This window comes from Paenibacillus sp. SAFN-054 (assembly GCF_051966755.1).
GTDB lineage: Bacteria > Bacillota > Bacilli > Paenibacillales > Paenibacillaceae > Paenibacillus_AQ.
The window spans coordinates 115344-166191 of the sequence record NZ_JBQCKS010000005.1; the positions used below are offsets into that span (position 1 = coordinate 115344).

Annotated in this window: 80 protein-coding genes and 1 pseudogene (2 of these 81 only partly in view); 13 read left to right on the forward strand and 68 right to left on the reverse strand. The window is 48.8% G+C overall.

Annotated features, from left to right (window positions below; translation table 11 throughout):
• Positions 1-51: the final stretch of a hypothetical protein gene (locus ACTHPM_RS21520; protein ID WP_440398092.1), read on the forward strand. Its footprint begins 477 nt before the window's first position; the window shows 51 of its 528 coding nt (coding positions 478-528); the start codon falls outside the window, past its left edge; it ends in the stop codon at positions 49-51.
• A 192-nt stretch (positions 52-243) separates the two neighbouring features.
• Positions 244-408, forward strand: a complete 165-nt coding sequence (locus ACTHPM_RS21525) for a hypothetical protein (RefSeq protein WP_440398091.1) — start codon at positions 244-246, stop codon at positions 406-408.
• A gap of 155 nt (positions 409-563) precedes the next feature.
• Here ACTHPM_RS21525 and ACTHPM_RS21530 read toward each other — a convergent pair whose 3' ends face one another.
• The 4 genes from ACTHPM_RS21530 to ACTHPM_RS21545 form a co-directional block, all read right to left on the reverse strand.
• Positions 564-1493, reverse strand: coding sequence for a manganese-dependent inorganic pyrophosphatase (locus ACTHPM_RS21530; RefSeq protein ID WP_440398090.1), 930 nt, complete (start codon positions 1491-1493; stop codon positions 564-566).
• A gap of 130 nt (positions 1494-1623) precedes the next feature.
• Positions 1624-1968 carry a DUF1904 family protein gene (locus tag ACTHPM_RS21535; RefSeq protein ID WP_440398089.1) on the reverse strand — a complete coding sequence of 115 codons (345 nt, stop codon included), beginning with the start codon at positions 1966-1968 and terminating at the stop codon, positions 1624-1626.
• Positions 1969-2080: 112 nt separating this feature from the next.
• Positions 2081-2830 carry a 2,3-diphosphoglycerate-dependent phosphoglycerate mutase gene (gene gpmA / locus ACTHPM_RS21540; RefSeq protein WP_440398088.1) on the reverse strand — a complete coding sequence of 250 codons (750 nt, stop codon included), beginning with the start codon at positions 2828-2830 and terminating at the stop codon, positions 2081-2083.
• A gap of 78 nt (positions 2831-2908) precedes the next feature.
• A complete protein-coding gene (locus tag ACTHPM_RS21545; protein WP_440398087.1) occupies positions 2909-3256 on the reverse strand; it encodes a hypothetical protein in 348 nt (115 codons plus the stop codon).
• A gap of 159 nt (positions 3257-3415) precedes the next feature.
• On the opposite strand from ACTHPM_RS21545, the gene ACTHPM_RS21550 reads away from it, so the two are divergent.
• Positions 3416-3877 carry a DinB family protein gene (locus tag ACTHPM_RS21550; RefSeq protein ID WP_440398086.1) on the forward strand — a complete coding sequence of 154 codons (462 nt, stop codon included), beginning with the start codon at positions 3416-3418 and terminating at the stop codon, positions 3875-3877.
• Between the two features lie 92 nt (positions 3878-3969).
• On the opposite strand, the gene ACTHPM_RS21555 is transcribed toward ACTHPM_RS21550, so the two are convergent.
• From ACTHPM_RS21555 to sigY, 6 genes are read right to left on the reverse strand one after another with little or no spacing between them, the layout of a single operon-like run.
• On the reverse strand, positions 3970-4749 hold the full coding sequence (locus ACTHPM_RS21555) for a hypothetical protein (RefSeq protein WP_440398085.1): 780 nt from the start codon (positions 4747-4749) through the stop codon (positions 3970-3972).
• The gene (locus ACTHPM_RS21560) at positions 4746-5669 is read right to left on the reverse strand and encodes an ABC transporter ATP-binding protein (RefSeq protein ID WP_440398084.1); all 924 of its coding nucleotides are present in this window, start codon (positions 5667-5669) and stop codon (positions 4746-4748) included. Before ACTHPM_RS21560 ends, ACTHPM_RS21555 begins: the two co-directional genes overlap by 4 nt.
• Positions 5666-5863, reverse strand: a complete 198-nt coding sequence (locus tag ACTHPM_RS21565) for a PLDc N-terminal domain-containing protein (protein WP_440398083.1) — start codon at positions 5861-5863, stop codon at positions 5666-5668. The genes ACTHPM_RS21560 and ACTHPM_RS21565 overlap by 4 nt, the downstream gene beginning before the upstream one ends.
• Positions 5864-5895: 32 nt before the next feature.
• Positions 5896-6114, reverse strand: coding sequence for a transcriptional regulator (locus ACTHPM_RS21570; RefSeq protein WP_440398082.1), 219 nt, complete (start codon positions 6112-6114; stop codon positions 5896-5898).
• Positions 6107-6520, reverse strand: coding sequence for a YxlC family protein (locus tag ACTHPM_RS21575; protein ID WP_440398081.1), 414 nt, complete (start codon positions 6518-6520; stop codon positions 6107-6109). Before ACTHPM_RS21575 ends, ACTHPM_RS21570 begins: the two co-directional genes overlap by 8 nt.
• Entirely contained in the window at positions 6507-7037 is a 531-nt protein-coding gene (sigY, locus tag ACTHPM_RS21580; protein ID WP_440398080.1) for an RNA polymerase sigma factor SigY, read from the reverse strand. Before sigY ends, ACTHPM_RS21575 begins: the two co-directional genes overlap by 14 nt.
• 322 nt (positions 7038-7359) lie before the next feature.
• Between sigY and ACTHPM_RS21585 the strand changes: the two genes are divergently transcribed.
• Positions 7360-7578, forward strand: coding sequence for a DUF6199 family natural product biosynthesis protein (locus ACTHPM_RS21585; RefSeq protein ID WP_440398079.1), 219 nt, complete (start codon positions 7360-7362; stop codon positions 7576-7578).
• A gap of 205 nt (positions 7579-7783) precedes the next feature.
• On the forward strand, positions 7784-8014 hold the full coding sequence (locus tag ACTHPM_RS21590) for a DUF2188 domain-containing protein (RefSeq protein ID WP_440398078.1): 231 nt from the start codon (positions 7784-7786) through the stop codon (positions 8012-8014).
• A 215-nt stretch (positions 8015-8229) separates the two neighbouring features.
• On the opposite strand, the gene ACTHPM_RS21595 is transcribed toward ACTHPM_RS21590, so the two are convergent.
• The 30 genes and pseudogenes from ACTHPM_RS21595 to ACTHPM_RS21740 form a co-directional block, all read right to left on the reverse strand.
• Positions 8230-8655, reverse strand: a complete 426-nt coding sequence (locus tag ACTHPM_RS21595) for a hypothetical protein (protein ID WP_440398077.1) — start codon at positions 8653-8655, stop codon at positions 8230-8232.
• Between the two features lie 209 nt (positions 8656-8864).
• Positions 8865-8954 (reverse strand): annotated as a pseudogene (locus ACTHPM_RS21600) (helix-turn-helix domain-containing protein); the annotation flags it as partial.
• Between the two features lie 38 nt (positions 8955-8992).
• On the reverse strand, positions 8993-10552 hold the full coding sequence (locus tag ACTHPM_RS21605) for a recombinase family protein (protein ID WP_440398372.1): 1560 nt from the start codon (positions 10550-10552) through the stop codon (positions 8993-8995).
• Between the two features lie 221 nt (positions 10553-10773).
• Entirely contained in the window at positions 10774-11244 is a 471-nt protein-coding gene (locus ACTHPM_RS21610; RefSeq protein ID WP_440398456.1) for an ArpU family phage packaging/lysis transcriptional regulator, read from the reverse strand.
• Positions 11245-11312: 68 nt separating this feature from the next.
• Positions 11313-11804, reverse strand: coding sequence for a hypothetical protein (locus tag ACTHPM_RS21615; protein ID WP_440398373.1), 492 nt, complete (start codon positions 11802-11804; stop codon positions 11313-11315).
• 26 nt (positions 11805-11830) lie between these two features.
• A complete protein-coding gene (locus tag ACTHPM_RS21620; RefSeq protein ID WP_440398374.1) occupies positions 11831-12076 on the reverse strand; it encodes a helix-turn-helix domain-containing protein in 246 nt (81 codons plus the stop codon).
• A gap of 36 nt (positions 12077-12112) precedes the next feature.
• Positions 12113-12493: a hypothetical protein gene (locus tag ACTHPM_RS21625; protein WP_440398375.1), complete on the reverse strand. Its 381-nt coding sequence runs from the start codon at positions 12491-12493 to the stop codon at positions 12113-12115.
• Between the two features lie 25 nt (positions 12494-12518).
• Positions 12519-12836, reverse strand: coding sequence for a hypothetical protein (locus ACTHPM_RS21630; RefSeq protein ID WP_440398376.1), 318 nt, complete (start codon positions 12834-12836; stop codon positions 12519-12521).
• A gap of 460 nt (positions 12837-13296) precedes the next feature.
• Positions 13297-14817, reverse strand: a complete 1521-nt coding sequence (locus ACTHPM_RS21635) for a DNA cytosine methyltransferase (RefSeq protein WP_440398377.1) — start codon at positions 14815-14817, stop codon at positions 13297-13299.
• A 415-nt stretch (positions 14818-15232) separates the two neighbouring features.
• Entirely contained in the window at positions 15233-15676 is a 444-nt protein-coding gene (locus ACTHPM_RS21640) for a hypothetical protein (protein ID WP_440398378.1), read from the reverse strand.
• A 19-nt stretch (positions 15677-15695) separates the two neighbouring features.
• Positions 15696-16343: a hypothetical protein gene (locus ACTHPM_RS21645; protein WP_440398379.1), complete on the reverse strand. Its 648-nt coding sequence runs from the start codon at positions 16341-16343 to the stop codon at positions 15696-15698.
• A 3-nt stretch (positions 16344-16346) separates the two neighbouring features.
• Positions 16347-16604 carry a hypothetical protein gene (locus ACTHPM_RS21650; RefSeq protein WP_440398380.1) on the reverse strand — a complete coding sequence of 86 codons (258 nt, stop codon included), beginning with the start codon at positions 16602-16604 and terminating at the stop codon, positions 16347-16349.
• A gap of 12 nt (positions 16605-16616) precedes the next feature.
• Entirely contained in the window at positions 16617-16979 is a 363-nt protein-coding gene (locus tag ACTHPM_RS21655; protein ID WP_440398381.1) for a hypothetical protein, read from the reverse strand.
• Complete coding sequence (locus tag ACTHPM_RS21660) at positions 16951-18294, reverse strand: replicative DNA helicase (protein ID WP_440398382.1); 1344 nt, start codon at positions 18292-18294, stop codon at positions 16951-16953. The genes ACTHPM_RS21655 and ACTHPM_RS21660 overlap by 29 nt, the downstream gene beginning before the upstream one ends.
• Complete coding sequence (locus ACTHPM_RS21665; protein WP_440398383.1) at positions 18284-18646, reverse strand: replicative helicase loader/inhibitor; 363 nt, start codon at positions 18644-18646, stop codon at positions 18284-18286. The genes ACTHPM_RS21660 and ACTHPM_RS21665 overlap by 11 nt, the downstream gene beginning before the upstream one ends.
• Positions 18585-19385: a replication protein gene (locus ACTHPM_RS21670; RefSeq protein ID WP_440398384.1), complete on the reverse strand. Its 801-nt coding sequence runs from the start codon at positions 19383-19385 to the stop codon at positions 18585-18587. Before ACTHPM_RS21670 ends, ACTHPM_RS21665 begins: the two co-directional genes overlap by 62 nt.
• A 16-nt stretch (positions 19386-19401) precedes the next feature.
• Complete coding sequence (locus ACTHPM_RS21675; protein WP_440398385.1) at positions 19402-20037, reverse strand: hypothetical protein; 636 nt, start codon at positions 20035-20037, stop codon at positions 19402-19404.
• Positions 20038-20658, reverse strand: a complete 621-nt coding sequence (locus tag ACTHPM_RS21680) for a 3'-5' exonuclease (protein ID WP_440398386.1) — start codon at positions 20656-20658, stop codon at positions 20038-20040. It lies immediately after the preceding gene.
• Complete coding sequence (locus tag ACTHPM_RS21685) at positions 20659-21411, reverse strand: MBL fold metallo-hydrolase (protein ID WP_440398387.1); 753 nt, start codon at positions 21409-21411, stop codon at positions 20659-20661.
• Positions 21408-21863, reverse strand: a complete 456-nt coding sequence (locus tag ACTHPM_RS21690) for a hypothetical protein (RefSeq protein ID WP_440398388.1) — start codon at positions 21861-21863, stop codon at positions 21408-21410. The genes ACTHPM_RS21685 and ACTHPM_RS21690 overlap by 4 nt, the downstream gene beginning before the upstream one ends.
• Positions 21860-22084 (reverse strand): hypothetical protein, encoded by a 225-nt coding sequence (locus ACTHPM_RS21695; protein WP_440398389.1) that lies wholly within the window; start codon positions 22082-22084, stop codon positions 21860-21862. The genes ACTHPM_RS21690 and ACTHPM_RS21695 overlap by 4 nt, the downstream gene beginning before the upstream one ends.
• 142 nt (positions 22085-22226) lie before the next feature.
• Positions 22227-23162 carry a RecT family recombinase gene (locus ACTHPM_RS21700; protein ID WP_440398390.1) on the reverse strand — a complete coding sequence of 312 codons (936 nt, stop codon included), beginning with the start codon at positions 23160-23162 and terminating at the stop codon, positions 22227-22229.
• A 14-nt stretch (positions 23163-23176) separates the two neighbouring features.
• Positions 23177-23329: a DUF6906 family protein gene (locus tag ACTHPM_RS21705; protein WP_440398391.1), complete on the reverse strand. Its 153-nt coding sequence runs from the start codon at positions 23327-23329 to the stop codon at positions 23177-23179.
• Positions 23316-23507 (reverse strand): hypothetical protein, encoded by a 192-nt coding sequence (locus tag ACTHPM_RS21710; protein ID WP_440398392.1) that lies wholly within the window; start codon positions 23505-23507, stop codon positions 23316-23318. Before ACTHPM_RS21710 ends, ACTHPM_RS21705 begins: the two co-directional genes overlap by 14 nt.
• Positions 23504-25087, reverse strand: a complete 1584-nt coding sequence (locus ACTHPM_RS21715; protein WP_440398393.1) for an ATPase — start codon at positions 25085-25087, stop codon at positions 23504-23506. The genes ACTHPM_RS21710 and ACTHPM_RS21715 overlap by 4 nt, the downstream gene beginning before the upstream one ends.
• A gap of 339 nt (positions 25088-25426) precedes the next feature.
• The gene (locus ACTHPM_RS21720; protein WP_440398394.1) at positions 25427-25597 is read right to left on the reverse strand and encodes a hypothetical protein; all 171 of its coding nucleotides are present in this window, start codon (positions 25595-25597) and stop codon (positions 25427-25429) included.
• A gap of 44 nt (positions 25598-25641) precedes the next feature.
• Positions 25642-25827 (reverse strand): hypothetical protein, encoded by a 186-nt coding sequence (locus tag ACTHPM_RS21725; protein WP_440398395.1) that lies wholly within the window; start codon positions 25825-25827, stop codon positions 25642-25644.
• Between the two features lie 87 nt (positions 25828-25914).
• The gene (locus tag ACTHPM_RS21730) at positions 25915-26085 is read right to left on the reverse strand and encodes a hypothetical protein (protein ID WP_440398396.1); all 171 of its coding nucleotides are present in this window, start codon (positions 26083-26085) and stop codon (positions 25915-25917) included.
• An 8-nt stretch (positions 26086-26093) separates the two neighbouring features.
• Positions 26094-26357 carry a helix-turn-helix domain-containing protein gene (locus tag ACTHPM_RS21735; RefSeq protein ID WP_440421678.1) on the reverse strand — a complete coding sequence of 88 codons (264 nt, stop codon included), beginning with the start codon at positions 26355-26357 and terminating at the stop codon, positions 26094-26096.
• Positions 26358-26400: 43 nt separating this feature from the next.
• The gene (locus tag ACTHPM_RS21740; RefSeq protein WP_440398398.1) at positions 26401-26640 is read right to left on the reverse strand and encodes a helix-turn-helix domain-containing protein; all 240 of its coding nucleotides are present in this window, start codon (positions 26638-26640) and stop codon (positions 26401-26403) included.
• 228 nt (positions 26641-26868) lie between these two features.
• Here ACTHPM_RS21740 and ACTHPM_RS21745 point away from each other — a divergent pair, with 228 nt between their 5' ends.
• The gene (locus tag ACTHPM_RS21745; RefSeq protein WP_440398399.1) at positions 26869-27222 is read left to right on the forward strand and encodes a helix-turn-helix domain-containing protein; all 354 of its coding nucleotides are present in this window, start codon (positions 26869-26871) and stop codon (positions 27220-27222) included.
• 227 nt (positions 27223-27449) lie between these two features.
• Positions 27450-27677, forward strand: coding sequence for a helix-turn-helix domain-containing protein (locus ACTHPM_RS21750; protein ID WP_440398457.1), 228 nt, complete (start codon positions 27450-27452; stop codon positions 27675-27677).
• A 377-nt stretch (positions 27678-28054) separates the two neighbouring features.
• Here the strand turns inward: ACTHPM_RS21750 and ACTHPM_RS21755 are convergent, their stop codons facing one another.
• From ACTHPM_RS21755 to ACTHPM_RS21785, 7 genes are all read right to left on the reverse strand, one after another.
• The gene (locus ACTHPM_RS21755) at positions 28055-28654 is read right to left on the reverse strand and encodes a replication-relaxation family protein (protein ID WP_440398400.1); all 600 of its coding nucleotides are present in this window, start codon (positions 28652-28654) and stop codon (positions 28055-28057) included.
• Positions 28651-29874 carry an FtsK/SpoIIIE domain-containing protein gene (locus tag ACTHPM_RS21760; protein WP_440398401.1) on the reverse strand — a complete coding sequence of 408 codons (1224 nt, stop codon included), beginning with the start codon at positions 29872-29874 and terminating at the stop codon, positions 28651-28653. The genes ACTHPM_RS21755 and ACTHPM_RS21760 overlap by 4 nt, the downstream gene beginning before the upstream one ends.
• A gap of 116 nt (positions 29875-29990) precedes the next feature.
• Positions 29991-30200: a hypothetical protein gene (locus tag ACTHPM_RS21765; protein ID WP_440398402.1), complete on the reverse strand. Its 210-nt coding sequence runs from the start codon at positions 30198-30200 to the stop codon at positions 29991-29993.
• A 17-nt stretch (positions 30201-30217) separates the two neighbouring features.
• Entirely contained in the window at positions 30218-30439 is a 222-nt protein-coding gene (locus ACTHPM_RS21770; protein ID WP_440398403.1) for a hypothetical protein, read from the reverse strand.
• Positions 30420-30623 carry a hypothetical protein gene (locus ACTHPM_RS21775; RefSeq protein WP_440398404.1) on the reverse strand — a complete coding sequence of 68 codons (204 nt, stop codon included), beginning with the start codon at positions 30621-30623 and terminating at the stop codon, positions 30420-30422. Before ACTHPM_RS21775 ends, ACTHPM_RS21770 begins: the two co-directional genes overlap by 20 nt.
• 138 nt (positions 30624-30761) lie before the next feature.
• Entirely contained in the window at positions 30762-30989 is a 228-nt protein-coding gene (locus tag ACTHPM_RS21780) for a hypothetical protein (protein ID WP_440398405.1), read from the reverse strand.
• Positions 30982-31788, reverse strand: a complete 807-nt coding sequence (locus ACTHPM_RS21785) for a ParM/StbA family protein (protein ID WP_440398406.1) — start codon at positions 31786-31788, stop codon at positions 30982-30984. Before ACTHPM_RS21785 ends, ACTHPM_RS21780 begins: the two co-directional genes overlap by 8 nt.
• Positions 31789-32029: 241 nt before the next feature.
• Between ACTHPM_RS21785 and ACTHPM_RS21790 the strand changes: the two genes are divergently transcribed.
• On the forward strand, positions 32030-32212 hold the full coding sequence (locus ACTHPM_RS21790) for a helix-turn-helix domain-containing protein (protein WP_440398407.1): 183 nt from the start codon (positions 32030-32032) through the stop codon (positions 32210-32212).
• A gap of 195 nt (positions 32213-32407) precedes the next feature.
• The gene (locus ACTHPM_RS21795; RefSeq protein ID WP_440398408.1) at positions 32408-32638 is read left to right on the forward strand and encodes a hypothetical protein; all 231 of its coding nucleotides are present in this window, start codon (positions 32408-32410) and stop codon (positions 32636-32638) included.
• Positions 32639-32687: 49 nt separating this feature from the next.
• Here the strand turns inward: ACTHPM_RS21795 and ACTHPM_RS21800 are convergent, their stop codons facing one another.
• Together ACTHPM_RS21800 and ACTHPM_RS21805 are read right to left on the reverse strand one after the other, a co-directional pair.
• Complete coding sequence (locus ACTHPM_RS21800; RefSeq protein WP_440398409.1) at positions 32688-33020, reverse strand: YolD-like family protein; 333 nt, start codon at positions 33018-33020, stop codon at positions 32688-32690.
• Positions 33021-33033: 13 nt separating this feature from the next.
• Entirely contained in the window at positions 33034-33321 is a 288-nt protein-coding gene (locus ACTHPM_RS21805) for a hypothetical protein (RefSeq protein WP_440398410.1), read from the reverse strand.
• A gap of 150 nt (positions 33322-33471) precedes the next feature.
• Here ACTHPM_RS21805 and ACTHPM_RS21810 point away from each other — a divergent pair, with 150 nt between their 5' ends.
• The 4 genes from ACTHPM_RS21810 (at position 33472) to ACTHPM_RS21825 (ending at position 35936) form a co-directional block, all read left to right on the forward strand.
• Positions 33472-33927 carry a hypothetical protein gene (locus ACTHPM_RS21810; protein ID WP_440421680.1) on the forward strand — a complete coding sequence of 152 codons (456 nt, stop codon included), beginning with the start codon at positions 33472-33474 and terminating at the stop codon, positions 33925-33927.
• Between the two features lie 63 nt (positions 33928-33990).
• Positions 33991-34848, forward strand: coding sequence for an ATP-dependent DNA ligase (locus ACTHPM_RS21815; protein ID WP_440398412.1), 858 nt, complete (start codon positions 33991-33993; stop codon positions 34846-34848).
• Between the two features lie 176 nt (positions 34849-35024).
• Complete coding sequence (locus ACTHPM_RS21820) at positions 35025-35264, forward strand: hypothetical protein (RefSeq protein WP_440398413.1); 240 nt, start codon at positions 35025-35027, stop codon at positions 35262-35264.
• A 192-nt stretch (positions 35265-35456) separates the two neighbouring features.
• Positions 35457-35936 carry an HNH endonuclease gene (locus tag ACTHPM_RS21825; protein WP_440398414.1) on the forward strand — a complete coding sequence of 160 codons (480 nt, stop codon included), beginning with the start codon at positions 35457-35459 and terminating at the stop codon, positions 35934-35936.
• Between the two features lie 77 nt (positions 35937-36013).
• Here the strand turns inward: ACTHPM_RS21825 and ACTHPM_RS21830 are convergent, their stop codons facing one another.
• From ACTHPM_RS21830 to ACTHPM_RS21920, 19 genes are all read right to left on the reverse strand, one after another.
• Positions 36014-36679 carry a hypothetical protein gene (locus tag ACTHPM_RS21830; RefSeq protein WP_440398415.1) on the reverse strand — a complete coding sequence of 222 codons (666 nt, stop codon included), beginning with the start codon at positions 36677-36679 and terminating at the stop codon, positions 36014-36016.
• A gap of 110 nt (positions 36680-36789) precedes the next feature.
• Complete coding sequence (locus tag ACTHPM_RS21835; protein WP_440398417.1) at positions 36790-37011, reverse strand: phage holin; 222 nt, start codon at positions 37009-37011, stop codon at positions 36790-36792.
• On the reverse strand, positions 37008-37826 hold the full coding sequence (locus ACTHPM_RS21840) for a M15 family metallopeptidase (RefSeq protein ID WP_440398418.1): 819 nt from the start codon (positions 37824-37826) through the stop codon (positions 37008-37010). The genes ACTHPM_RS21835 and ACTHPM_RS21840 overlap by 4 nt, the downstream gene beginning before the upstream one ends.
• A complete protein-coding gene (locus ACTHPM_RS21845; protein WP_440398419.1) occupies positions 37813-38232 on the reverse strand; it encodes a phage holin family protein in 420 nt (139 codons plus the stop codon). Before ACTHPM_RS21845 ends, ACTHPM_RS21840 begins: the two co-directional genes overlap by 14 nt.
• Positions 38233-38323: 91 nt before the next feature.
• Complete coding sequence (locus ACTHPM_RS21850; RefSeq protein ID WP_440398420.1) at positions 38324-38467, reverse strand: hypothetical protein; 144 nt, start codon at positions 38465-38467, stop codon at positions 38324-38326.
• 19 nt (positions 38468-38486) lie between these two features.
• Positions 38487-38828, reverse strand: a complete 342-nt coding sequence (locus ACTHPM_RS21855) for a hypothetical protein (protein ID WP_440398421.1) — start codon at positions 38826-38828, stop codon at positions 38487-38489.
• 46 nt (positions 38829-38874) lie between these two features.
• Complete coding sequence (locus ACTHPM_RS21860; protein ID WP_440398422.1) at positions 38875-41304, reverse strand: tail fiber protein; 2430 nt, start codon at positions 41302-41304, stop codon at positions 38875-38877.
• A gap of 12 nt (positions 41305-41316) precedes the next feature.
• Positions 41317-41868, reverse strand: a complete 552-nt coding sequence (locus ACTHPM_RS21865; protein WP_440398423.1) for a phage tail protein I — start codon at positions 41866-41868, stop codon at positions 41317-41319.
• On the reverse strand, positions 41861-42988 hold the full coding sequence (locus ACTHPM_RS21870) for a baseplate assembly protein (protein ID WP_440398424.1): 1128 nt from the start codon (positions 42986-42988) through the stop codon (positions 41861-41863). Before ACTHPM_RS21870 ends, ACTHPM_RS21865 begins: the two co-directional genes overlap by 8 nt.
• A complete protein-coding gene (locus ACTHPM_RS21875; RefSeq protein WP_440398426.1) occupies positions 42988-43308 on the reverse strand; it encodes a GPW/gp25 family protein in 321 nt (106 codons plus the stop codon). The genes ACTHPM_RS21870 and ACTHPM_RS21875 overlap by 1 nt, the downstream gene beginning before the upstream one ends.
• On the reverse strand, positions 43305-43709 hold the full coding sequence (locus ACTHPM_RS21880; protein WP_440398427.1) for a phage tail protein: 405 nt from the start codon (positions 43707-43709) through the stop codon (positions 43305-43307). The genes ACTHPM_RS21875 and ACTHPM_RS21880 overlap by 4 nt, the downstream gene beginning before the upstream one ends.
• A gap of 13 nt (positions 43710-43722) precedes the next feature.
• A complete protein-coding gene (locus tag ACTHPM_RS21885; protein WP_440398428.1) occupies positions 43723-44127 on the reverse strand; it encodes a hypothetical protein in 405 nt (134 codons plus the stop codon).
• Positions 44127-45176, reverse strand: coding sequence for a phage late control D family protein (locus tag ACTHPM_RS21890; RefSeq protein WP_440398429.1), 1050 nt, complete (start codon positions 45174-45176; stop codon positions 44127-44129). The genes ACTHPM_RS21885 and ACTHPM_RS21890 overlap by 1 nt, the downstream gene beginning before the upstream one ends.
• The gene (locus ACTHPM_RS21895) at positions 45173-45385 is read right to left on the reverse strand and encodes a tail protein X (protein WP_440398430.1); all 213 of its coding nucleotides are present in this window, start codon (positions 45383-45385) and stop codon (positions 45173-45175) included. The genes ACTHPM_RS21890 and ACTHPM_RS21895 overlap by 4 nt, the downstream gene beginning before the upstream one ends.
• Positions 45382-48291, reverse strand: a complete 2910-nt coding sequence (locus tag ACTHPM_RS21900; RefSeq protein ID WP_440398432.1) for a phage tail tape measure protein — start codon at positions 48289-48291, stop codon at positions 45382-45384. The genes ACTHPM_RS21895 and ACTHPM_RS21900 overlap by 4 nt, the downstream gene beginning before the upstream one ends.
• A 181-nt stretch (positions 48292-48472) precedes the next feature.
• On the reverse strand, positions 48473-48817 hold the full coding sequence (locus ACTHPM_RS21905; RefSeq protein ID WP_440398433.1) for a phage tail assembly protein: 345 nt from the start codon (positions 48815-48817) through the stop codon (positions 48473-48475).
• A gap of 21 nt (positions 48818-48838) precedes the next feature.
• Entirely contained in the window at positions 48839-49366 is a 528-nt protein-coding gene (locus ACTHPM_RS21910; RefSeq protein WP_440398434.1) for a phage major tail tube protein, read from the reverse strand.
• A 12-nt stretch (positions 49367-49378) separates the two neighbouring features.
• The gene (locus tag ACTHPM_RS21915; protein WP_440398435.1) at positions 49379-50818 is read right to left on the reverse strand and encodes a phage tail sheath family protein; all 1440 of its coding nucleotides are present in this window, start codon (positions 50816-50818) and stop codon (positions 49379-49381) included.
• Between the two features lie 3 nt (positions 50819-50821).
• On the reverse strand, positions 50822-50848 hold the 3' end of the coding sequence (locus tag ACTHPM_RS21920; protein WP_440398436.1) for a hypothetical protein. 327 nt of this gene lie beyond the right edge of the window; the window shows 27 of its 354 coding nt (coding positions 328-354); its start codon lies beyond the right edge, outside the window; the stop codon is at positions 50822-50824.

Sequence of the window (50848 nt, forward strand, 5' to 3'; positions counted from 1 at the left end):
GCCTACTCCGGCATTTTCAGTTTCATTGAGAAAAGACGCTTGCAAAATTAGTCTTATGTCTGGCTACCAGCTTGAAGAAAAAAGGACCGTACTTCGACACAACAGCGACGCAAGCCGTTATTTGCCGAAATATACAAGAAAATAAAGTGATGGAAGGCTCCTATTACGACAAACGTTTTCATAGACAAGTGATATATTGATATTGCACTTATGAATAGGTGTATAAATTGGAGGGATTAAACAATGGAAAATTTCGAAAACGAACTGCAGCTGTCCGAAGAAGAGGTACAGGAATCCCAAATCGACGACATTGAAGAAAGCGACGACGAGGAAGAAGACGACGAAGAGGCTGAATTCGAATCAGACGACGAGGAAGATTCGGAGGAAGACGAAGAACCCGAGCAATAATAGTTTTACAATCCCTTCTCCAAGGAACGGCAGACTTATCCAAACCCAACCTGTTCAGTCATGAACAGGTTTTTCTCTGTGCGAACCTCTTGATCCGCAACGCCAAAAAGGCGCGGGACTCCTGCTGGAGCCCTGCGCCTTTTACATGGTAAGTATTATTTGCTCAGCGTTTCGGTCAGCACCGGCACGATTTGCGATTTACGGGAAACGACGCCTTTCAGTACGGCTGTATTGTTTACCAGCTTCACGTTGTATGCTGTTTCCACGGCGGACGCTGCGCTGCCCAAAGCCAAAGCGACGGAGTCATTGTTCAGAATATCCGTTACGACGAATACGAACAAGTCGAGCCCTTTCTGGCTGATGATATTGCCCAGCGCATCCTCGAGCTCTGTCTGGCGGCCCAGGACGTCATTCGTGTCCACAACGTTCACTTGGGCAATTTCCACCTTATGGCTGCCCATTTGGAACTCCTTGGCGTCCAGGGAGATCAGTTCGGCAATCGTTTTGCTGCTCATGTCGGCCCCTGCTTTCAGCATTTCAAGGCCATACTCTTCCAGGTTCACGCCGGCAATGTCAGCCAGCTCGCGAACGGCAGCCACGTCCTCGTCCGTGCAGGTTGGCGATTTAAGAAGAAGCGTATCCGACACGATCGCCGACACCATCAATCCGGCCATTTCCTTCGTTACGGCCACGTTCTTTTCCTTGAACAGCTTGTTCAGAATCGTTGCTGTGCAGCCTACAGGCTCGGCGCGGTAGTACAGGGGATGGCTGGTCTCGAAGTTCGCGATACGGTGGTGGTCGATAACCTCGGTTACGCGCACCTGGTCGATGTCGTCAGCGCTTTGCTGGCGTTCGTTGTGGTCGACGAGAATTACTTCTGCCGCTTCGCCTGCCACTTTCTCCACCAGGCGCGGAGCTTCCACCTTGAAGGTGTCCAATGCATACTGCGTTTCGCCGTTTACATTGCCCAGACGAACGGCTTCCGTATCGAAGCCAAGCTGGTTCTTCAAGTAGGAATATACAATAGCTGAAGTAATCGTGTCCGTATCCGGATTTTTATGTCCGAAAATCAAAGTTTTAGCCATAAGTTTCATTGCTCCTTATCCATGTATAAAGTACAGACATGTCAAAAATGTCTTGGTCTACATTCGATTATAGCGGTAATCCGTTAATATTCCAATTCCTTTACAGAGATTTATTTACAGCGGACCGGGATCAGGCTTCGTGAACCGTTTTTCTCGGAATCTCGTTCAAAGGCAATCCCTCTTTATAGTAGAGCGAAGGCTGCAGCAGCACATAAAAAATATGCGCGCGGTCATACCCCTGCCGCTTCAAATGTTCATTGATCATTTTGGCAATGGCATCATGCTTTTCCTGTTCCCTTGGAAACATGAAGATCTCGACCGACTGCGGACTATTTGTGATTTTTTCCACATGTAAAAGCTCGATTTTTACGATTTCCTGCGGTATGTTGGCGATGGCTGCCAGTTCCTCGACAATCGCTGGCGCGACCGTTTCCACCACGTTTTTCTCGAATCCCGTAAATCTGACAAAAGGCAAAGCGGTTCCCTTCTTTCTTGAAGTTGTGTTTCTGCGTTCTGGTATATTATACCCTACCACAAAAACACCGGAGGAGTCACCTTATGTCAAGGGACCCCTCCGTGAATAATAGTTACTCCATAATTTTGGATGGATTCGCCACCGTTTCGATCTTCTCCTGCACGCGCTCCCGGTCGCCGAGAAAATGGCGGTTCAGCGGCTTCAGGTTATCGTCCAGCTCATACAGAATCGGCACCGCGGTCGGAATGTTCAGATCCAGGATATCCTCGTCGCTGATGTCCTCAAGCACCTTCATCAGAGCCCGGAGACTGTTGCCGTGCGCCACGACCAGCACTTTTTTGCCTGCCTTGATCTGAGGAACGATCTCCGCTTCCCAGTACGGCAGCACCCTGGCAATCGTATCCTTAAGACTCTCGCCCAGCGGAATTTCCTGCTCCGTCAGCCGTCCGTAGCGCTTATCCTTCTGCGGATACCGGTCATCCTCGGCGGTAATCTGAAGCGGCTTCACGTCAAAGCTTCGGCGCCAGAGCTGTACCTGCTCCGCCCCGTACTTCTCGGCTGTTTCCCGCTTGTTCAATCCCTGCAGCGCGCCGTAATGGCGCTCATTCAGCTTCCAGCTTTTATGAATCGGGATCCATAGGAGATCGTTGACGTCGAGGATATAGTTCAGCGTCTTGATCGCCCTTTTGAGGACGGACGTAAACGCAATGTCAATTTCGTAAGGTACTTTCTTGAGCAGTTCCCCCGCTTTAATCGCTTCGTTCACGCCCTTTTCCGTCAAATCGACGTCGGTCCAGCCCGTGAACCGGTTCTCCTGGTTCCAAAGGCTTTCGCCGTGTCTTACCAGCACGACTTTAAACATTGGTTGCATACCTCCCTCGCAGTCTTAACGGCTTCGAACTGCATGGTCTATTGTTAGCCTATCCTATGTTTTTAACCGCTACTCGGTCCTTGTATTCATCCTTACGACGAAATTGTCCGTGGTGAGATAATTCAGCTTGTGCGCCTTTTCGTCGTATTCATAAATCAGGATCGTTCCGTATGTACTTGAGTTCTCGTTGTTGTTAATGATCGCGAACCGGTTGCCGCCAAGATAGACGCCGCCTCCGTTTACGTCGGTTTTCACGTCCCTTTGACCTGGATAGCTTGACGAGTTGAAGCCCGAAGCATGAACATCCAGACTGCCTCCCGTAATGAAAGTTTCTTTCGATCCGCTCATTGGAGGCTGAGTTTCCGGTCTCATCAAATACAGGATGAAAATAATCAGCAGCCCATAAAATAAATACATGTAAGCATTTTTCTTCAGATCCAACCAAATCACCATGCCTTCCGAATAATGTAATAAATAAGTGCAGTGCAGTTCACGTCACAAACGCGTAAATTTGCCCCTTCCTTGCCCATCCTGTAAAATTGAATGAAGATTACATATCGTAAGGAGGAATAACAAGTGAGAGACTCTTATGTATTCTGGGTCATGCTGCGTACGCGCAACACCATCATCCAGAAGGTCCAAAATCTCCCCGAGGACAAACGAAATGTGATTCCACAGGGCTTCAACAACAGCATTCATTGGCAGCTCGGACATCTGCTGACCGTAACGAATCTTATCGTGTTCCATTTCGCAGGCAAAGAATCCGTTATCCCGGACAGCTATAAAGCATTCTTCGGTCCCGGCACCAAACCGTCCGATTGGACCGCAGAGCCTCCAGCCTGGGATGCGCTGATCGAAGAGCTGACTTCCCAGTGCAAAGTCATCGAGGACACGTTTAGCGGCAAGCTTCAGGAGCCTTTGGCGGTCCTGGACAATTTTGCCAAAGCGGAAACCGCCTTTGAAGCGCTGCTCATGAATATCAGCCACGAGAGCTCGCATTCCGGCATGATCAACGCCATGTTGAAAGTGCTCGCCTAAACATAAAGAAACCCTGGCTTCTTAAGAGTCAGGGTATTTTTTATTTATCCATATTATTACATATAATGCCATGCCCTGCATAGAATAATTTGTTATATTTTGGATTTTACGAGCTTGATCCTATAGGTGGAAGCGGCGAAGCAAACCAGGATAAACAGAATGCCGATCATGAATGCGCCGGCTGCTTCCGTCATCCCCTGGCTTTGCTGGAGCCATCGGACGGATATTTGCGGCAGTGAACCGGGATTCCAGGCAAGGGATGCCGGAAGCCATCCTGAAACCATCGACAGCAGCAGCGCTGCCCCTAAACTGACAAAGGCGATTCCCGCCGCAGGGTTCAGCAGCGAGCTGGCCAGCAGCGTCAGCGAACCCGCGAACCACATCCACAGCAGATAGAAGAGTCCCGCCTTCAAAGCTGCTCCGGCATCGACCGATCCGATCATTTGAACCGTATAGTACCAAGCTCCGGCGTAGCCAAGTCCGAAAGATACGGTGATCAGGGAGAGCATACTCATCCATTTTGCTGCTGTATACGACACGAACGACACCGCTTTGGAAAAGATCATCTGCGACACGCCGCTCTGGCGTTCGCCCGAAATCATCGTCATGACAGACAGGACCAGAATGAGCAGTCCGACCGAATTGTATTGGCCGAGCGTCTGCGCCATGACTTCCGCTCCCGAAGGCGTCTCCATCGTGATCGTCATGCCTTTGGGCATGTTCCCCGCCGACTTCAGGATTTCCGGCATGAAGCGGGTGACGATCGGCTGCATGACGCCCAGCATCAGGAAGACCAGAGGCACCCACAGCCATTTGTAGCTGCGGCCCATTTCCAGCATCTCCTTGCGAAAAAACAACCTGAACTGTCTCATGCCTGCACCACCTTCATAAATAATTCCTCCAGTGTGCTCTGGCCAGATTCGAATTGCCGGAACAATACGCGATGGGCTACCGCGTCCGCCATCAGCTCATGCAAAGCTTGCTCCACGTCCGTTACCGTCAGCTCCGCCCGGGTTCCCGCCAGCTCGTGATGGAGCACAAAGGCTCTGCTGCCGACCGAAGCCAGCCATTCACGAGATGCCTTATCCCCGCTGACCTCCATACGGATCACAGGCTCACTGTATTCTCTACGGATCGAATCCAGATTGCCCTGCAAAGCAATTTCTCCGGACTTCATCATGAGAATTTCATCACAAATCTCTTCGGCATCATGCAGCACGTGGGTTGAGAACAGAACCGTCGTTTCGCGGCGAATGCGCTGCAGCAGGCGGAGCACATCTTTGCGGCCCGCAGGGTCCAGCGCGGAGACCGGCTCGTCCAGAATGAGCAGTTTGGGGCGGTGAATCAAGGCTTGCGCCAGTCCTAACCTCTGTTTCATCCCGCCGGAGTAGCCTCCGATCTTGCGCTTCCCGTCATCACCGAGACCTACAGCTTCCAGCCACTCTCCGGTCTTCAGCGCCGACTCCCGGCCAGTAAGCCCGGCCAATTCGCCGGTATAGCTCAAAAATTCCTTGCCGCTCATCCACGGATAGAAGACCGGCATTTGCGGCAAATATCCGATGTAAGGCCTGCGATCCGGAACCGCTCTTCCATCATGAATCAATTGTATTGAGCCTTTCGTCGGCTCAAGCAGACCCGCCAGCATGCTGATCGTCGTCGTTTTCCCTGCTCCGTTCGGCCCGAGCAGGGCTGCGCAGCTGCCTTCGGCAACGCTAAAAGATATTCCCTTGACGACCGTGCGTTCCTTGAATCGTTTGGTTAACCCTTCCACTTGAAGCAGCGGCTGTGTCATGAGACATCCTTCCTTCCAATGACAAAGTAAGCGACGGAACCCAGCAGATTGCCGCACAAAATAATGATCGCCCATATCCATTTGGGCCCGCGGGTTGCTTCTGTTTTATACAAAGAAATGAATCCCACCACAGCCAGGATCAGCTGGATGACGATCAATGGAGCAATCAAATTCCATGGAATATCGGTATTCACGCGTATTTCCCCCTTCGCGTTTCATATGAAGTTTATTTCTTCCGTTCTTTTCTCCTTGGCCAGTAAATATAGACAAACCAGTAAGCTACAAGGGGGCTCGGGCACTGGATGAGCCCGATAATGCCCCAAAACCAGTAATATTTCGTATGGCGGCGTGCATTCGTGAACAACCAGAGGCTCTGGGCCAGCAAAATGCATACGACGAGCACGAGAGCCCATACGGGAAGCGATTCCGGATTGGATCTAGGCATGTCCTGACTTCACCTTCTTCCGGGACCTTTGGATGAACCGAAGGACAAAGGCAATCGCGCCAATGAACAGCACGCCTTGAATCGCAGCAAAGACAAGGATGCTGCTTGTGGCGAGGAATAGATTGCCGCCGATGATGACGAGGGCCAGAACAAGAAACAGAGCCCATTCCAAGCCTGCCCGTTTGCGCAGCTTCTTCCGCCGGTCTGTCACGAGCAGCTCCAGCTCATGCAGCGCGGGTGGTTCGGGATGCTGGATAATTAGATCCATCTGGTCGAATCCCGCTCTTAGCTGCGTGATCAGGGCATCGTTATCCGCGGCATCCTCTTCGCCCAGGTGGATGGGCTCGGACTGCTGATTCTCCTTCTTCGAATCACGGCTTCCCTGGATGCGTTTATTCCGTTTCATCTGTCTTCAGCTCCTTTCTTAACTGCTGCAATCCGTGATGGACCCTTGATTTGACCGTGCCCGGCGCGATATCCATGATGTCGGCGATTTCGTCGTATGAATAACCGTAATAATGCTTGAGCAGAATCGGCAGGCGCCATTCATAACTGAGCCTGGACAGGGCTTGGACCGCATCGGTCCAGGCTTCCCTCTGGTGCTTCAGCTGCCATTCGGTCTGGCGCAGTGCTTGCTCCTGGTCCTTCCACCGCTTCTCTACCTGCGTGCGGCGCATCTGGTCGATGTAGATCCGGGTGGCCAGCGTAATTAGCCAGCTAGAAAATTTGGATTTGCCGTTATATAAACGAATTTTTTCGATGCACCTCAGCATGGTCTCCTGCGCCACGTCCTCCGCTAGTGCCGGGTTCATCGTCAGTTTGATCAGATACTTCATTAAAAAGGAGTAGTGGGATTGCAGCAGCTGCGCCATCGCCTGACTATCCCCGCGCTGGGCGCGTTTGATTTGCTTCTGTTCGTCCAACTGCTGCCACCGGCTCCTTTCTCTGACGGATTGTGAATGGTGTTAACGACTTGCACTCGTCCGTACGCGACTCATGCAATCACCCATAGTACGAATAGGTTCTCTCTTTCGTTCACGGAAATCCAAAATCTTTTTCAGGAATATTATTCCCGCCCGTTCACAGACTCTTTTTCATAGTCCGCAAGTGATGCTTAACGTTATCCGTAACCTTTGAGGCTGCAGAACGTTCTATGTATAAAGGAGGCGATTCGATGCCACCTTCGCCGCGTTTTGTGCATTTCCATACGTTGTATTCCGCTTCTTCCTTTAAGGAGATGTTCTTATGTTTATTATCAGCATCTTTGGCATTCTGATCATTGCATTAAGCTGGCGGCGGCTTCGCAACCCTTCTCAGGGCTGGGAACGCAGCCAAGGCTGGAAGGTGGACGGCGAATCCGAGCCCAGCGAAAATTATCTCGTGTCGGTCGAAATCAGCTGTATATTCGGCTTTGTCTTCGGCGCCTTCCTGGTTCTCCTGGGAATCTTTAAAATGTTCTATTGAACGCAGACTGGCGTCCACTACCGGCGCCAGTTTATTTATTTTCCGTTGTACCCGGCTTTCCTCTCTTTTTCATCGGCTAGACTTATCGCGAAATGAAATGACCTGCTCCTTACGATAAAAATCCTTATCCGGCGTTCACTTCCTCTCATCCTGTTTAAAAGATACTTAAGGATTCAAGGGCAGAAGTAAAGGGGGTGAATGATCGATGCCTAGCAACAAGAAACCATCCGTCCACACGGTACCGAGTCCCCAAGGCGGCTGGGACAATAAACAGGGTGGCAGCGTAACAAGCCATGCCGACACCAAGGCGGAAGCTCAGAAACTCGGAAGACTCGCTGCACTCGAGGATAAGACAGAGCATGTGATTCATAACAGGGACGGCAGAATCTCCGAATCCAACAGCTACGGGAATGATCCTTTCCCGCCAAGAGGTTAATATGCGCCCGGCTTCCGCTTATATAGCGGAACAGCCGGGTATTATATGACATCTTCCAATCCACCGCAACCTGCAAGAAAGTGACAAGCGATACGCATTACGCCCTGGACTCCCAAATGAGACCCCGTCTCCTGCACGAAAAAACAGACCATCCCAACGGGATGATCTGATCTTCATCGTCTATTGTATTTCGTTAACCCATGCCCTTCTTGTTATTACACGGAGGCTAAAACCGTCTTGGTTGCAAACCATAGCGCATCGCATACATCGGAATGCGAAGGGGGTTCACCCTGCCGGCTGTCCGGCAGCATTGACCTGGGAATGACCCAGTGAAAATAATGGCTTATCTTCTCTGAATTATAATCCACACAAAAGCCATTTTCTAAGTTATCGCCCACAAACTCCATCATCTGTCCGATCGAAAAAAGCGGCAGCGCTTCGCCTTGATAGAAATCCTCTTCAAAGTCACGATCATCCGAATGGACGATAGGTCCTTTATAGCGGGCGACGCCATCATCCATTACCTTCACCGCGTAGAGATCAAACCTTCCGGGATTTCTCATCTTCCACCATAAACGCAGCTTCTCTTTTTGCTCGTCGGACAGTTCATTCAGATTTTCGATGGTTATCCATTGCTTCATATTAAGGCTGCTGCCCCTCTCTTATTCATTCGATATGATCAAGAGGATTATTCCATTCGTTAGGTTTGAATCCCTTTATTCACATTTATCCTTTTAGTGCAGCGTTCATTTCATTTCCCCCCTACAAAGCAAAGAACCTTCTCGCCATGCCCTCCTTATGAGATAAGGAAGACACAGTCCAGAAGGCCAAGGGCGCTTGAAGGCATCGATCAGATCTTTAATTCCCCGAGCTTGATCAGCTCGACGACGGCCTGAGAACGGCCTTTGACATTGAGTTTCTGCATGACGTTCGTAGTATGTTTTCAAGCACACACAATGGACGTGATTGTACATTGCGCTAAATGTATGTCTGGATCGTGACTTTACCGTCCTTATCCACCTCAATGCGCTTCACCACTTGCATTAATAGTACCCTGAGTTTCTCAACATCATTATAACTTTTTAAGTTCGTTATTTCCTTGACTGCCTTCTTTGTCTCTTTAATAATTTTTTCAATATCCAGGCTTTTTTTTTCATTCGCTCTTACGACTGCCAGCCGTGATTCAAAATCAGTGATTTCTTTTTCATATTGAGCTTTCTCATATTCGTACTGACTTGAATCGATATCTCCAAGCATATTTTGCCTTCTGATTTCAAATAATAATTTCCGATTATCTTCGATCCGGCGTTCAAGCTTTTTGCGTTCCTTTTCAAAGTCATTATCCGGTAACGCTGGAATCAGAGAGTCCGTCCCCCACCGCTCTACAACCTTAAGGGAATCTGTCAGCATTTTCAATATCTCTCCAATGAGCTCGTCCCTCAGTTCTTCATAAGGAAGCCACTTCCCATTGCAACAGCCAGCTTCCCCAGTTCTTCGTCGTCTTGAACAGAAGAGATACCGATAGTATTGCTTTTTACCTCCTGATTTCATCGTCACCATTGCTGAGCCGCATTCAGAACAGAAGATCATCTTTGCAAACACATTCACAAAATTCCTTCTACCGCCCTTTGTTCCTCCACCCCGTATCAGCCTAATTTCTTGGGCTTGTTGGAAGGTTTCTTCTGTGATTATTGCTTCATGCGTTTGGAATGAGGTCCGCTCCCATTCTGATTTTGGCTTTTGAATCAACTTCTTACCACGATCCATTAGGTCGTTCAAATCGTTGTAAGAAACTTCGACAGTATGCCTGCCAAATACGGTATATCCGGTATAATTCTCATTCTGGAGAATTCTCTGAATACTGGATAATCCCCACACGCCGCCTTTATATGACGGTATAGGCTGCCCTGTTTCATTATCGCCGTTCAGATAATTAACAATTGACTTCTCACCATTGCCATTTAGGTACAACTCAAATATTTTCCGAACAATTTCAGCTTGCACGGGGCTCACTTCGAGTGTTTTGCGCTTCCCGTCCATCACTTTGCGGTAGCCATATGGTGGAATGGATCCCGTGTAATTCCCATTCATGGCGGACTGACGTATTCCTCGCCTGGAAGAAATGCTTATATCACCACTCGTATTTTGATTTACAACTGATTTGATTCCAAAGAGCAGCTCATCATCTTTTACAGCCGAATCATACCCATCTTCAATCGACACAACCCTAATCTTCAATGCATTAACGAGGATTCTTTTGAGAGAAATGGCGTCGAGTGCATCACGGCTAAAACGAGACAGAGAGACGAACCAAAGCGATCTGATTTCGCCTCTTTTGGCATCAGCGATCATCTTCTGAACATCTTCTCGAGCTACGATACTCGTTGCCGAATCACGGTCCTCATATACCTTTTTAATCTCCACATTCATTTGAGTAGCCCGCTCTTTTATGAACGCCTCTTGGTGCTCTGGACTATCTTTCTGAGAGTCCTTAAGAGTCGATACCCTAACGTATGCTCTATCCTCTTTCATGCTCATTACGCATTTCCCCCGAAATATATTTGTCCAAAATCTCATCCAAATTGTACGCTACGGCTCCGTGTTTATCCAGAACTTTTTGGATAGCCTGTTTTGCCAATGACTTAATTATCGCATCGGATTGGACTGTATCTTCGGATCGGACGAAATGTAGAGTATAAGCTTTAGTTTTATTTTTCATGCTTTCATCACCCACTAATATGCTATGAGAAGAGGCTTGTTTAACTTGCCCCTTCACCGAAATTCACCTCTTTCTCTTTCTCCACGAGCACATCAAAATTCGAAGCCAATTTATAAAAAGCCTTCCAGCGGACTTTACTGTATTTACCTTCACTGATTGGCGGTTGAAATACGTGATTATAGACATGTTGATCGGTAATGTAATCATGCTCAATGGTCATATACCTTTCTTGGATCAAGAAGCCCTCCATGCGCGGCATCCTTTTCACAACTCGTTCAACACGCTCGCAAAAACTCTTCTGTTTCGCCTGGGTGTCGACATTGTAAATCGCAATGTTGGCCGTCTGGTCACTCGTCGTTCCTGTGAAGCTCCTCGGTATATCGCTGATACTTGATGTCGTATTGGCCTCACGCTCTTCAAAAGTGAGGAACTTATACATCCTATATCGTTCAAGAATAGCTTCAACGGCCTCCTGGGTTCTTTTGCGATCAATCTCTGGCAAGAAACTCATTTGACCCACCTTTTCCTCACCTCACAAACCAAGGGGATTCCCCGGCCGAAGCCGGGGCCATGTTGCAATCAAAACGGCAGATCATCTTCATTTTCTGGCATCGGCGGACCGTCTTCCTCAGAAGCTGCTGCAGCCTCATCGATCGTCATCTGGTTTTTATCTTCAACATCGACCGTTCCGTCCTGATTGATCTTGCCACGAACGCCTTCCCGGTATTGCTCCTGTGCCTCCCTGAACTCGTCGATATCCATCTGCGATTCAGTGATTGTGAGCTCAACGTCCGTGCCGGCCATCTTGTAAAACTCAAATGTCTGGGCAGCCGATGAGTCTCCTTTCACTTCAAACTCCAGGACCGTCTTCTTGGAATCCTTGGCTGACTTCTTAAACTCGGCTGTGAGCTCCACTTCATCCAGTCCAGCGATCTGTAGGATAACAACCTCCCGGGTCAACTGGTTCAGCTCCGGACGTTTCTCGTCCTCACCTGTTACATAGAATTGAACCTGCTCCTTTTTGGAGTCCTTCGTCTGTTTATTAAAATGGGCTTTGATTTGAATTTGCATAGATTATTTCCCCTCTCGATTAGATATTAAATGATTGCTTGTGCTGCACTATCATCTGTCCGCCCAAGCAGATAATCCGTCGTCGTATGAAGCGCATCAGCGAGCTTTACCAATGTGTTCAGATCAGGTTGGCGCCTGGCGCTGTCCTCATAATGGCCGACAGCTGCGCGGGTCAGGCCGATCCTTTCCGCGAGCTCCCACTGCCTTAAACCCTGCTGCTTGCGGAGCTGGCGTATTCGCATTCCAAGGACATTAACTCCCGTGTCTGGCATGGTTAACCTCACTCCCCCTGTGCTGGTAGCCGGTGGCTAAAGGACTTTTCCGCCGTGACGTGTGGGCCGTGTAGCGTTATAGACCATCTTCTCCCGGATCGCTTGCTCCAGATCAATTCCGTATCGGCCGCAGGCATCAAATACGCGGATAACGATGTCGGCCAACTCGGACGGGATGCCACAGGGCTTCCAAGTTGAATCAAGGAATAGTCCGTGTTTGACGACACTTCCTTCAACTGTTTTCTCCTCATACCAAGCCTTATCAGGAGCGTGGCCGTCACGATGATCCTCCAGCGCCTCGGATGCTTCCGAGTGGATCAGCGCAATGATTTCGCCAAAGCTCCTATCCTCGTCCCACCAGCCTTTTGATTTCGCGTTTTCATGTGCTGCTTGAACATATTTGTTAATGGATTTCATCAGATTCATCTCTCCCAAAATGTATTTAAAATAGCTCCAGCTGACCGATAAATAAATCTTTGAGCTGTACATAATTCGGAGCAGCTTCCCATGCGTCCTGGCCTCGCCCATTGAACTCATACTCCCGGCGAATTTGCTTTTGATGTGGGAGGGCAAGGAAAACATGCAGTTTGTCTCCGGCTTTGCCGACGAAACTCCATTTATAAAGCTTGTTTACAGCGATCAATTCAACATCGATATTGCTGGCGCAGATGATCGTTTTTATTTCCTCAGCATGCTGGAGCATTTCAGGTTTGCTTGCAGTTACCGCATGCGATGAGTCTCTATAAAAGGGGCCTTTCAAGCTCTCATACCTCCCCACTTAAGCAACATCAAACGTCTGTGCTTACTCCGTCCAATAATTCTCCAACCTGCTGCCTTAAAACAGCACCCGGGATTTGAACTTCTTATCTTGCTGGCATCAACATATGTGATGATTCCGTCCGTTGGCGGCAGCCCCCATTCTGCAACCGTTGCGGCCACAGCATCGCGGATCATGTCAGAACTTCGATTAATTGATTCATTTCGGAAAATTGTACATTCCCAAGCATCAAAACCGTCGTCTCGCACTCCTGACCAAGTAACCCACACAGCATCACCTTCGGCAGTCCTAAGTGTCAGGTTCTTTCCCGGTCTTGTGAACATCGGGTGCCCTGGGTGCTGACGGGAGTAATGCCGATCTGCAAGAAGCCTACATGACACGTCTCCTTTATGAGTCACGATCCACGGTCCGTATTGAGGAATGTCTAACATCATCTGGTTCATTAATGCACCATCGCCGGCTGCTCTTCGTTCATCGGAGCCACCCATACTGGGTCCCAACTCATTTCAAAAGTGATTCCTGCCTCTGCTTGAGCTCCGGCCAATAAGATGACATTCCCCATAGCCTCCGCAGCATCACGCGGTACAGCATTCCCGATGTACTCACGTGCTTTTGCGTCGCTGCATCCTTCAAGCTGAAATGGTCTCCCATCGGGCAAATGCGACGGAAAGCTCTGCAGCATTGCAAGCTCATATGTTGTGAGCGGGCGGTGACGAGTGCCGTCCAAGGAGATTATCGTCCAGACGCCCTGCTCGTTATCGGCCGGGATACGCGGGTCGGCGATTGCCACGGCTGAAGCATGGACATCTGCACTACCGATCACCGTTTTGGACGGTTGTTCCCAATCCAAGACACCCATCGTATCGGCGCGGGGTGCACTTTTTATCCGAGGATCGGCGATGAGCTGCGCTCCGTTTTGCACGTCCGTTGATCCCGTTACCGTAGCTGCTGGACCATCAATCGACTGCATGCGGAACTGATCCGTATATCGTCCAGGTCTATCCGGCACCCGAGGATCGGACACACTACCAGCCGCCTGCATAATGCGATTCGCTGAACGGACCGTCTTGGCCGTTGAATTCCAATCCTGTACGCCGTAGCTGTCTGGATGTAGCTTTGTATTAACCCTCGGATCAGCGACTGCAATGGCTCCAGATCCAAACCTTGTTCCTGTCACGCAAGGGGCTGGCTCGTCTGCTCGAACGATACGGTACACTCCTGGGTGTCTCCCGTCCCTATCCTTCAAGTTGGGGTCAGTTATACAACCTGCACCTTGATTCGGTCCGGCAGCTCCTGTAATGCATGTTGCTGGTTCATCTATAAGTTGCACGCGGAACAGGTTCGTTTTTCCGTCCCCATTGATCTGCAAGCGTGGATCTGATACAGCTGTCACTCCGTTGCTACGCCCGGGTCCCGCTGTGCTTGTAACCGCCCTGCTCGGCTTGTCCCAGTCGGACACCTCGAAAGCACCACGACGTGGCTCGTGAATAACTCTAAGATTCTGCCAGTCTACTTTATTCAAGTCCCGCCAATCGCCGCCGGCAGGGATGAGTGCGAGTCGCATCCACGTTTTCCACTGAAGCCTTGGCAGCCGGTGTAGAGGTCCACCTGCTTCCGTATCCCCGGGTGCTGGTAAATCGCCGATAACGTCCCCAATGCTGCGGAGTGGCTTCTTTTCCGGATAGTAAATGACATTAGGTACTTTCGACTCAAGACGGGCCATAAGCAGGAACCGAACACGTCCTTGACCAAGTCCCCCGATTTCTCCGAGATTATGATCTGCCCTGATACTGACCGCGTACCCAAACTTTACAAGCAACTTTTTGAGCTGCCGTAACAGCGGCTTGCCTCGCGAAGTTATCCGCGGCACGTTCTCGAGCTGAATGATCGCCGGGAGACTGCCGCCATATTCCAAGCAAGCCTTCAACGATATTTCCAGCCCGCTGACCGTCAAGTAATTCATAGCCTGATACTTATCCGAATCAGATTTCTCCTGTGGCAGAAGCCCGCTCAGTCCCTTACAGGGTGGACTGAGGAAGAGAAAGAATGGTACTTGCTTCTTGAATGCAACCCAGATATCCCACGGAGTAACTTCTTGCCAATCACTTGGCGGTTCGTGGCCGTGCCATGCCTCATACTGCCAGCGTCGGAACAGATCCATCTCGACCGCAGTCTGTTCTCCTGTAATAAGATCGTGATTCCTACAGGCCACCGGATCACTGTCGATCGAGCAAAGGAGTTTGAACCGATATAACTTGCCGCCATACTCGACTTGTGATTTTAGAAGCCCAGCAGACTCGCCGCCGATGCCGCCAAATAAGACCGCAGCAGTTTTATACTGAACGTTGTCTTGTAACTGCATTTATCCATCCTCCTCCCTATCTCGAAATCTTCTGATCAATCCCAAGCGCAATCGCCATCCGGCATATATCAAGCTTGCTACGGCCAAGAATCTGAGCAGCTTCCGAGCGTTTATGGCGATATCTCCCGTAGTTTTCACGCATCCAGTTTCTCTCTTCCGGAGTGATAGACAAAGGAGGAAGCGGAGGAGCTTCGATTTTATGCTTTACGGGCTCTATCTCCGACACATTAGCATTGAGCTCATACTTTCCTTTGCTCACCTTTACCAAGACCTTACGTAATTTGAGATAGTTGATGACGGAATAGAACGAGCTTTCCTGCATGTCCAGCTTCGCAGCGCCTTCTTTGATGCTTCCCGTCTCAAAGTATGCCTTCAGCACTTTTCCTTGCGATCGGTTGATGTATTCATCCTCCTGCAAATTGTCAATGTGCTCCTTTATCTCCGGGTCCAGTTTTGGCATGTCTTACATCCCCTTTCCGTCAAAATAAGAACTGCTGTTCCTTTAAATGGGTGTGACTGCCCGCCGCCGCAGGCTTCCCTGGGCGTTTGTTCGTTTTCGGTTTCTTTGGAGTCTTGGTTTTCTTCGCTTCCTTCGGATCAATGATTGCAGTGATAACCTCGCCCTGATATATCCGATATGATGCCGGCTGTGCCTCACCTTGGCGGACCTTAAATACCGCCTGCGCAATCTTCGCAATAATGAATGCATCGGTCACGTTGTCACTCGGATTCTCATATCCGAAGTGCTCCCGTGCTGCGGCCGCCATCGCTTTCTTTTTCTCGGTACTTGGAACCCGGCCTACGTTGACGAATTTTTTCGTTCGCTGCGGATTGACTTCAATGTACTTGAGCCCCTTTCGGTAGATCATAGACCGGAGCCCGCCGTGGATCATTCCTGTTGTTACTCCCGCCTGCGTCCCCATTGCCGGCTGTTCGATCGCTATGATGTCCCCGGGCTTCAGCAGCTTGTACACCTGATTTTCAAGGGAGACAAGCTGCTCGGTTGTAAGCCCGCCTGTCATCTTCTTTCCGGCTCCAATAACCTCGATCTCCACCAGGACATTCCCCTGTTCGTCAAGGGCGACAAATCCGGTTTTTGTGGCGGGGTCGATCCCCACGAATCGCATATTTCAACCACCTCGTTTCCTCTTCCCGTTCTTTCCATAGCGCTTGTCCTCTTCCTCGGCAACCTCATTCCAGAGCCGAGCAAATTCCTGCTCGAGGTATTCCCGCGCCATTTCGTGAGGAATCTGAAGAGCAGACATCTCAGCCAGCATCCGCCTTGTCATATGATCAAGCTCCTGGAGTTTTTCTTTATAGAGCCAGCAAAAGGAATTCCATGTATGTTTCATTTCCCGCTCGCAGTTCTTTCTCGTTTTCGGAAGCATCGCAAATGCCCCCTAATCATCCAGCCAGGATGAGAGTCCTGCCGAAGGCTCCGCCTGTTTTGGCACTTCTTCCGGCTCCTTCGGGATTTCCAGCGGCGCCGGGTCCTCTGCTTGCGGGCTCCCTGGCTGCTCATGCTCCTGCCAATGATATCCGATCTGCTGATATACATCCCGTAAATACGGGAATTGCTGTACGAGCCCGCCACGGCGATAATGCATCATCAAGTCGGTGGTCCGGTCATATATTCCCTGCTTCTTATCTCGCTCAACAGCCGTCATGCCACTCAGTGGATCATCGAGCTCCGCTGCCATTTTCAAGACCGCAAGCCGTGCCTTTTCATACTGTTCATCGTTTTGAATGACCTTGCCGCTCATGCTCCCTCACCTTCTCCGCAAGCTTTTCCTTGTCTTCTTTAGTTAAATTGATGAACCGCCCCGTCTTCCGGTTAAATACCATTTCGATTGTGCCGGTCCCGATCTTACGGCCCTTTGCCACGATAAGCTCAATAATTCCTTTCCGGACAGTATCCGGATAATAGTAATCATCGCGGTAAAGGAAGATGATGATATCGGCATCGAATTCGATATTTCCTGATTCCCGCAAGTCTGACATCATCGGCCTCTTGTCGTTCCGCTCTTCGCATTTCCGGCCGACCGAGGATATTGCAATCACCGGCACATTAAATGTCCGTGCAATCTGTTTGAGCTGTTTGGATACGTAATTGACTCGATCAGCATTGTTGATGAATTTCTTCTCGCTTTCGATAAGCTGCAGGTAGTCAATATAAACAATCATGTTCCGATGTTTTTTCTGCATTTCCTTCACTTGCCGTCGGATATATTCGATGGTCATCCCCGGTGAATCGTCGATATAGATTGGTAGAGACTCCAGAATATCGAGCGCTTTACTGTACGAGTCCCAATCATTTTCAGTCAGGAGTCCACTCCTCACCTTCTTACTGTCGATATTGCCAATGGCACATATAAACCGCTCAGACACATCATCAGAAGGCATTTCAGCAGAGAAAATAACGGGTGTACTACCTGATTTAGCTGCTGCCGTTGCATCATTTACAATTCCTGCCGTTTTTCCAATACTCGGCCGGGCCGCAATAATGGTTACATCTCCCTTTTGATGCCCTCCACCCATTTGATCCAAGTCGTTACTCACGGTCTTTACTCCTGTAAGACCGGCACGGCTCCCGCGCTCTCGAATCTTTTTATGGTGATCCTGAAGCACTTCGGACATCTTGATGGGTCCAGATGTATGTCCGCTTGGCTGCAGCTCTGCTATTTTTTGTAGCTTGTCTACCGTATCAGCGATGTTCACTTCTCCAGAAGCTGCAGCCTCAGCAAGGGCAATACGGCTCATTCTCTGGATATGCGCTTGCCGAACGATATTCTGGTAATGTTCGAAATTGGTCACTGAGGGAACTGCATCCCGAAGTTTCATCAGGTAGCTCACGCCACCGATCTTTTGCAATCGGCTCCCCCAGTGCTCGGCAAGGACTACGAAATCAAATGGGTTTGGTTTATCGGCAAATTGTTCGTGTGCCCAACTCAGAGCATCCATCACCAAACCATTTGGGCCATCCGGATCAAAGTCTTGTGCTCCGAGGTAGCAGTCATCCTTCAGTTCCGGCTTTCGGAGCAGTGCCCCCAATACAGCCTGTTCTGCCTCAAGACTCATCCCCGTTCACTCTCCGTTCCTTCGCGAACCGTTCAATCCGTTCCCTGATGTGATCAGGCATGGGGATCGCCTTCTCTTTGTATGCTTCCAGAGCCAACTGATCTGCCTCTTCTTCTGCACGCTGCAGCTCGTAGAATGATTTTTCCTCTTGGGCGATTGGGTTCACAATCTCTGATATCGTGGGAGCAAACCGACTGGATCTGATGTGATCCGCAAGCCTGCTCTGCGCTGTTTTATAATCGAGATTCGCCAGCATCATATGCCATAAGCGCACACCCGGCTCTGTCACTTCAAAGAAGGGGTAAGCGGTCTTGATCATCGCCAGGAAGCTTGCCGTCTCCGTTTGCTTCACGTGCTGCTCCCTCCTCATAGAATTGATTAAGGATATCTTGCTCCTCTTGATTCCGTTGCTGTTTGGTTTTAAAGGTTTTGGATTTCTCCAAGTCTTTTTTTATCCAAACTCTGATCGTCTTGTTGTGATCCTTCTTATGCTGACTCGGCTTTTTATTGGTCTGCCATTCATCAAGAGCTTCAATGGTGTTATCAACACGATGCTTGCCGAATTCAGAACAAAGTTTTTCATATTGATCAAGGGTCAGATAGACGGTGTCATGGAACTTGAGTTTGTCCATATCTATATCCTCTTTCTTTAAAGTTTTCTTTCTTTCTTTCTTGGGGGGTCTATTGACCCCCACTACTGGGGGTGAATTGTCCACCACTCTGGGGGTCATTTGACCACCACTAGGTTTTTTAGATAGTGGGGGTGATTTGACCACCACTCCCCATTCTTCAAAGCGTTTATTAAATGCAATTTTCCGAGGCTGTATTCCATGAGCCTCCTGGGTAATAACAAGGATTCGACGATCGATGAGATTGCCTAACTCCTTTTTTACACCCTTCAAATCCCCATCAATAGCCTCTTTGATGAAACTGACCGACAAGGCGCAATCCTTTCGGTTAAACCCGTAAGTGTAGCGCCAGACAGTCAAAAGAATGGAATACTGCGTGCCGTTGAGCTTCCGCCTGGCTACCTCCTCCAAAATTGCATTTGCAATCCGGGTATAACCGTCTTCAAGTTGCGGTCCTGCCATTTTCTTTCACCAACGTTCAGGATGATTTCTGCAGCAGCTCGATAATACCGTCGGATAGTTCGTACAGTTCAGCGTCGGTAACGTCACCCGGATCGGTGTACCATTTCTCGATGAGCCGCTTCACCTTGTCACGTGGAGTAGGCTCGACGGTGTAACCATTGACCAGGGCATTAATGAGGTCAAACCCTCTGTTGTTAGATGCAAATGCCTTGAGTACCTGCAATCGAGGCAACGGCGTTCCATGTGAAAATGTGGATAGCATACGGATAATGTAGTCAACATCATGTCCCTCATCACGATAGCTCTGAAGCGCATCTGCCACATCCCGTGGCAGCTCCACCTTCTGCACGTCCCTCGCACGATCGACCTCTTGCTGCAGTCTCAGCTTTTCATTCTGTAGGTCAACAATGGTCTGCGCGTGCTTCGCGAGGTCGTCGATTGCTTTATTGCGTTGAATGAGGACCTCTTCAAATTCAGACTCGGTATAAACAATCCTGCCGTCAGGAAAGTGGACTCCAGCAGTTCCATCATTGTCGAAACCTACGACAAAATAATGTCCGTGCTTTGCATAAGCTAAATCGAATAATTGCCCCATTCTTCCGTGGTACCATGTAGCAGAATTCGAGTCATTCGTAATCAATACTTTTGGCATTTAGACCACCTCGCGAGGTTCATATTTATTGGAAGTACCAAATAGATAAGCGTGTTGAGGAGCCCAAGCCGGAGGACCGTATTTGCTCAAATAACCAAGCTTGTTGAGGTATCCATCAACCGGATCGGCAGCATTCATGGCCTTGAGCAGTTCCCAGCAGCCGATTACATCATTCAACGCTCGATGAGCTCCCTCCAACTCAATTCCGTATCTGCCACACATATCCGTTAGCTTATGAGGGTAGGTATGCCGCTCTCGGCTTATCGTCAGAGTATCGATGAACGGATTGCTGAATGTCTTACCGGCGAGACGCTGCAGGGCATGGTGCAGGAATTGAAGATCGAAAGCCGCATTGTGAGCGACCAAAAGGCTATCTCCCATGATGTTCCGAAGGATCCGGAACGCGAGAGCTTCGTCCATTGCATCCGTCAACATCTCATCAGTAATCCCCGTGATTTCCGTGATCTTGGGTTCCAATAATCGTCCTGGCTTGACCAGTGCATGGAAGCTGGTTACGATCTCCCCCCCGGTCACCCTGATTGCCGCCATTTCGATAACACGCTCTGTTTGAGCATTCAATCCTGTTGTTTCAAAGTCGAAGACCGTAATATCTGAAAGCATTTATACCACCTCGATTTCATAGTGTTGTCCTGCTACAAACCCATGCTGCCGGAGCGCCGCCTTCACAGTCATTTCTGCCAACTGCGGGCTGTTGTTCTCTCCTGACAAGTGCGTCAGGTATATCTGCTCACCGCGGCCCCGTACGACTTGCTGCAGAGCCGCCGCTGTTTGTTCGTTGCTCAGGTGGCCTATATCGGAGAGGATACGGGCTTTCACGGAGTCCGGCCGGCTGCACAGCGGCACCAAGTCCGGATCGTGATTTGCCTCGATAATGATGATCTGGCCCTCCATCATATCGATGATGTCTTCGTCTACATGGCCCGTATCCAGAACGATGCAGGCGCGGCCGCCGTAGTCGTCCTCCACTGCATAACCGACAGGCTCCATCGCGTCATGATGGACCTTGAAGGGATAAACATGCATTCCGCCGAGTTCAATCATCTCGTATTTGCTGAATCTGGTATCTGCCGTCCGCCGCAGGTCCTCGTCTACGCCGGATATCTTGTGCCATTCTCCGTACGCTGCATAAACCGGGATCTGGAATTTGTTCGCCAGGGGCAGTCCCTTTACATGGTCATTATGTGCGTGTGTCACGAATATCGCAGAGATGTGATCTGGCCGGATGCCCGCGGCCAGAAGCCGCTTTTCGATTTTGGTTTTCGGAATCCCGGCATCGATTAGGATGATCTGCTCGCCGGAGGTCACTGCGATACAGTTGCCGGAGCTGCCGGACGCTAGGATATCGACTTTCATGGTTGATCTGCCCTCTCTGCTTCTTCCCTTCGATCATTGTCGGAAAGCATCATGGCGTAATTCGCAATGTTAGAGCAGCGACGCCGGAATTCTGGGTGTGACTTGCAACTGAACAGTCTTCGAAAGTTCTTTTCAAGCTGATTGCGAAGATATTGCGGTGTACAGTTCTCCCATCCGGATTTGTGATCGTTAGCAATGAGTTGTTCTTCCATCTCCATGGCAAACCGTGAAACTTGCTTTCGTGGAGCCCGTACTCTGACGTCCACTTGTTGTACAAAAAATCCAACCGGCTCGCCGAGTTCGTAAACCTTAACGCAATCACGATCTAATCCAAAACGAAGAGCAATCAAATCGCCATCCTTATTCATGTAGGTTTCCAAAGTCAAATGATCTTCAAAAGCCCTGGCTGCTTCATTAACAAACTCCAAATGTCTGGGGTAAATTTGCTTCATATCGCACGCTCCCTCATCGTCTTCTCCCGCCACTCCTTGTCAAAGGTGCAAGTCTTAGCGGCCCATTCATAATGCCGGCGCCCGAGGACATAGGATACAAACAGCCCCGTCGCCTGCTCATAATACACGCCGTTCAGTACCTCCCCGGCCGGGGCCGGAGGGCTGTCCAACTCAGCGCCGCCGAATAGGTCGAGCTGCTCGGGTACGCTTTCGTTTTGCACGCATGCTCCCCTCCAGTTCTCGTTTGCAGGTTCCACAGACTCGCAGATTGTGGAATATCTCATCCTTGCCGGGATTTATTTCGTTGCCGCAAACCTGGCAGTCAGGTGCGAGCTGGTATATTTCAATTAGCGGCCCCATGGCTTACAGGGGAAGCTCGTCCTGTGCGTTCTCGGCTGCCTGTTTTTCTTGGATTTGCAGGTCCAAGATTTTGAGATATGCGGTAATCTCGGCGATGGTTGGTGACTCGCCTTTCACCTTGAAGTGCTTCGCCATGTGCTCATCCATTGCAGGCTTGTCGGTAATGCCCAGCTTTCCGAATTTCCGTTTCATTTCAGCTTTGAGGGCCTTGATTTTATCTGCTTCATTCTGGTCCTCGTTATCTGGTTGCTTTGGCTCTGGCGCCTTCGGTGTAGACTGGATCACTTCTTCAGTGATATCTTTGCGTTCAAAGGAATCCGTGACAGCAACTGGCTGCTGATCAACATTTTCGTCGCCAAAATCCAATCCGTATTGTTTTTTGAGTCCGCGTTGTTCAGCGTGTTTCCCGATCATGTCAGGCTCCCATTTGTTCCAGTTATCCTTGTTTTGGCCGGTGTACATATGTGCAATGTGGTCTTTATCTACGAAGACTGTGACAGGTCTATAACCGTCTCTGTATGCAATAGAATAAGCACCAATAATTTTCCCGCGAGGGAATGAAACCTCATGTTCGACTATTTCCCACTCATCTTCTTGTTGACCAGTACTCTCGTTGATTACTTTTGTTTTCTTTGCTTTGAACGTATCGTTTTCACAAACAACCTGCGTATCAGGCGGCTGGAAACCTTCTTTTTCCCGGGCCTTCGAAAGATAGGCCTCGGCTGCGAATTGGATACGTGCTTGGCTGCCGTACTTGATAAAGAAGATTTCATTTTTGAAGGGATCAAGCCGATACGAAGCAGCTTTATGAGCAAAGAGAAGGAATTCCGGATCCGTTGCGTTCGGGCAGAGAGACGTGCGAATTACGTCCAGCACTTCGGTTGGAAAAACCTCTTTAATTTCAGGGGTATAAGTCATAATTTGCGAGTTATTTGACATGGGCTTGTTGCCTCCTATAAGTAAATGATTTCGGTTGTGCTGGTTGAGCGATGAATAAGTTCAAGCCGATCGTCCAGTGCTTTACATACGAGCCAGTTATCCGGGTCAAAGCCTGCTTCTTTGATGACAATCTTCTGTCGGCGGGATGGGTTTTTACCGTTTTTCACTTGACTCCTCCTTTGCTACATATCCGATGATCGTTGCCTTAGTCCCGTCAATCTCTATGGAGTCAATGCTGTGGACGGTAAACGGATCGATTCCTGGTATTTCCCAAACTTTCCTTACCTCGAGCTTAGCTGCCCGAGTCATAGGAATCTCAAGCAAGAATGGATGTCCTTTTCTCATCGAACAGCCACCTCCGTTTCGATCTTGAGCTCTTGGTCGTGAACCGCCCTTGCTGTGATCAGCTGGTCATACACAGCAACCTTTCCGGTGTACTCGCCGATCCCGTCGATAAAGGTCGGGACGATCAGGCCGGATTGCTTGTGCAGCACCTCAGTGAGTTCAAGTCCTGCTGCGATCCTCTCCCCGGTGGAAAGGGTTGCGTAATCCTTTCCGTCCATCTGGATCGAGAAGTCTGGCTCGTATTCTCCGCTGGTCTTCACGAATTTGAAGAGGCGGATTTGGAGTCTAGTGAATAGCGACTGGACCTTTGCCGCCTGGAGCTCGGCTTCCTTGGCGCGGTATGCTTTAATGGCGTCTAGGATGAAGATGGACTCTTTCAGTGCGGTAAGCGTGTCTGTTTCCGATTGCTTGGCGGTCGTGACATCTTCCTGGAGTCTTTTCCTTGCCTGTTCTGCGTGAAGAGCATCTTCAATGGCATCCACTTTCCGTTCGAGCTCTCGCATTTCATTCCAGAGGTCAGAAACATCGATCTCTTCGAACGAAGCAAGTTCTGCTTCCAATTCCTTTCGATTGGCGACCAAGTCAGCGTGTTCCTCACGAAGTTCCTCTTTTCGTTGCTCCTTTACGTCGGTAACAGCCTTCACAGCTGCCTCATCTAGTTGCCGTTTACAGCTCGGGCACGTGTCTTCAATTGCCTCGTTGAAAACTTTCATATACCGTTGCTTCGCAGACTCTACTTGCTGCCGTGCGGCGTGGAGTGCTGACTGTATCGCAACTCTCTTTTCGTTTACCTCCTTGGCAGCTTCAATTTGCTCATAAATCTCTCGAACCCGCTCTTTCAATTCGACAGATTCGTTTTTCATATCTTCTGTAACAGCCACCGTATCCGGCAGACGATCAAGCTGCTCCTGCAGCGTCTTGGTCCGGCTCTGCGCGGCGATGTGCTGCTTCTCCAGCTTTGACTTCTGGCCGCCAGTGCCGCCGTGAATCTTTTGTAGATCATCCAGCGAGTGCTTCTTCATAAGCTCGTCCAGCTTGGCAGCCGCAGGATTCAGCTTGATATCCTTCGCCTTCTGATCCGTGCTTGTCCGGCTCATCTCCTTGAGTACTTCGGACTTAGCCGGCGGAACGGAGTACTTCAGGACCTGCTCCCGCTGCTTGGTCCAGTGCTGGGTAAAGAAGTAGCCTGGATTGTACATAGCGAGGAAATCCTCTTTATCGAATAAGGCAGCCACCGCTTCCTCATATTCCTTGGCTTTGACGGGTACTGAATTGATGTACAGGGCGTTCTTGCCCTTCTCGTCAATCTCCCTTGCGAATTCCATCTGCTCGCCGTCTACCTCAAGCACCAACGTCGCCATGACGCGGTCATATTCGTAAGTGGTTGGAGACGGATTATATTTGCTTCCGTTAATGTCCGTGCCGTAGAAAGTCCATACAGGGCTTGTACCGATGGATGTCTTGCCCTCGCCGTTTTTCCCGGACAACTTTGTAATGTCGCCGTACTCAACCGCTGTATCGCCTTCAAGCCCTGCGAAGTTCCGGAGGCCGAGGCGGATAAACCTAAAGTGCTTTGCCATTTGCGCACCTCATCTTTCGTGGTATGATGGATTCGGATAATTTTTTATTGACCGCTCTCTAGGGCGGCTTTTTTTGTGTGATTCAGCGTAAGATTGTACTTGCGCTCGTAAAGCTGCATTTCACCAAGGAGCACTTCACGCACGGCCGGATCAGATTCATCAAGGTACATTTCGTAAGCATATAGGTACCGATCTATGTCTACCTGAATCTCCGTTGGGAGGCTGCTGCGAAGCATCTGGAATAGCTCGCTTTCGTTTCGAACTGGTGAGAAATCCCCCATGAAAACCTCCGTTTTAGGGTTCAAAAACCCGATTTTGGCAAAAAAATAATAGGACCTTTTAATCCAGATCAATTTCCCCGTCCATCTCCGTCCAGTACGTGTTGCCCATATTGTCGGAGACTAGGATATCAACAGTCCCATCTTCGTGCTGTTGAGCGTCGATGACTTCAATTTGACGGGTAACCGTCCCCTTACGGCCGATCAAGTCGCGGCGTGTTTTTGTACTCATCCGTGTTGTTCACCCCCTCCCATGGAATCTGCGATCAAGTCTGATCATGCTGGTGTTGCTTGCCTTGCCTGTATCAGTTCACCATCGCCCCAACTACCTGTCAGCTGCCGGCGGTATGTGCGGTACTCTGCGCGGGCGTCCAATGCTTCAATGTATTTGTGTTCTGCCAGCAGGCGTTTCTCAGCCGCTAAAGCCAGGGCCATCTTGTTGCGTAATTTGTTCGTATTCAAGATCAGCTTTTCTCCTTTCCTTAAGTTCAGTTGCTAGCCAGAGGCTAACTATGATCCGCAGATTCAGCAGAATGATTGCGAATACAATCAGCAGGTGCGGCCACATGGTTTTATACCGGTGTCGCGTTCGATCATTGCGATCTCCATGCGGACGAAGTCGATTTTGTCTGGGGCGATCAGACCGCTGTTGATGAATCGATGAAGGTTGTTGTAGTGGTTGATTACCTCCGAAGATAGATTGTTTAATGATTCGGACATTACGTGAGTCACCATCCTTTAGTCAGTGTTTTAATCACAGTTCTCAGGTTAGTTACTTCGTCCTTGAGATTCATATTTTCGGTGACTAAATCAGAGGAAACATCTTCGGCAGTATCTTGTGCGACAACATTCAGTTCCAGTCCGAGAGCGTTTAATACTTTTTCAAGTGAATCCTCATTCCAACGACGTTTACCATTGAGCAAGTCATATATGTGTTGGTAGCTGTAGCCAGTAGAATCAGCCAACTGTTGTTTATTGACCTCTGCTCTCAACATTGCTATCTTTATACAATCTGAGAATTTCAACATAATTAAATCACTCTCCGCATAAGCTATTATCGCGTACGTGTATTTCCGTCCCTTTAATCAAATTTAAATCTAGGTCTAGAAAACAAGCCAACTTAGATAAAGTTTCAACACTTGGCATATACCGCCCATTCTCGATATCAGATATATAATTTCGGGACAGCCCAGTGCTTTCAGAAACTTGATACTGTCGTAGTTTTTTGTTTTTACGCTGGCTTTGTATGATTTTTCCCAGTAACTTTTTATCCATAATTTTCATCACCTCCTGTGTTAATAATGTAGTGTATTACCGTCCATTTTGTAAAACTTGGAATTCTATTAAATTGGAGCAAATCTACGAAAAAAGACAATAATAACGCGTATTTCCGTCTATTTGCTATTAATTACGTGTTTTTCCGTCTTTTTATGAATTGTATTACCGACATTTTAACTTTATAATCATCATGAAAATAATAAGTAGAGGAAGGTTTTAACGGATATGATCGGATCAAGTATAAAGGCGTGGAGAAAACATAGAAAAATAACTCAGTACCAATTAGCAGAAAAGACTAACCTCTCAAGATCATACGTCGCTGATGTAGAAAGAGGTCGTTACAATCCTAGTCTTGAAACGCTGGAGGCAATCGCAAAAGCACTTGACGTTAAGATCTCAGACCTCATGGAAGAAAATAAAAAAGACCCCGATTCACATGAGGAGTCGGAGTTGGCGGATATTCCTATAGAGAAATTGAATCAATATACCCTGAGTTATAAAGGACAAACATTAAGCAAGGAAGAAGCTGATGATGTCATTGAGCTTTTGGAGGCTGCTTTGAAGCGTTGGAAGAAATAAGACTTTCAAGGTATTGCTCAACCTTAGATACATCGACATTTTTGGATTTCATTATTCTTAAAAACGATTCCAAATCAATTTCAGAATTCCCCATAGACATTCACTCCCTGGTTGTAATAAATTGCCGAATTTGATGTTAAATTGAGTATAGCACCTTCCTCAAATAAATGCGAACAAAAACACGAACATAATGTGTACAAAACTTGAACGGAAGGGAGATACCAACATTGGCGTTCCTGCTCGGGGAATGCCTGCTCCTGGATCGGCTTGACGAGAAAGGGATAACACCGGCAGAGTTTGCCAGACATATGGGGTGTTCGCGTTCATACGTGAGCCAGTTGATATCCGGAAAAGCGAAGATGTCTCTTCCTTTTGCTATTAACGCCGCCCATTATCTCGGTTGCCATGTGACTGATTTTTATGTACTTCATTGGTCCAGAGACAGGAAGGAGTAGAATTTATTGCTCCGCCCCTGAGCAAAGTGTTAAGTATTAGTTAACAATCCCCATCGTGATAAGTCTCGCTTTTTTCCTAGAAATGGATTAATACATAATTGTAAAATCGTTTCACCTCCTTTCAAGAGAACGCAAAAAGGCCGTTGTTTACTGAGTTTTTTGTTCTAGGAAAAAGTACTTTATTTTGGCAATTGTAATGCCAATAAAGTGTTTTTTTTAAAATAAACCTAGATTCAATTAAACTCAGATCACAACGGCCCATAATTAGCCTAATTAAATTATGATCAGAATGGAAAATTAGACCATCATCACTTGAATGGATCTAAAGATATGCATGAATAGTATCATAGACTTAGAAAAAGTGTCAAAGGGCACCTTTATTTTATTCTTTTCACCATTTCTTCTACAGTTGACTGAAACACCTTAAATGGTCGTCCATCCACCTTGTACCTCCCCACCCCCACTATCCACAAATAAGGGAACACCTTCTTCCCCGCAGGCTGCCAAGACTCCTTTTCCCACGCTCCGCTAACATAATACTGCTCATATCGATTGAGCTTATCGGCCATGATCCGCTCCGTATAATGCGTCCGCTGGATCTCAATAAACCACGGAGCCCCTTTCCAGATGACGAACGCGTCCGGCTCCGGCAGTCCCTTGCCGCCCAATTTGGGCTCAACTAGAAATATCCGAGGCTGCTCTATACGTCGCAGCTGCCGATAGAAGTCGGCGATCGCCAGGAAGTGACTCACCTTTTGCGAGTCCGTCTTGATAGTGCGTTCCGCTGGGAAATAGATGTATTTCCGCCGATCGGTTGAGCACCTGATAAGGCCATCCCTCCGCATACGTTTGAGGACCATATTAGCATGTGTGACCGGGTGCTTGGTATGCGCAAAGTGCAGGTCTGCGACGTCGTCCCTGGATAAGCAACGGAATCGCTCCAGATCGGCCAGGATGGCCTTGTCACGCGCGATCATATCAACCCCACCTCCACATACTCATCTTCCTGTTCTGATGGCTCTGCTTCCGCCTGCTCTTGCTGTGCAGTATCTTCCGCCCGGCGGTATGGTTCGAGCAGCTTCTTTGCCTCGGCCAGCTCCAGATGAGGCCCCTGAACATGATGTAGCCCATCAAGTTTTAGGACGAGCTTTCCCTTTTCGCTCTGCTTGATCTCCGCAGCCTCCCCGCTGCCGATCGTGATCCGGCTGTTGATCTCGTCAGCATGCCGGAAAGCCATCCGGACGGTCAGGTTATTTTTGAGCTTGCCGTCCAAAACCGTAGCATCCGGCCGCTGCATGGACAGGATCAAAAACATGCCCAGCGCGCGGCCGATGGTCGCGATTTCTTCAATGCCCTCCATGATATCCGTCTCCTTTTTAAGGAGCGCCACCTCATCTACTGCCAAAACGATATAGGGAGGCCGATCCCATGCGGGCAAGTCGTTAATATGCGCCGCCTCATGTCGGTCCAGCAGATCACCACGGGTCCGCAGCTCGCGTCGAAGCTTTAGCACAATATGCTTCAACCCGGCCGCATCCATAACAACGTCCTCAGCGACTCCGCGGAAAAGATGGAACTCGGATCGCTTCATGTCGGCACAATACAGTTCAATATCCGGGATGGACCGGACCAACGTCGTAAGCACGGACCGCAGCGCCACAGATTTCCCGCTGCCGGTTTCCCCGGCTATCAATAGGTGTGGATGCTCTGCCATATCATACACCATATCACCAGACCGACTACGGCCGATGTATACGGGCAGGCTTAGTCCTTGAATGCATTTACTTACCTGTTCTGCATCGTAGGCGAACGGAGCCAACGCCGTGCTGTATACGCTCATTACAAAAGTCTTGGCGTCCTCACTGCAGACGAGCTCCGCCGCACTACCGAATACCTGCCGAAATAACCACTCTCCCTCCTGGATCACCGCCGGGTCCATTCCCACTGGCAGGACAAAAGCAGCCTCTGTACGGTTAAAGTATATTGACACCCGCTTAATGATCGGATAGCTCCGCAGCTCCCGCCCCTTGTACCCGATGATCTTGTAGTACATCGTCCCAGTTCGAAACAAACCCATCAGTTTCCGCCGAATCACCTGCTCCGGCATCCCTCGCCAGACAAGCCAGGCCGCTGCCCCACTTCCTCCGGCTCCGGCCAACTTTGCCGCGGCTGCTATCGTCACTCCGCTCACTACCATTCGCGCCGCTCCTAACACTTTTGATTTTAACTGTTACATCAAGTATTTGAGTCTGTATTACACATGCAAAGATACCTATGCACTTGCATGATCAATTGCATGAGTAATTGCATATGTCACCAGCTCACATGAACACCAAAGGCAAGCCCCAACATCCGGAGTGCGATGCGCCATTGGTACAAGGCAATTCCCGCGCAAATTACATATGTCGCCATGCGGACCAGGACGACCCGGCCACCGTGTCCAGCTCGCTCCATTTTGCGCTCAACGACATGGGCAGCAATGCCGACGGCAGCCAGCTGAGCAAAAGGTATTAAGCTGATCATACAAAACCACGCTCCTTTTAAAATATGGCATCCAGGATCGCATCAATGATGTGGCGAGAACCCTGAACGTGCTCAATGCGCTCATTGATTGTTCCAACAATTTCGCCCGTGCGACTATGACTGATGTGACCATAGACAGATGGCGAGCCGTGGTATGCATCGAGTATCCCTTTTTTAATGGCATTCAGCTCAGCGATATCTGTACTTTTACCTATTGCTTTAAGCAGAGCTTCCCACATCGGATACACCTCGCAATCGATTGTATTGTTTGGTACCTTTGGCGACCACGTACGTCCGGGGCTTTTTGTCGCTCATGATCTTCATGCCGATCCATGCGCCGATGATGTAGTATCGGTAAGCCGGGCAAAGGAAGTAAACCGTAACAGCTGCCGTGGCCAGAGCTGCCTTGATTGGTTTTCGCATGTTCTCAATCCCCCTACAAAATTAGGTCTTTGATCAATTGCACAATGTCCGACGCGTTTATCTGGGACATTACATCTGCCGGATCTACTGCCGCAGTTTTCTCGGCTAGGCGTTTGGCAATTTTTTTAATGAGAAAGCTCATATAAACCCTCCAAGGTTAAAGTCGTCATCATCCCTCTGTCCGATCTCCATGGGAATCATCTCTCCTTCTCGGCCGCCCCGCACACCGCCATCCATCTCCCTTTGAATCAATCGCTTTACATAGCCCGACGAGTTGGTTTTGCCGTACACGTACTCATACAGCCGCTGCTGATCCGGGTCCAGTACATTAAACGTCACCTGGATGCGCTCAATTTGCTTAGCCATACACTCGCCTCGCGATCATGAGAAATGCCCGCACATTGGCCGTGCAAGGATCGTCATCGATCAGCTGAGCATGCCGGAAATACTCCTGCAGGTGAATCAGCAAAGCGATTGCCCCGCCGCCAACCAGATACACCTTATCCGTGGCGGACCACTTGCGGGTTATTGCCTTGGAGGCGATCTGTCGGGCAAAGGCAGCCGGCTGCAGGTCACGCTTGCTCTCCATTCCCTCTGTAAACGTCCAACTGCCACGGTTGTTAAATTTCCGATCGATGATCGTCGCGAAGTTAACACTGCCGCTGCCAATATCAATGACCCGGATAGTTCCGGTATTCGGTGCCACCAGGAGCCCCGCTGCGGCACCCTCCGGCGACACTTCGCATCGATTGATTGTGAGCAGCTTTCGCTGCCCATTGATGGTCAGATCGTGCCGCCCGATATACATCCGCTTGATAGCCGTCTTTTCCGCTTCCGTGTGCGTCTCGATCGGCTGGCCGACCACAATATCAAACTCGTTCCCGCCGCCATACTGATGCAGCGCAATCAATGTCCGGAGCTTAGCGTCAAAGTGTGCCTTAGAGTCATCTTTGCGGCTCTCCGCGTATTCACTCTCCTCGAGCGCAAGCGTGCCGGCAAACCCGCATTTACCTTCATATTTCCATTCATAGTCATACTCCCCAGGCTCCCGTTTCAAGTTTCGCGCCAGGTCATTCACTCCAATTGCTGACGGGAAGATAAGCGGCCTCTGCTGCATGCCAGCAAATTTTGTATTGCAGTTGCCTGGATCAATTGCTGCGATCATCCGTCCAAGCACCTCCTCTGGTTGTGTATCTGGTTACGCCCCCCAGCCCCGGCCGGACGCCGCAGTGACGTATCTGGTTATATATCTATACTGACTGCCCGGACATATTTCGCAATTATATGAACTGGCTTGTATTTTTTTTGCTAGTTTTGTCCATACTTTTAGAGAATTGTGAAAAATGTACAAAGGGTGATATGCCGTGTTTGGTTTGGGAAAACCACGGAGTAAATTCGGGAAATATATGGATAAAAGAGGAATAAGTCAAGATGAGGTGTGCCGCTTATCTGGAGTGAGTAGGAATACAGTATCTCGAGCCTGCAATGAAGATAACCCACCTTTAAGGACAATAACAAAAAACAATCTTATATCAGCTATAAAGAAGTTAACAGGTGAATCAATCTCGTCCAAAGACTTCTGGGCGTAATTTTGTATGACCATTCCCCCGGGTTATCTGGTAGACTATGGATAAAAAACGGAGGCGAACTATGACTCGATGACTCGAATATACAAGGCTTGGTGGTTTTGGCTCATAGTGATTCTAGTTTTGGTTGGAGGATCGTTCGGAGGTAAGCATTTATATGATCAAAAGAAGGAGCGTGATCGACAAGCGCTCTTGCATATGGGTGACGATTTGGAGAAAGCCTGGAGCAAGTATCAGGAAGGTGTAGATGAAATCAATAAAAACGGGGAGCTTGCCAAAGAATATACCGACCTAATGATTAAGATCATCGATGGCAATTTACCTAAAAATGAATTGCAAGAAACCACTAAGAAAGCATGCAAGTTGGAAAAAGAACTTATGAAAATCTATCCCACAGTTTATAAGGAACCAAGTTCGGTTTGTAAATAGAATAGACATCATAATAAAAAGGACCTCCGTCATCGGAAGTCCTTTCTCATTATGTACTCGCTGAAATTATATCTTCGAATTTTATCCAATCCCAGTCATCACCATAACGAAGCTTGATTTCTCCCAAAAAGTTGTTTATCACCGTGACATACCCGCTCACCTTTTTTTCTTCATATGGGTCAAAAAGTTCAATGTCCACACGGGCATGCTCTTCAAACGACTCCTGCAGCGCCTGGCCGATCATCTGCCACTCCTGCTCATCAATCACCGGCTTCGGCTTTGGATCCTTGGTCAAAAACTGCCGATTGTATGCCTCACGATGCTCTGGCAGCATTAGACGCGACGATTCAAACAGACCGTTACCTTCCAGTTTCTTTGCCATCATAAAACCTCCCTTAATATTGCGTCCAGTAATCTGTATTGCTGGATGTACTTGTTTTCTTCTCTTCTTTTGCCGTTCCGCTGTGTTCCCAACCTCGAAGGATTTTAATGGATTCCACCAGTCGTTTATCATCCCAAATAATAAACAGTTGATCCTCCAGGTTGATCAATGCCTGCCGGATGTCCTGCTTTGTCTTGCCCGTCTTGATGACCAGTTCCTCCATGGACGGCAATCGGCGTCGGCCGCTTGAATAGTTGTAGAGGATTCGGAGTATTTTTCGATCGATGTCTGCAAGCATCATGCTCGCCTCCTGATTTTGTATTAACAAGAACAATTGTTCCTAAATTATACCCAAACAGGCGTTCGTTAATCAATGTAAATATTCCCCTTATTCCTTCTCGCATATATAATTAATTCAATATAAGCAATCTAAAAGTGGGGGGTTATATTCGTGGGAAGGCATTGGATGGGCTATGTTAATGTAATGGATATTATTGATTTTCTAATTGTCAGAATTAACAGAGGGTGCAGTATAGAACAAGCTATTGCAGAGGTGTCAAAAATGAATTATCCAGTTGGCATAGAAGTTGGTATGAAATTGACCGAGTCTCCATATCCCCTAGAATTAGTACAGCTGAAGGAATACTATGACGGATCCAGTATCTACTTATTCCTTCTCCTTGAATGTTTAAGAGTAATGAGACCTTGGGAGCCTTATAAAATTGCAGATGCCCTAATAGTTTTGAAAAATTGGATCGGTTATAACAACGAACATAAAGATGACTACACTCCTCAAACTGTTTTTGGTTTTATGGAAAAAAACAAACCTGGGACTTTAGCAAGAAGAGCAAAGGAAATCTTATTCGATAAAATCGACGGAGTAAGTAGTAATCAATACAAGATCTAATTCAAAAACTTACCACCTCATTCATTCCCGAAGAACCGCTATAATTACAGCAGAGGTGGTTTTATGTTTATTAGCCCGATGTTACTTGCTACAGCCCCCTCACCTTTTTCGCATTCAAATTACATTTTTGAACCAAAGGTGGACGGCCATAGATTAATATTTTCGCAGCAAAACGGAGCAATCCGATTATATACACGCCATAACAACGACTGCACCAGGCAATACCCCGAGTTGCATACACCATTTGACGATGACATCATCCTGGATGGCGAAGTCGCATGTGTCGATCCGGAGACTGGAGTATCAGATTTTGAGGCAGTCATGTCTAGGTTTCAGGCCAAAAAGGACGAAAAGATTAAGCAGCTGGCCCGGACGCTCCCCGTCACTTTCGTTGTTTTTGATATCTTGCATTATAAAGGCCGTGATCTCCGTCGGCTGCCGCTCATGGAGCGCAAGGCCATCCTGAGCAGCATTAATATGCCGGCAAGCTCATTGGGGGTTACCCCTTACGTCGAGGGTGCTGGAGAAGCTTTATTTGAACAGATTGAGGCTTGGGGCATGGAGGGAATGGTCGGCAAGAGAATGAATAGCCAATACGTCAGCCGCCGATCGGACGCCTGGCGCAAAGTCATAAACTGGTCGTATGCCGAGGTATTTATCACGGGATATCGCAAGGAAGAGTTTGGCTGGTTAACGGCAGTCGCAGATGGTTCCGGCAAGCTGCGGCCAACAGGGATCATCGAGCATGGTCCTGGCCCAAATGAAAAGAGAGCATTTTATGGGGTGAGCAAGGGGATTATATCCGGAGATGATCGCAATTTTGTTTACCTGGAGCCGCATATCCGGGCCCAAGTCAAAATGAGAAACTGGACCAAGTCAGGACTTTTGCGCAGTCCGGTATTCACAAAATTTATCGTTTAAAATCACTATACTCGCCTTTACCTGAAGGGCGATTTTTTTTATTTCACATTTCGTTCGTAATATGTTCGGTTGCTTTAGGAAACCATTTTAGTTATATTAATATCAGAGCAAACAACACGAACGGCAGAAACCAAAAAGCCGGAGATACCGGATGAGGGAAAAAGGAGAATAACACAATGAAATCATTTAACGATCTGAACGAATATAACTCGACGGTTATTGACTGGGAAGGAAAAACCCTAAAAACAACTCAAGACCCGCATATCAGTGATGATGGAGAAATGTACACGGCCCTAGCAGTTGACGCAGAAGGCAACGAATACATACTTGCTTGGACGATCATCGACCCAGAAATCACCGACGAATCCTCGATCTGCGACTGGAACAACCCTGTAGGCGTGACACTGGTAAAGTAGCCCCGCCTCTCGAATACGTGGGAGCCGCGTGGTTGGCCGAGCATATCGGTACCACGCGGCAAAACGTTACTAAGACAGCAATGGCTATGTTAAATCCGGGGTATCGCGGAAAAGAAGATCGATTCCCACGGCCAGATGCTCTATTTGAGGGGCGGCCTCTGTGGTTAAAAAGTAGGTTTGAAGGTGTACACGATGCCTAAACGTATTGATATTACAGACCAACAATTTGGTGATTTGACGGTTGTACGACTTAGCGATAAACGAGGAAAACATAACACCTTACTCTGGGAATGTAAATGTAGTTGCGGAGAAACCATTTATGTTTTGGGTGTGGATTTACGTCACGGGCGCTATAAAAGCTGTGGATGTAAGAGAGAAACCAAACGGGATAACGGAGCTCGGGAACACGAAAAGGCTGATCGGGTAGACGGGACGAGAAAAACTGCCTTGAAGGCAAAGCTTCATAAAGGAAATAAAAGCGGACATAAAGGCGTGAGATGGAACGAAGCACGTCAGAAATGGACGGCGCACATTGGATTTAAGGGAAAACAAATATCTCTAGGATACTTCTCAGAAAAGGAAGATGCTATAAAGGCGCGAAAAATAGCCGAGGAAAAATATTACGAACCAATTTTGAATGATGAAACAGGAAAAGACCCTGCCAGCGATTAAGCCAGCAGGGTCTTTTTACCGATGGTATTGGATTGTACAACGGCTAACGATCCTGTAAATATAAAATCCCCCTGGAGTTATGGATTGTTACCTGCAGCAACTATTGCCGCATAAACTCCTCTATCGTCATGCTTAAGTATGACAATAAAAGTACCCGCTTTTAAATCATCCTGTCCTTCGTAAAATCCCTTGAGTTGTTTTGCAAGACTCTCGCTCTCAAACTGAATAACATCCCGATTCTCATCAGCTTTGTACTCTTTGATTTTTACAGCGTCAGTAGGCATTATTGCCTTTGTCTCTATTAAAGCTTCATCAACTTTCTTGTTACCAGATCCTTCAAAATTAAGGGTTACATTAATTGCTATATCATCGTAATACATGACAAGGAGCGTTTTGTTTTTATATGCAGACAGACCAGAGTCTGGCTCATTTTCATCATTCCCGTAATTTTTTTCAATTAGTAACTTTTTATCCCCTAAACCACCTGATTTTGTGACCTGCACAATATCATTATTAATATTTTTTTGTAATGGTTTCTCAGTCTGAGTTTGCTGATCTGTTTCTTTAGTCTGTTTGGGAGTTCCAACTTGAATAGAGCCTTCCTTTACATTTTCAATTGCTACTTCTTTTGATGGCTCGTCTGTTTCTTTTGGATCGTCCTTCTTTATCGCATTAATAATTGTGCCAATAATAAACAAAACTATTAGCCAAAACCACCACTTTTTATAGATCGACTTATTCATAATATCCCCCTAAAATACTTATATCTGTGAACAAGTGTATTGTGGGAATATTTAGTAGTCAACAATAAATTTAAAAAGACCCTGCCAGCACATAGCCAGCAGGGTCTTCGTCATTTTTTATCTTTGTCAGTAAATCCTTTGCCCGCATCTGGATTACTCACGATCCCGAGCAAAACCAGAACACCTAATACCGAGTTAACCGCGGCCACAATGCCATCATATTGCTCCGGCGTAACCTGCAGACCAAACAAACCGCCTACAGCCTGCACCGCCAGAAGCATAGCAGCGGTCAGTGAAACCCAAAGACCATAATTCCTCCATTTACTATTCATTTGCACTCGCCCTCCCGATTGAGATCGATTAATTTTTTAATACCTGGATCAAACAGCCCCAAATTATTAAGGACCTGGATGATAACCAGCTCCGCTTGTGACTTGTCATTTGATGTTGTGATAGCGTTGACCGCCTTGGCAGCCTCCAGCGCCTTATGTGCCCATGCTGGCGGTGTTTGGTTACCCGAAGCATTAACTAGCCGTTCTAAGGCCACTGTGCGCTTCTCAAGCGCTTGAAGCGCCTCGTTCTGTTCTTTTACCTTTGTCTCAAGCTCTGCTATGTTGCTCATACACTCTGCCGCCTCCAATGCTTTGATATTGTCTATTACCGCCTGCTCTTGCGCCACAGTTGGACGCTTACCCGCCTGCAGCTGGTCAATGTTAAGACCGAACATTATCTCGAAATGCGGATAATCTTTAAAGCTCTTCCAGTCTCCACCCCATGCAAAGCCGAGCAACTTGGCTTGCGTGACAACTTCGATCCAATCGGCAATGCCGTCATGGTCGTTATCGGCCTTCATGTCATATCCGCCCTTGATCAAAACAAAGTCGATAGCCAATCCATAATTGTGATTGGATCGGCCTGGCTTTGCATTGGTAACGATCGGTTCGCCTTTTGCTTTGCTCGGTGCGGTGCGGCCTTGATCATACATGGCCTGTTGTTGTGCAGCTGTGCGATAGCCCCACGTGATTCGGATCTCCACTCCGCGCTCATAGCAGCGTTCGATCAACTTTTCGGCAGCGTACTGAACCGCCCGGTTTAGGTTGTACAATGCCGGGGCCGATTTTGCCTTAATTACATCAAGCGTCGTCACGTTTACCCTCTCCTTTCCCTCCTGCCTTTTCCTGCAAAACCAGCACTGCGTTTGTCAGCGCCGGCGGCAGAGGTACACCCATCTTCCCGGCGTTTTCGATTATGGACAAAAGCTCGTTTGCCAAGTAAAAAAAGATGACGGCATCCCGGAGATAGTGCATATCCCCTAAGACTCCGTCGATCACATGCGCGACTGTCACAAACATGAATATTCCGACTTTTTTAGCAATACCGATATAGCCCTTCATGCTTCGCAGTTCACCCCGGATCCACGCAGCTATAAAACCAGTCAGAAAATCAATAACAACCAAGACTAAGAGTGCGGTCATCATCCCGTTCCACCCCCCGTACAAAAAGCCGGTTACGACTCCAAGTATTGCTGCAGCTCCCCCGAACTTTTCTTCCATGCCCCTTCCCCCTCTTTCTCTTTGTATAAAAAGAAGCCCTCAGACCACTCCCGAGGGCATAAAAATAGCGCTCCGATTATCGGAACGCTTGTTAGGCTGCTGTGCCGTTGATTACTTCGGTAACGACTTCCTTCAGGTTAAACAACTTTGGAACTTGTTCAAGCTTATAATCGCCATTCATAACCAGTCCAACCCAAATTTTAACCAATCCGCTGTCCTTGGTGTATGTTGTCATCGTTTTTCACCTCCCTTCGTTAAGCGCCCATCACGGCCGCTAATGCCATACTTAATTCTGCGACTGCTTGCGTCAACTCGCCGTTTTTGGATTCGGCATCGGCAAGTCTTTCCTCTGTCGTCAATGGTCTATCAACATACTCATACCATTGTTCCAGCGTTTCGGGGTTGATATAAAGCACGGACCTTTTGCCGCTTTGCTCACCAGGGGGCTGCAAAACCTCGTCCACAAACAGGTTGCCCTCGGCTTCCAACTCTTCTTTAGTTTTACCAAGGCCATTTTCTTCGTCGAGAGGCATGAAGTACATTCCCGTAACCTCCGCTCTTGCTTCTGATTCCTTATGCACACCAAACATTATCATTTCGTCTCACTCCTTTTTTTGTAGTTACCGCACATTAACTTTGTATTTAATCAGAGGTAGATTTCAGCGTTACTGTCTGTTTAAAATGTAATACTGAGTTGTACGCAGCCGGCTTAATAGAATTTGTGAAAATGTCTAATATATCGTTAGTTCTATTTGTATTAACCTCTACTTTTATACCACCAATTCCTGCCAAGAATGAGCCTGTAAAAACAGACATCCAGACGAGAGCAGAAGATCCTTTCCTATACTTGTATATATAACCAGAGTACGTCATTGAATTGGAAGGCCCTAATGCATATATATTTCCGCCTTTGTCCATATCAAAAGATTCAAAATTGCCGACTATAGACAGCGATGGCGAATTTGTTCGGAAGTCTCCCCAATACGTGTTTATCCTCTGACCACCAATAAGTAGCACAATATTGCCATCCGGGTCTATTTTTGTTATCGACGGATAAATAAAACCCAATGTTGTAGGAATAGATTTAATTAAGGCACCAGTAGCACCATTTACCCTAATAAAATTAGTGTACGGCTGATTTGCTGTACTATACCCAGTTAGAATAACTGAACCGTCTTTAGGATCAATAGATATTGTATTCCCAAAAGCATTATAAGAACCAAGATACGTAGATATCGAAGTAGAAAAGATTACGGCTCCAGTAGCGCTAAATTTAAAAAAATAGTTCTGAGTAACCACATACAATTCACCCGCAGCAGTTACTTCAATGACATACGCGGGCTCTGATATTTTTGGATACACGCCGCTGGACCAATTTATGCTAACTCCGGTCATTATATCTAATTTATAAATGTTGTAGCCATACTCAAAAAATAACACGCCTTGTTCGGGCCAATAGGCTGCGCATCTTATACCATTTCCTAAAGAGAAGCGACCAATTTGCTCCCCAGTAGACAGCTTGTGCGTCGCTACCCCGTTAAAATTAAATGCCGCAAGTCTATCTCGACCTCTATCAGCAATAACCCCTTTTTCTTTTCCTTCAAAAGCACTTGTAGAATTAGTATAACCAGCCTCATATGTTCTGACCTGAACAGGTGACGCGCCAGAATCTTGAAGACGTTCTACAGGTATTTCATTACCCGGCCCAAAAATTTTTCCAGCAGTGAATTTAGCTGTAAGGCTGGCCCATGTTTCACTTGTGGATGCGGCTATGCCCAAGGCGCTCAACGCGTTTACGATCCCTTGCTTTGCGTCAGCGCCAGATGTAAAAACCTCGTTTATAGCATCCACCAGTTTGCCCTTCGCTGCCGTCTTTAAATTGGCAAGTGGACCTATATTATTGTTCGCCGTTTCGGCCGCCTGTTGCGCTGTCCCGGCTGCCGTTACCCCGTCCTTGCCTTTATCATAAGCAGCCTTCACTGCCTTCTCGGTAGCCGCCACATCTTCCCGTGTGCCGTCCGTCGCATTGGATAGCTGCACGATACCTTTTTTATCAAGGGTGGCGTTTGGCACTTCGACCTTGACCCCTTCGATTGCCTCCTGCAGCTCTGGGTGAGTCACATATATAAGCGACTGATCGATTATTGCAGTCACGTTGGTCGCCTGACCCACAAAAGCCAAAATGTCGAAGCTTTTTTCAATAACGTCGCTGCTTCCGTTACTGCCGCCTGCTTCACTGATAAATTGGATTTGGTCCTCCCAGATCGTAGTACCTAGGGAAAGCCCCGGCGGTCTGCCCGTCCATAACTCAACGGGTTGCACACCATCCCAATAAAATGGCAGCTCCACCCACGCCCAGTCTGTGCTCATCTGACTGGGTGAAAACATCAACTGTTCGTCACTAGGCGTGCCCGCGCCCTTTGTCTGCTCAAACGGAGTTAACGTCTGCGGATTTTGCATGCACAGCACGTATGTTTTGTCCGTTGAGGCTTTGTTGTCCACTTTGACTCGAGCTCGTATCCTAAATTGACCAGCCTTGTTGCCCAACAGATTTTTGATGGTATCACCACTTTTTGCAGCCTTACCATTACCATTGGTCGCATATTCGAACTTGACACACTTGCCGCCAGTAGCCCCCAATTGTGTGCTATCAATGGAGGTCCCATACCCGCTGTTAACGTCCAAGTTCTCACATTCCAGAGTTGTCACTGTCCCCGTCGTTCCTGGAGGGATGTAGTCGGCAGTTTCCCCGGCGTTTGCGTATAAGTAAAGGATTTCTCCCTCGTCCGGATCCATGGCATAAAGCCCGAGTTCTCGGAAAAAGAAGCCCGTAGAAACGTCCTGGTTTGACAAAACAAACCCGACAGTAGCCTGGTTAGGCGGGGTCATTTTTAATTTCGTAATCGGCACACTCTTTTTGGGGCTGATAACATTGGTAAGCGCCGGCATCGACTGACCAGTAAGGCGCCCATCACCGATTACAAATTTGGTGTATTTCAATTGGACCCCGGATTGCGCCTTGGCCTGAAGTGCCACCCCTTTGTTTGTTAATGCCTTTGTAAAAGCTGACATTTAATCACCCACCTAAATTCTAATAAATTCGCCAATCTGAATAGCAAAGCCAGTGTAATTTCGCAGTTCTTCAACCCGAGACAAAATGACCCGTTCTAACTTTGCCGAGAGCCGGTTCACCGACTCTACGGCCCGGTAAAACTCCTGAGCTCGTTCCTGCGTAACGGCCGGATTATTCGTAACCACCTGGAACCGCCCGGGAACACCGTCGTATTCGAACCATTCCTCGACCTTTCCTTCGCCGAAGAGAATCGAGATCAGATCCTCGATCGCCGCGGGCGTCCCTTTCCGACGGTGGAAGTTAAATGCGTTCTTTACGAGCGCCCGCTTTTGTTCGATTGGCAGCGTCGAGTCATAAAAGTCGACGTGGAACTGCCAAGCCAGCTCGTCGGCTTCCTCATCGGTCAATTGATCCAAGCGCGAGAACAGTGGCAGCTTGTACACCTCGTCAACGGCCACCCTCATCTGCTCATCCAATGCCTTCGCGATGACAACGACCTCTGGATCATACTTTATACTCGTTGGCAGCAGGTCGAGCAGAGACATGTTTCTCACGTCAGTCATCGACCAGCCCTCCATAGGTGATATTTACGTTGCCCTCTTGAGCCACCTGCAGCTCGGATACCTCTATGTTCGTGGGTGCCGTCACATCGACCCTCAGCGCCCCGGACGACTTCACACGCCAAATAAGCTCCGATGGGTTAATGTCCCGACCGAGCTTAGATTTTTGCCAAAGCACGTATTCTTCCACCGCCTTGTTCACCGCTGCCTGGATCGTCGTCTCCGCCGCCACATTGGATGATGCAATGTAAAAGGTCAGAGTGACATCATAAGGCACCACCTCCGGTGCCTGCACGGTTACGTGGTCGGTGAGGGGCCGAATCGCCCGATCGTTAAGCACAGTACTGACCTGGTCGATAACGTCCTGCGTCGGCAGCTCGCCGCCCTGCAGCAATGGTATGACCAATACCTCGCGCTCTGCCGGGGAGACCGCGGCCACGTCGATGATCGCCGGGCTCGCCGTCTTGGCCCAGTAGATGTATCCTTCACGCGGGCCAGCCGTGCTGAAGCTTTCCGGTGCCAGGCGTATGCGCGTCCTTAATGCCTCATCCGTTTCGACATCCGCGCCGCCAGCGCTCTCCGTTACATTGACGGCGCTTTGCACGTAAGGGAGTGGGTCCATGATCGTGTTTACCTGCCCAGGGATATATCCGTTTCCGGCTGTCCCTTGCACGCTGGCCGTCGCCGACACATCCACCGACACGCCTCCGGCCGGGATGCCCCCCGTTTCAGAGGTAGTGAAGTACATGGCGCCGCCGCTGTTCTGGACGCCGACTCTAGTCCCCGCCGGGATGGTCTGGGGAGATGTGAGAGGTATCGATAAAGTAAACCTGATTGTCGTGCGCGCTGCCGCTGCATCCAATCGGTAAACATTAGAAAGAGCGCCCAAATGATCGAGCGCTCCCTTCCTTGCATATTTCAGCAGGTCCGACTTCTTGACTTGGTCGATCAGGACCCGCAGCTGTATAATTTCGTCCACCAAAGCAAGCAATAAAATCCGTTCCGGATCCGCTCGGTTCATCGTTCGTCCTGTCTTGGCTTCGACTGCTTTTATAGATGCTTCCCGGATCGTCTGGACTTGTTGGTCTGTGTATTGGACATTTGGTAAATCAACAAACTCCATCAGCCGCTCGCCTCCTCTATCATGATAAACTTGATCGTCGGGACCAACTTCGTGCCTTGCCAGTCTAATTGGATGTCGGTCACTGCCGCCCGGGGCTCAAACTCCTCAATGGCAGCCTGTATATTCACCTGCAGCAATGCCCCCGCCGCCGGCAGCGCCTGGTCAATTAGGACCGGATCAACGCCAAAAGCCCGATCTAACGGACAGGAACCGACCACCGTCGTGCAAATCAGGCGGATGTTTTGCTTTACTGACTCAACACCGGTCAGGCCGAGCTTGATTTCCGGGGAATCCGTGGTAACGGTATAGGTTGTCGTCATACGTACTCCTCCAATGTCAAAGAATAGGTCGCGCTGATCAGATTGCCGCGGTTATCGAGCTTCTCCCAGTTCTGCGTAAGACCCGTGATCTTCACCCGGTCTACGCCCATCCCCTTACCGCCTACAGTAAATTTCATGACCTTCCCCTCCCGGCTGTACTGCACCAATTTGTCTACCTCGGCCCGGGGATTCAGACCGAGACGTGCATCCACGCGGACTGTCAGGTCAAAGGTATCAAGCCCGGGGCCGAGGAATTGGCTGCGCGGCTTCTTATGGATTATTTCATTACTGGCCCAGCGGTCATTGGACGTGCGTGTGAGCCCTTCAAACGTCCGGATCTTGTAAGATGTCACTATAAAGACAATGTCGCCAAGGACGCCAACTCCATCAGGTAAAGCCATACTTGCGCCCTCCTCATTCGATATTTGCCGCAGCCACCCGCCCGGTAACCGTGAGATCGCCATCGATCTGCACGCCGCTGGCCGCCTTTATCATCAGCTTTTGCTGGGCCCGGTCGTAATAGACATAGCTGCCATCCTCAAAATAAACGCCTTGCTGGTTGGCCGTGCCCGGCACAATGTCTGGAATGATACCTAAGCATACCCCGTTACTCTTGCCGTTTCCCAACATGAGGCATACAACGGTATCGCCCGGCTGCGGCATTCCATTGACGGCGCCCGCTCCTCCAGAAATGATTACGGGAATGTCCCGGGATACTTTATCCTGCCGATCCGGAAACGTCGCTGTGATTGTTCCGCTGTCAAAATCTACAGTGGAGCATTCACCGATCTTGACCATTTCAGCGAGCAAATTTGCCATTACCACCCCAGCACCTTTCTGATATCGATATCGGTTGTATATGCTCCAGTTGCGTCAACGCTGTGGTTTGCGTTCTCAATGATGTATTTTCCGTCAAAATATCCCCATCCCTTGATGGTGATCGTCTGGCCCGCCGCGATGCCCGTGTTACCTTCCAGAGTGATTCTGGCAAGCCCGGCCTTTTTGTTCTGCTCGCGGAGTCGATTCTTTGCCAAACGATTAGCCTCGGCTGCGGACTCAACCTGTTCATTTACTCTCAAGACAGGCATGCCGCTCGCTTTGGGCAGCTTGTATGAGCCTTTGACCGTCTTGGACGCTTCCTTCTTTGTCTTCGGGGCCGTGTACACGACCTCGCAGGACCCATAGGCCGTGCTCTCACTGTTTGTTCCAAAAGAATAATTCAGCACATTGGATTTCCCAAGCTCAATGGTCATAGCCGGCGATTTTTTCTCATAGACCTCTTCGTCAAACATAACCAGCTTTGACCCGCTCACCTTCAGCGTAATACCTTCCCGCCGGGCAATTTCGAGTAGAAATTCGAAGTCCGTTTGCTCTGTCTGATCAAGCCGGTCATAGGTCGGGTTTGAAGACGATTCATACACCAGTTTTAGCTTTGCTCTGGCAGCAATCTCCCCGGCCACCGTTTTGAGTTTGGTTTTCTCCCAGGACTTGGAGCGTTTCTCCTGTTTGGCAGAGTTTCCTTCCACGGGCAGTGCGCTGGCTTCCATAGTTACCACGTTCGGCATGCCAGCATAAGTAAATGATTTGAGGAAGAACTTCCCGCAGGGCAGTTTCTTCTTCTCCCCCGCCTTCTCCCAGTGCCAGGTTACGATTTCAGCCTTGATCTCATCGCCAATGACCGGGACCCAGCCTTTGATCCACCGCCCTTCCCCATCATCAAGCTGAATGGTAATGTCATCAGCCTGTCCAGCGTATCCGTCGTTATAGGAAAAGCTCATCAGATACGGCTCAAGGTCAGCATCCACCTTCACCCCGTTAAAAAAAATAGAGAGGAAGGCGTACCGACCGTTTTCTACCAGGCTGGTCATACGTCTTCCTCCCGTCTCCACGGAGGCAGTATATCAGCTTCCTGAATGACGATTTCAGGAATGTTCAGCGTGATTCCTGTCGGAAAGATCACGGTCTCCACATAATCCGGATTCGCCTGCATGAGAGGCGTCATAAACTCTTCGGTGCCCGCGATCTTAAAGGCGATCCCGTCCCAAGTATCTCCCTGGATGGTCCTGTACGTGCTCACGCAAGGTTCCTCCGTTCCTGCTGCCTTTTCCAAGCAGCCATATTCTGCTCCCATTCACGTTGTGAATCCTTGAGTACCGATTTGACGACAGCAGCGTCGGCGTTACCCTGGATGGTGATTTGCGGATTGTATACCGGAGCGAAGCTTCCGCCAAAAGGATTCATTCCCAAGGCAGCCCCAGCTTCCGCCCACAATCCGCGGGACCGCTTAGAATTATTGATCGGTATCGCATATTCATCATAACCAGCCTCAGCCAGCAACCCCACAGTTGGCCGAGTGATCTTGTCACCTTCAGCATACGCAGTTATCTGCGGTTTCTTGATTGCGGCATTGGGCTTACCTGTTAGGGATTTTTGAGCAGCTTGAATTGCATCAAATCCGGCTTGAGTCCAAATGACATTAAGGTCGATTTGCTTAGATAGCGGTAGGGCGTTCATCTCGGAATTGAGATCCTGAATCTCCCTCATTGCTTGATCAAACCGCTTTTTCTCAGCATCGGTCATCTTAGAGTAGCGTGCCGCTTGATTCTGGACAGACTGGCCGCCAAGGTCCTGCATCTCTATTAATTTCACTTGAGTGTCATATAATTGCTGATAGGTTTTTTGAACGTCTAAAATTGACTGCTGGGTATTATTGAGATTTTCACGAATCGATTCGTACGTGGCCTGATATTGATCTCTTGTCTCAGAAAGCTGACCCAGCTTCCCAAAGTATGATTCACCCGTAGCATCATAAATTTTGTTTGCAAGACTTTCCTCTTGTCGTCTTTGTTCTTCGCTACCAGTCTGTGTTGAAATGTAGATTTCCCGAGCTTTTTCAGCATAGCTTTCAAACTGCTGATAAGCTTTCTTTGCATCCAGATAAGACTTTTCGTAATCCCTTACCTTATCTTGCATCGTCTCATATTCGGTCACAAGATTCGGCAGATTTTTCTCAGCTTTCATAACATTGGATTCAAGATCACGACGTTGCATCTGAAGTTGAGTTTGATTCAATTTGTCAGCAACGTTAAGCTGTTCACGGAATGATTCACTCTTAGCATCTTCTGCGTTGAGGATCTGGGGATTAAGATCAATAAGTTCCTTTTCGACATCAGCCATCTTTCGGCGGGCCTCGGTCAGCTCAGCTGCAGGTGTCTTTGAGCTTTTGATCTTATCATTAAGACGATCATACTCACGAATCAGATTTTGTGTTCTCTTTGTCGTATGGTCAATTGATCCATAATCATCAAAGGATTTCTCCAGCGTACCTCCCATCTTAAGCAGTTCCTGCCGTGCCTCTTCTTGATGATGTTTATAGGCAATGACCCCAGTCGTGATAAGCCCAAGGGCACCGACAGCGATCCCCACTGGATTGGTCATAAGGCTGAGAGCTTTGCCGAACTTGCTGACCCCGCCAGTCGTATCAAACAGTGACTTGCCCACCTTGGCAAAATCCTTCGACATTGATACCGCGTTTTTGGTGAGCATAGCGGCCGGGACGCCAAGGGCCAGAGTCTTGATGACATCCTTGTTGTCAGAGGCCCAAGCGGTCATATCTCGAAGAACCGGCATGAGGTCCTCGCCAATCGGGATTACCACGTCGGTCATCAATTCCTTGCCGAGCTTTTGGATGTCCTTCGTCAGGCTGCTGTACTTCACACCCTCGATTTGTTTCATAGTATCCAAGGTCTTATTGAATTCACCGTTGGTATCTTGGAGAGCTGCTACCGCAGACGCCCGTAAATCCTCAAACTGCGTACCAAACAAGCCGACAGAGAGCTCATTTCTAACGTTGGCATCGTTGACCTTATCCAGCTGCTTTATAATCGAGTCAAGGGCGTCCCGCGGGCGAATCGTAGCATCCGCAAGGCCGTCAATAATTTTGGAACTATCACTCATGTAGCCTACGATAAGTGAAGATGCTTTAGCTGCTGTAGCGCCACCCTTTTTAAGAGATGTGACAAGCCGTTTGGCTACATCCTTACCAGCTATGTTGGATAGCTCTCTAAACTCCTTGACCTTAGCCCCGCCCTTCGATAGAGCCCCAATAAACTGTTCAATGTCTTCTGGAGCAAATAATTGATCAAGCGAATCAGTGACTACCTTGTCCCCACTCTTGATCCGAATGTTAAATTCCTTGAGCAAGTCCCCCATTTTATCAAGGTTAAACGTGCCCTTTTTAATCCCGGATTCCAAGATACTAAACATCTCTTCAGCATTGTATCCGGCGTCCTTGAACTGGACTGAGTATTCGTTAATCGTGTCCAGGAAATCGCCAGATCGATCGAGCCCCTTCTGACTACCTTGGGCAATCAGGTTAAACGCTTGGTCCGCCGTCAGGCCCATGTTCCGCATAAGGGCATCCGTCGTCCGGACTGTTTCATTGACGTCATATCCAAATGTATCCTTAAGGATTAGGGCATTCTTCGTGGTATTTTCAAGAGCCGCCCCTGTTTGCCCAGTCACTTGCCGGACATTCACCAAGGCGTTCGCGATGTCATTGAATCCTTCGCCGATGTTGGCCTCGTAAATGCCTTGGATGACCTCCTTAAACTGCACCATTTCCTGAGCCGTTGCACCAGTTGCAGCGCCCATTTGATGGACAGAGTCATCAAGAGAGCCAACATCACTGACCATGCCTGAAAACATGTCACTGACCGTCGTGATGATCTTATGGGCGCCGGTGAACTGCAGCGTCTTCTCAAATACCTCTCCGAATTCCTTTACATCCTGCCGCAATTCGTGAAAGGCTCCTTGAGCCTCTTGGGCATCCTGGGTGACCTTACGGAAGCCTTTTGTCCGCTGGAGGCTATTGAAATCTTTCCCGAGGTCCGTTACGTCCTTGGACAATGAATCAAACGTACGGGATATCCGGGGGTCGATGTCGCCATTGAGCTCAAACGACATTTCATATTTTTTTGGCATGATTAACCCCCTCCCTCCGGTGGATTATTTAATCGATCGTTACGCTTTTTCACAAAGCTGTTCCGAGCCTTCAACCATTTCTTTATATCGCGTATAGGTCGGGAAAAATAATCAAGTGGTGATCCCCCGGCTTCTGCGATTACGAAACAAATCTCCATAAGCTCGGCAGGAGGGTCCTCGGCTAATCCCAACCGCTCAAAAAATTTCTGGCTGCGACCGTCACTTTGTTAAAGTCTTTGGCAGGCAGTTTCTTCAAAAAGTTGAAATGCACGCCCATGGCCTTTGCAGCTAATACAGCTTGATAGGTCGGATGTTCCTTCTTGAGAGAGATCAAAAAGTTTTTCCCTGCGTTTAACTCAAGAAAATCTGCCTCAAGAGACATAATTTCATCACCAGACAGCTTTTCGAAGTCCAGGAGAAGCTCGGTATACTCCTTCTCTTCCCAAGTAAAAGGCCGGGACAGTTTAACCACCGTCCCGGCCTGCTGCGTTTCCTGCATTTCTGGTTTCAATTCGCTTTCGCTCATAACTTTTGTCTCCTCTCTTTATTAAGCCATTCCAAGGGCTTTCCGCACATCAGCCTGATCGTCCTCGCCGTTTACCCGGCTAATGTAATTAAATTTGTCCAGCTCAAACACCGTTTCCCCGTCGATAAAGATTTTGAGGTATGTGGCTTCAATGGTGTTGGTGGTATCAGTCGTTGCGTTGACTGAGAGTGTTCCTAGATCCATGCCCTTACCGACGCCCCGGACAACGATTTTAATCGCACGTGTGACGAAAGCGGTCTGGGCTTTATCGAACTCTTTAAAGGCTCCACGGATTTCAAGCCCCTTGGTTTGTGAGCCAACCAGTCGGAAAGCATCCTTGTTAATCGTCCGCCATGCGATGCCCAATTCCATCGAGCCGTAATGACCGGGAGAAGGTAGGTCAACCTCACCCAAAATGCCCGCCCCCGAAATCGTGTCGGACATAGGTGTGAGCGATGGAAGCGTGATATCTCCCGTCGCAAAATCCGTATTGCTCCCCTCCATAAACAGGGCCATGCCCTCGAGTTTTACCGGGATATTTCCTGCCATGATTATGCCTCCTTACGCTGCCGTTAAAGCAGCCAGATATGATGCGTCGTAAGCGACGATGAATTCGATTTCCTGCGCCATGGATGGAGGCGTGATAAACACACGGTAAACCATCTTTCCTTTTGCCATTTGGTCTTCTGGATTGTCTGCCGTCAAAAACTCAACACGTCCGCCGAGCAAATAACCCGCACCGACAAGACCATTGATCCAAACATTGGCGCCATCGGCCACCGATTGAATGAGCCTGATGTTGAGCGGATTATCCACCTGCTGCCAATGGCGAAGGACGAGATTGTTCTTCACATAACTGAACATACGCCGCACCGGGATAAACGCCCGTTGTGCATCCGTAAATTCAGGATAGGCACCTGTGTAATTCCCCCAAGCGTGAAAGCCGTCGGGCCAACGAATCGCCGTCACAATGCCGTTCGCGTTGAGAATATTGGCCTGATCAAATGGGATATTGACTGGCGTTCCGTCCTTGTAGACCATGCCGTCGGCTGTAATCATCTTGTTCGATGGGGTCTCGACAGGCACGCCACCGTTAGACTGGTCCGTCGCTACCATGGCCGCAGTAATCAGTGTAGAGGAGTGGTATGTCCTGCCCTTATATGTCAGCATCGGATAGGTATTCGCCTGACCATGGTCTGTATACCCGTTGTCCTCCTTCCAGGCTACAACGTCCATATACTTCTGGCTCGCATCCAGATCCGTGACGGCGAAGGCCTCAAACAGCCCATTGATGTTCTTTGCCTTGGCGACCAGGAGCCCTGCTACTATCGGGTCATCCGAAAAGCCCGGGGCCACGATCAGGTTCGGGACGTATGAAGTCTCCAGGAACACATCCTCGATGAGCTCGAGCCCAGTCCGGACTCCGGTCTGTGAATCGGTCCCGCCGATGATCCTCGCTGCGTTGACCGCAGAAGGTTTGAGAGCGTCGTATCCAACCTGCAGCGACGTCGTCCCCGCCGGAACACTCCCGCCGGGCAGAATCGCGACCACAAGTTTGCCGGCATCGTTGAATGTCAAAGAGAAGTCTTTCCCCGCCTGATAGTTGGTGGAGCCGTCACTGACCTTTACCGAGCCTTTCAAGACGCCTTCCTTTTCGATCGTATAGAGACCATCTGTAAAGACAGCCGCTGCCGGTACGGTCGTTTCCTTATCTGCCACATCCAGGACGTTGACGAACGCGATAGGAGACTGTTCATTATCGACAAAATGGGCTTGCGCTGCCTCACACAAGGTAAACGACTTCCAATCCTCCGAATATCCCAGCTTGGCCTTGAAATCTTCAAAACTGTTTGCCAGGATAACCTTGTTGACGGCATCTGCCGGATTGGCGACCTGGTTGATCGGCGCCGTGCCAATATAAAAAGGCAACGTGTTGGTTTGCACCACCGCTGCCTTCCGGGCGAATGTCTCTGAGGCTTTTACGCCATGAAATTCTGCCATGCCTTACACTCCTTTCAGGGACAGGATTGC

Excerpts from the sequence above, each read along its gene's own strand:
- ACTHPM_RS21525 (WP_440398091.1), top strand. The coding sequence starts at position 244 with ATGGAAAATTTCGAAAACGAACTGCAGCTGTCCGAAGAAGAGGTACAG.
- ACTHPM_RS21530 (WP_440398090.1), bottom strand. The coding sequence starts at position 1,493 with ATGGCTAAAACTTTGATTTTCGGACATAAAAATCCGGATACGGACACG.
- gpmA (WP_440398088.1), bottom strand. The coding sequence starts at position 2,830 with ATGTTTAAAGTCGTGCTGGTAAGACACGGCGAAAGCCTTTGGAACCAG.
- ACTHPM_RS21545 (WP_440398087.1), bottom strand. The coding sequence starts at position 3,256 with ATGTATTTATTTTATGGGCTGCTGATTATTTTCATCCTGTATTTGATG.
- ACTHPM_RS21555 (WP_440398085.1), bottom strand. The coding sequence starts at position 4,749 with ATGAGACAGTTCAGGTTGTTTTTTCGCAAGGAGATGCTGGAAATGGGC.
- ACTHPM_RS21560 (WP_440398084.1), bottom strand. The coding sequence starts at position 5,669 with ATGACACAGCCGCTGCTTCAAGTGGAAGGGTTAACCAAACGATTCAAG.
- ACTHPM_RS21570 (WP_440398082.1), bottom strand. The coding sequence starts at position 6,114 with ATGCCTAGATCCAATCCGGAATCGCTTCCCGTATGGGCTCTCGTGCTC.
- ACTHPM_RS21575 (WP_440398081.1), bottom strand. The coding sequence starts at position 6,520 with ATGAAACGGAATAAACGCATCCAGGGAAGCCGTGATTCGAAGAAGGAG.
- ACTHPM_RS21585 (WP_440398079.1), top strand. The coding sequence starts at position 7,360 with ATGTTTATTATCAGCATCTTTGGCATTCTGATCATTGCATTAAGCTGG.
- ACTHPM_RS21590 (WP_440398078.1), top strand. The coding sequence starts at position 7,784 with ATGCCTAGCAACAAGAAACCATCCGTCCACACGGTACCGAGTCCCCAA.
- ACTHPM_RS21595 (WP_440398077.1), bottom strand. The coding sequence starts at position 8,655 with ATGAAGCAATGGATAACCATCGAAAATCTGAATGAACTGTCCGACGAG.
- ACTHPM_RS21605 (WP_440398372.1), bottom strand. The coding sequence starts at position 10,552 with ATGAGCATGAAAGAGGATAGAGCATACGTTAGGGTATCGACTCTTAAG.
- ACTHPM_RS21610 (WP_440398456.1), bottom strand. The coding sequence starts at position 11,244 with ATGAGTTTCTTGCCAGAGATTGATCGCAAAAGAACCCAGGAGGCCGTT.
- ACTHPM_RS21615 (WP_440398373.1), bottom strand. The coding sequence starts at position 11,804 with ATGCAAATTCAAATCAAAGCCCATTTTAATAAACAGACGAAGGACTCC.
- ACTHPM_RS21620 (WP_440398374.1), bottom strand. The coding sequence starts at position 12,076 with ATGCCAGACACGGGAGTTAATGTCCTTGGAATGCGAATACGCCAGCTC.
- ACTHPM_RS21625 (WP_440398375.1), bottom strand. The coding sequence starts at position 12,493 with ATGAAATCCATTAACAAATATGTTCAAGCAGCACATGAAAACGCGAAA.
- ACTHPM_RS21635 (WP_440398377.1), bottom strand. The coding sequence starts at position 14,817 with ATGAATTACTTGACGGTCAGCGGGCTGGAAATATCGTTGAAGGCTTGC.
- ACTHPM_RS21640 (WP_440398378.1), bottom strand. The coding sequence starts at position 15,676 with ATGCCAAAACTGGACCCGGAGATAAAGGAGCACATTGACAATTTGCAG.
- ACTHPM_RS21645 (WP_440398379.1), bottom strand. The coding sequence starts at position 16,343 with ATGCGATTCGTGGGGATCGACCCCGCCACAAAAACCGGATTTGTCGCC.
- ACTHPM_RS21650 (WP_440398380.1), bottom strand. The coding sequence starts at position 16,604 with ATGCTTCCGAAAACGAGAAAGAACTGCGAGCGGGAAATGAAACATACA.
- ACTHPM_RS21655 (WP_440398381.1), bottom strand. The coding sequence starts at position 16,979 with ATGAGCGGCAAGGTCATTCAAAACGATGAACAGTATGAAAAGGCACGG.
- ACTHPM_RS21660 (WP_440398382.1), bottom strand. The coding sequence starts at position 18,294 with ATGAGTCTTGAGGCAGAACAGGCTGTATTGGGGGCACTGCTCCGAAAG.
- ACTHPM_RS21670 (WP_440398384.1), bottom strand. The coding sequence starts at position 19,385 with ATGGCAGGACCGCAACTTGAAGACGGTTATACCCGGATTGCAAATGCA.
- ACTHPM_RS21675 (WP_440398385.1), bottom strand. The coding sequence starts at position 20,037 with ATGCCAAAAGTATTGATTACGAATGACTCGAATTCTGCTACATGGTAC.
- ACTHPM_RS21680 (WP_440398386.1), bottom strand. The coding sequence starts at position 20,658 with ATGCTTTCAGATATTACGGTCTTCGACTTTGAAACAACAGGATTGAAT.
- ACTHPM_RS21685 (WP_440398387.1), bottom strand. The coding sequence starts at position 21,411 with ATGAAAGTCGATATCCTAGCGTCCGGCAGCTCCGGCAACTGTATCGCA.
- ACTHPM_RS21690 (WP_440398388.1), bottom strand. The coding sequence starts at position 21,863 with ATGAAGCAAATTTACCCCAGACATTTGGAGTTTGTTAATGAAGCAGCC.
- ACTHPM_RS21700 (WP_440398390.1), bottom strand. The coding sequence starts at position 23,162 with ATGTCAAATAACTCGCAAATTATGACTTATACCCCTGAAATTAAAGAG.
- ACTHPM_RS21710 (WP_440398392.1), bottom strand. The coding sequence starts at position 23,507 with ATGAGAAAAGGACATCCATTCTTGCTTGAGATTCCTATGACTCGGGCA.
- ACTHPM_RS21715 (WP_440398393.1), bottom strand. The coding sequence starts at position 25,087 with ATGGCAAAGCACTTTAGGTTTATCCGCCTCGGCCTCCGGAACTTCGCA.
- ACTHPM_RS21720 (WP_440398394.1), bottom strand. The coding sequence starts at position 25,597 with ATGAGTACAAAAACACGCCGCGACTTGATCGGCCGTAAGGGGACGGTT.
- ACTHPM_RS21730 (WP_440398396.1), bottom strand. The coding sequence starts at position 26,085 with ATGTCCGAATCATTAAACAATCTATCTTCGGAGGTAATCAACCACTAC.
- ACTHPM_RS21740 (WP_440398398.1), bottom strand. The coding sequence starts at position 26,640 with ATGGATAAAAAGTTACTGGGAAAAATCATACAAAGCCAGCGTAAAAAC.
- ACTHPM_RS21745 (WP_440398399.1), top strand. The coding sequence starts at position 26,869 with ATGATCGGATCAAGTATAAAGGCGTGGAGAAAACATAGAAAAATAACT.
- ACTHPM_RS21755 (WP_440398400.1), bottom strand. The coding sequence starts at position 28,654 with ATGATCGCGCGTGACAAGGCCATCCTGGCCGATCTGGAGCGATTCCGT.
- ACTHPM_RS21760 (WP_440398401.1), bottom strand. The coding sequence starts at position 29,874 with ATGGTAGTGAGCGGAGTGACGATAGCAGCCGCGGCAAAGTTGGCCGGA.
- ACTHPM_RS21765 (WP_440398402.1), bottom strand. The coding sequence starts at position 30,200 with ATGATCAGCTTAATACCTTTTGCTCAGCTGGCTGCCGTCGGCATTGCT.
- ACTHPM_RS21770 (WP_440398403.1), bottom strand. The coding sequence starts at position 30,439 with ATGTGGGAAGCTCTGCTTAAAGCAATAGGTAAAAGTACAGATATCGCT.
- ACTHPM_RS21775 (WP_440398404.1), bottom strand. The coding sequence starts at position 30,623 with ATGCGAAAACCAATCAAGGCAGCTCTGGCCACGGCAGCTGTTACGGTT.
- ACTHPM_RS21780 (WP_440398405.1), bottom strand. The coding sequence starts at position 30,989 with ATGGCTAAGCAAATTGAGCGCATCCAGGTGACGTTTAATGTACTGGAC.
- ACTHPM_RS21785 (WP_440398406.1), bottom strand. The coding sequence starts at position 31,788 with ATGATCGCAGCAATTGATCCAGGCAACTGCAATACAAAATTTGCTGGC.
- ACTHPM_RS21790 (WP_440398407.1), top strand. The coding sequence starts at position 32,030 with ATGGATAAAAGAGGAATAAGTCAAGATGAGGTGTGCCGCTTATCTGGA.
- ACTHPM_RS21795 (WP_440398408.1), top strand. The coding sequence starts at position 32,408 with ATGGGTGACGATTTGGAGAAAGCCTGGAGCAAGTATCAGGAAGGTGTA.
- ACTHPM_RS21800 (WP_440398409.1), bottom strand. The coding sequence starts at position 33,020 with ATGGCAAAGAAACTGGAAGGTAACGGTCTGTTTGAATCGTCGCGTCTA.
- ACTHPM_RS21805 (WP_440398410.1), bottom strand. The coding sequence starts at position 33,321 with ATGATGCTTGCAGACATCGATCGAAAAATACTCCGAATCCTCTACAAC.
- ACTHPM_RS21815 (WP_440398412.1), top strand. The coding sequence starts at position 33,991 with ATGTTTATTAGCCCGATGTTACTTGCTACAGCCCCCTCACCTTTTTCG.
- ACTHPM_RS21820 (WP_440398413.1), top strand. The coding sequence starts at position 35,025 with ATGAAATCATTTAACGATCTGAACGAATATAACTCGACGGTTATTGAC.
- ACTHPM_RS21825 (WP_440398414.1), top strand. The coding sequence starts at position 35,457 with ATGCCTAAACGTATTGATATTACAGACCAACAATTTGGTGATTTGACG.
- ACTHPM_RS21830 (WP_440398415.1), bottom strand. The coding sequence starts at position 36,679 with ATGAATAAGTCGATCTATAAAAAGTGGTGGTTTTGGCTAATAGTTTTG.
- ACTHPM_RS21835 (WP_440398417.1), bottom strand. The coding sequence starts at position 37,011 with ATGAATAGTAAATGGAGGAATTATGGTCTTTGGGTTTCACTGACCGCT.
- ACTHPM_RS21845 (WP_440398419.1), bottom strand. The coding sequence starts at position 38,232 with ATGGAAGAAAAGTTCGGGGGAGCTGCAGCAATACTTGGAGTCGTAACC.
- ACTHPM_RS21850 (WP_440398420.1), bottom strand. The coding sequence starts at position 38,467 with ATGACAACATACACCAAGGACAGCGGATTGGTTAAAATTTGGGTTGGA.
- ACTHPM_RS21855 (WP_440398421.1), bottom strand. The coding sequence starts at position 38,828 with ATGATAATGTTTGGTGTGCATAAGGAATCAGAAGCAAGAGCGGAGGTT.
- ACTHPM_RS21860 (WP_440398422.1), bottom strand. The coding sequence starts at position 41,304 with ATGTCAGCTTTTACAAAGGCATTAACAAACAAAGGGGTGGCACTTCAG.
- ACTHPM_RS21865 (WP_440398423.1), bottom strand. The coding sequence starts at position 41,868 with ATGACTGACGTGAGAAACATGTCTCTGCTCGACCTGCTGCCAACGAGT.
- ACTHPM_RS21870 (WP_440398424.1), bottom strand. The coding sequence starts at position 42,988 with ATGGAGTTTGTTGATTTACCAAATGTCCAATACACAGACCAACAAGTC.
- ACTHPM_RS21875 (WP_440398426.1), bottom strand. The coding sequence starts at position 43,308 with ATGACGACAACCTATACCGTTACCACGGATTCCCCGGAAATCAAGCTC.
- ACTHPM_RS21880 (WP_440398427.1), bottom strand. The coding sequence starts at position 43,709 with ATGGCTTTACCTGATGGAGTTGGCGTCCTTGGCGACATTGTCTTTATA.
- ACTHPM_RS21885 (WP_440398428.1), bottom strand. The coding sequence starts at position 44,127 with ATGGCAAATTTGCTCGCTGAAATGGTCAAGATCGGTGAATGCTCCACT.
- ACTHPM_RS21890 (WP_440398429.1), bottom strand. The coding sequence starts at position 45,176 with ATGACCAGCCTGGTAGAAAACGGTCGGTACGCCTTCCTCTCTATTTTT.
- ACTHPM_RS21900 (WP_440398432.1), bottom strand. The coding sequence starts at position 48,291 with ATGCCAAAAAAATATGAAATGTCGTTTGAGCTCAATGGCGACATCGAC.
- ACTHPM_RS21905 (WP_440398433.1), bottom strand. The coding sequence starts at position 48,817 with ATGAGCGAAAGCGAATTGAAACCAGAAATGCAGGAAACGCAGCAGGCC.
- ACTHPM_RS21910 (WP_440398434.1), bottom strand. The coding sequence starts at position 49,366 with ATGGCAGGAAATATCCCGGTAAAACTCGAGGGCATGGCCCTGTTTATG.
- ACTHPM_RS21915 (WP_440398435.1), bottom strand. The coding sequence starts at position 50,818 with ATGGCAGAATTTCATGGCGTAAAAGCCTCAGAGACATTCGCCCGGAAG.